The organism is Candidatus Rokuibacteriota bacterium, from assembly GCA_030647435.1.
Classification (GTDB): Bacteria; Methylomirabilota; Methylomirabilia; order Rokubacteriales; family CSP1-6; genus AR37.
The window spans coordinates 1-51,229 of the sequence record JAUSJX010000004.1; the positions used below are offsets into that span (position 1 = coordinate 1).

Here is a 51,229-nt window from a genome sequence, read left to right on the forward strand (position 1 = left end):
CCCCGGAGGCCGAGCCTCACGGTTGAGAGGCGAAGGCAGCATGGTCCGTCGCATCTGGCTGACGCGGCGGGACACTCCGGCGGGGTGAGAGCGACGGCACGGTGACCAGGACACGTCGAGCGACTGGAGAAGCCCTCCTCGTCCCACCGCGAAAGCGGCGGAGCCATGTCCAAGCTATAACCAGTGTTCCTGGGAAGTGGGCGGACGGCGAGAGGGTGACGGAGGGGTCCGCAGTAGCGAGGAAGCGGGGTAATGCCCGTGGAGCAAAGGGGCCCTACTGGTGTGCAGTGTCTCCGCCCACACGGGAGGCAGGGGCGGTATGACAACAGCGCCCATCAGCCTGCAAGACCTGCAGCGGAGGCTCTACGTCAAGGCGAAGGCCGAGAAGGACTGGCGGTTCTGGGGCCTGTACGTTCATGTGGCCAAGCTGGAGACACTCCACGCGGCGTATGCGCGGGCCAAGCAGGATGACGGCGCGCCGGGTATCGACGGCGTGACGTTCGAGGCCATCGAGGCAGCCGGGGTGGAAGGGTTTCTGGCGCAGCTGCGGGACGAGCTGGTCTCACGCACCTATCGGCCACTACGGAACCGGCGCGTCGCAATTCCGAAAGAGGGCGGCAAGGTCCGCGTCCTGGGGATTCCGGCGATTCGGGACCGCGTGGTGCAAGGGGCGCTCACACTCATCGTGGAGCCGATCTTCGAAGCCGACTTTCACGAGGGGTCGTACGGATATCGACCGAAGCGGACAGCCCAGCAGGCGGTGGACCGAGTGGCCGAGGCCATCGTGCGGCACAAGACGCGGGTGATTGACGTTGATCTCGCGGCGTACTTCGACAGCGTGCGGCACGACCTGCTGCTCGCCAAGGTGGCCCGCCGGGTGAACGACCGAGACATCTTGCACTTGGTGAAGCTGATGCTGAAAGCCGCTGGGACGCGCGGGGTTCCTCAGGGCGGCGTGCTCTCCCCCCTCCTCAGCAACATCTATCTCACGGAGGTCGATGCGATGCTGGAGCGGGCCAAGGCGGTCACGGCCAACGGCACGCACACGTACGTGGAGTACGCGCGCTATGCTGATGACCTGGTGATCCTCGTGCACAATGATCGTCGGCAGGACTGGCTGATAGAGGCGGTAAACCGGCGGCTGCGGGAGGAGTTGGCGACACTCGATGTGCAGCTGAACGAGGAGAAGAGCCGGATCGTGGACCTGACGCGGGGGGAGAGCTTCGGGTTCTTGGGCTTTGACTTCCGGCGTGTCCGCTCGTTGCGGGGGCGCTGGCGGCCGCAGTATACGCCGAAGCAGAAGAAGCGCACGGCGTTGCTGCAAGCGCTCAAGGCGGTGTTCCGGGGCTTCCGGTCCCAGCGGGTGGAGGTGTTGATCGTCGAGATCAACCCGAAGCTGCGGGGCTGGGTCCACTACTTCCGGATCGGGCACGCGAGCCGGTGCTTTGCCTTTGTGAGGCAATGGGTCGAGAAGAAGGTCCGGCGCCACTTGATGCGGGCGAGGAATCGTCGGGGCTTCGGCTGGAAGAGGTGGAGTACGGCGGGGCTCTATGACTCGCTCGGGTTGTTTGCAGACTACCGAGTGCGGTACCTGAGCCGGGTCTGAAAGTGCTCCCAGTCGATAGGTCCCATAACCCATGACGCGAAGCACCCAGGAAAGCCCGGTGCCGGAAATCGGCACGCCGGGTTTGCGGTGGCGGGGGCTGGAAACGGCTTACGGCAACCCTACACGGGCACGAAGCTGGAAACGGCGGATACAGCCAAGGGGAGCCTACGGAGCTTTGCGCCAGTCCTCGACCCTACTGAAGACCGCCAAGGCGCTCGGGTTGACGATTCCGCAGTCGTTGCTGGGGCGGGCGGACGAGGTGATTCAGTGATGGATCGACGGGCTTGCCAGTTGCGATGCTACGGGCATACCACCACACCCAGAGGAGGGAGTTTCCATGGCCATCCAAACCGCTGACGTCATCATGCCAGGAAATGAGAACGCATTCGAGACCGGCCGGCGTGGGCAGATATCGTCGATCGCCGAACTCGACGAGTCCTACCGTTGGCTGCTCGAAAAGAACGTTACTGCAACCTTGGCCACGGTCAAGCGAAACGGACTGCCCCAACTGACACCGATCTGGGTGGCCCATGATGGCGTCAACATCCTCGTGAACACCAAGAAGGGCCGTCTCAAAGACCGGAACATGCGGGAGCGGTCAGACGTGGCTATCCTGTGCGTCAATCCGGCGAACCCGTACCACTGGATGGCGATCAACGGCAAGGTCGTGGAGATGATCGAGGAGACCGACCCCGCGAAGGGCCGCGAGGCCACGGACAATGTGAACGAGCTGGCCCAGCGCTACATCAACACAACACCCTACCCGCTGCGAGATCCCAAGGGCGAAGTGCGCGTGCTCTTCAAGGTGCGGCCCACATACGTCATGACGTTTGGCCCGCCCCCGACCAGCTGAGCCGCGCGGCCACAGGGGAACTCAGCAAAAGTAGGGTCACAGCCGGGATCCAGGTGTGTCATGATGCTGGTGTCTGGCCCGGCTGTTGGTTCATCGCGGACCCCCCTCCTCACCAGACCTCGGCTCTGGTTCCGTCTTCCGCCTCCCAGAGAGTGCCATTCCCGGCGGGAGTTCTGTTTGGAGGTTTACCATGGCGCATAAAATTTATGTCGGAGGCTTGTCCTTCTCCACGTCGGACGACCGCCTGCGTGAGATGTTCGCGGTGGCCGGCGGGGTCGAATCCGCCGCAGTCGTGATGGATCGTGACACGGGTCGCTCGCGCGGATTCGGCTTCGTCGAGATGGCGACGGCCGAGCAGGCCGCCGACGCGGTCAAGCAGTTCAATGGCCAGGCCGTGGACGGCCGGACGCTCAAGGTCGAGCTGTCGACTGGTGCGGGCGCAGGCCGGGGCAGCGGCAGCAGCCGCGGGTAGGCGGGAGATGAGTGGACTCATGACGAGCCTCAATGAGCTTCGCGAACAGGGACAGATGACATGGAACGAGCACGAGCAGGGCTGGATCGGGACGCCGGGGGAGATCCTCGACGCCCTCGCCGCAGACGGCTTCAACGAATGCAAGCGTGAGATGACCTCGAGCCGGCGCGATTGCCGGCCGGTAGGCGGCGTGTGGCAAGGCGTCAATCCGCTGACCAATTCCGTGGCGTCGCTGATCTGGGTGGCTCGCCCGGCGGCGCAACCGGCCACGCTGTTCATCGAGATTGACGGGGAAGCGCTTCCCAGCCTCTAACAGAGTGAGGCGGAATCACCGGGGGCGCGCCGCGCCCAGACGGCGTAGAGGGGATCGCCCCGCCGCGGCGCGTGCTCGAAAGTCTCCACCGCGGCCCAGGCGCGGCCCGGTTCCGCCGAGTCCGCGAAGTAGGCGGTGACGATCTCGACGTGCTCCTGGTCGTCCGTGACGCGCCAGAGGGCGACGGCCTTGTCGGGGAAGCACCGATTGCTGAAGCTCACGACGAACGGCGCGCCGGGGCGCAGCACCCGGCGGATCTCCCGGAAGACTTCGAGCGGCCGCGTGAGGTACTGGACGGCGACTGCGCACATGACCGCGTCGAAGGCCGCAACCGCGAACGGCAGGCCGGGCTCGCGGTTGAGGTCGTGGACGACGGCGGCGGTAAGCTGCGGGTTCTCGGCCATCTCCACCGCGTTCAAGCCGAGACCGATCACCGTGCCGCCGAAGCTCGCAGGAAGGTGGCTCCGCCACGACCCCATGAGGTCGAGCACGCGCCCGCCTGTGGGGACGAGCGCCGTGTAGAGTCGCGTGAGAGCTGCGATGGCGCCGTCGTCGATGTGGACGACCCGACGCGGGAACGAGTAGAAAGCGGAGTCGTCGCCCTCGTCGAACCGGCGGAAGTCCCGCGCTGAGGTGTCCACGGCGCTGATTGTAGGCTATTGGTCTCTATCGTCCTCTTCGTCGCGGTCCGGACCCTGGGGTCCTCTCCCGTGTCCGACGACGGCCAAGGCAAATGCCAGGGTCAGAACAGCGGTCGTGATCAGGAAGATGACCATGCCTATCTGGCATCCCGGGTCGCTCCAGGCCTTGCTCATCAGCCAACCAAAGACGATGCCAGCGCCGGCGAACCCTACGTCCCTCATCGTGCGCCGCGCCGAGCTGAGCGCCGCCGCCGCTTGTGGTGTGACGGCGGTCGATCGGCGGTCCATTGCCCGATGCGGAAAATGACGAACTCGGACGGTCGCACCACCGCCACGCCGACGACGCAGATGAGCCGCCCCTGGTCGATGTCGGCCTGCGTCATGGTCGAGCGGTCGCACTTCACGAAGAAGGCCTCTTCCGGCCTGCTGCCGGGCAGCCTGCCGGAGCGCCACTCACTCGTCAGGAAGTCCTCTACCGCGCGCCTGATCTTGGCCCAGAGCGGCTCGGCGTTCGGCTCGAAGACCGCCCACTGCGTGCCCTTGTCGATCGAGGCCTCGAGATATATGAAGAGGCGGCGGACGTTGACGTACTTCCATTCGGAGTCCGCGCTCAATGTCCGCCCGCCCCAGACCCGGAAGTCGCGCGGCGCGAAGGCACGGATGCAGTTGATGGACTCCGAGTTGAGCACCGTCAGCGAAGCCTCGGTGACCTTGTGGTCGAGCCCGACGGCCAGCTTGACCACCTCGTTCGCCGGCGGCTTGCTCGCGCCTCGGGCGAGATCAACCCGCGCGTAGATGCCGGCGACGAAACCGCTCGGCGGCAGCGACAGTTCGCGCGCGTTCCTCGGGTCCTTCACGCGTACCCACGGGTAATACAGCGCGGCTTTCGAGGACGTGAGTCCCGCCCGCATCGCGCGGACGTCTTCGATCGACTGCCCGGGCCCTGAGTCCAGCACGGCGAATCGGTACCGCATCCGCTCCGCGTGCTCGATCAAGACCTTGGCGATCGCTGTTCCAGTTCCGCCGTCTTCATGCCCGAAGGTCGACCCGGGCGCCGCGACGATCGAGATCTCCTCGGTGGCCTCGAAGCACTTCAACGCCTTCTGGCAGTCGCCGGCCTTCCACCGAGGAACGCGCGCCACGTAGAGACGACGCCCGCCTTCCTTGAAGAACGCGCGCACGGCATGCCACGTGTAGTTCGACCTGGGGGCGCCGCCATCGAGCCGTAGCCTCCGGCCGCTGCCATACGTCCGCTCGAAGTCTGCGAGGCTGGTGACGAGGGTCGCCCTCTTGATCGGGCCCTTGTGACAGGGGCCGATGAACCCGGCGGTGCTGGTCGGTACGCCTTCGATCGGCTTCAGATGGATCGACATCTCTTCGACGTACACGCCCGGCGCGAGATACTCCGGCATCGGTGCCTCCGTGGGCCTGTGGTGGTGCTCTGCGATTGTCGACGGCGCGGCCGGACTGGCTTACGGCGTGACCGTGTAGCCCTTCGTCTTCATGCACTCCGCGAAGGGATCCAGGTCGACCATCCGGCTTTGGGTGGCCAGCGGGGCGGGGCCGCCGGAACCGCCGACCCAGACCGCGGTGCCTGTCCACGGGCTGGGGGAAGCGCCGAGGCAGGCCGCGCCGTCATCGGTCAGCTGCTGGGAAGTCACGCCCTGCTTGTGGTAGCGGGCGGGCCATTGGCTGGGGTCGTTGGCGGCGGCGCAGCCGCTCAGGAATCCAATGAGCGTGCCTATCGCGAGAGTTCGGCGGATCATGCTGGCCGCGAGTCTAGCAGAGACGGCCGCCGAGCTGCCGGGCGAGTAGAATACGTGCCATGTGCGGCCGCTACACTCAGACCGCGGCGTTCGACGAGCTGGCCCTCCGCTTCGGCATTACCGTCGAGGACGCGGGCCTCGAAGACCTGCCGCCGCGCTACAACGTCGCCCCGTCACAATCGGTGCCGATCGTGGTCGCCCACAATGGCGGCCGCCCGCTCGTCATGGCCAAGTGGGGCTTCCACCCCGTCTGGATGAAGACCAGCAAGCTGGCCCCCATCAACGCGAAGGCGGAGACCGTCGCCAACGCGCCGGAGACGTGCACCATCATCACGACCACGCCCAACGACCTCGTGGCCGCGATTCACAACCGGATGCCGGTGATCCTCAAGCGGGACGACGAGGTCCGCTGGACCGACGCGCACGTGACCGACCCGGCGGCGGTGCTGCCGTGCCTCCGCCCGCTGCCGGCGGAGCTCATGGAGGGGTACCCGGTGTCGACGCTGGTGTCATCGCCCGGAAACGAAGGGCCGCGCCTCGTGCAACCGGTCAGCTGACGCAATGACGAGAATGGACTTGGAGAAGTGGCTCATCCGCAACAACTTCGCGCAGGTTCCTGCGGGCAAGACAAGCCATAAGCAGTTCGTGCTCGGCACGTGCAAGGTGACGGTGCCGGGTCACGGCTCCAAGGACCTCAGCAAGAAGCATCTCGGCATGATCCTTCGCTCACTGGAGTCCGTCGGCTTCGACCGCGCGAAGGTCCGGCGTGAGTGGGGCGATGCCTGAATCACAACGGAGGCTGGAGCGCCCACCACCCTCGACTTACCATGCAGCGTTGAAAGAGGCGATTCGCGCTGGTTTGTTCCGGCGTCACCGGCCCTTCGAAGTACGTGCGCGGGTCGGTGTTTCCCTCGACTGATCCCACACGCGACTCCGGGCCGCACGCGGACAGGGCGCTCTTCATCTCTGTGTTCGATGCGTTCGCCTTGTGCCAGAGGCGATAGTCGGTACCGTAGAGCGAGCACCCAGCAAAGAGCCCGGCGAGCAGCATGTAGGCAGCGGGCCTGAGCGCGAGCATGGAAGCCTCCTTTCCCTTGACGGTCAACCACAGGCGACCGTGTAGATGTCCTGGACGCCGTCGGGCAGGTGCTGCTCGGACCACGTCCGGCCGCCGTCCTGGGTGCCGAAGACCTGGCCGCCGCGGCTGACGCAGTAGACCTGGTTGGGATCGGCCCTGTGCAGCGCCACCGCCATCATGGTGCTCCCGGCCTTGACGCCGTGGTCGAAGCGCGTCCAGGTCTCGCCGACATCCCGGCTGCGATAGAGCGATCCATCCACGCTTCGCGCCGCGGGGCTCAGGCAGGCGTACAGGTCGCGCGGATCGTGCGGCGACACCAGGATGTCACGGCTGTACGTGAGCGGCGAGAAGCGGCCGATGTCCATGTTCTGCCAGCTCGCGCCGCGGTCGGCGCTCTGGAACAGGCCCATGCGGACCGCCAGGAACACGGTGCCGGGCCGCGCGGCGCTCACGCACACCGCGTGGCCGTCGAGCATGCCTTCGAGATGGCTGTCGCTGTCGATCGTACTCTTGAGGTGCGGCAGCTCGGCGAGCTTGAGCAGGTCCGAGCTGCAGTCATCCCACGTCTCGCCGCCGTCGAGGCTCCGCATGACGCCGCCGACTTCGAGCGCCGCGTACAGCTCCTCGGGCCGGGTGGGATCCGCCACGAGGCGCATCACGCGGCAGACGAAGGACTTCATCTTGACGCGCTCGGGCTGCGCGGCCTTCGGAAGCCGATGCCAGGTGTCCCCACCGTCGTCGCTCCGGAAGACGCCGACGGGAGAGGTGCCGGCGTACAGGATGCGGGGATTGGCCGGATGCACGAGGATCGACCAGACTTCGGTGCCGTCATCGGGGAAGCCGAGCCGCTCCCAGTGCTCCCCGCGGTCCGTGCTCCGGTAGGGGCCGGTCCGGGTGCCGAGATAGACGACGTCCGGGTTCGTCGGGTGGATGGTGATCGCCTGGACGTGAGTCACCTCCGGCAGGCCCTTGGTCAGCTGCGTCCAGCGGTCGTCGCCGTCCGCGCGCCGGAAGATCCCCCCGAGCGTCTTTGAGCTGGACCGCGCCGCGCCGACGTAGACGTGCGAGGCCGCCGATGGATTGGTCATGTGTGTCCCCCTATGGCCGGAAGTCCGAGGAGCCGACCCAGCCCGTCTCGGAGACGTCGAGCATGACTCCGTCCGGGCCGCTGTACTTCACCTCGACGTTGCCGTGGCGCTGACTGGACTGTCCCACGCCGAGCGCCTCGTTGACGTCGTCACGGCGCTCGGAGCCGGCGGCTGCCAGCCGCTCGGCGATCGCCTCGAGACTCTCCACCTGGAAGCCGATATGGTGGATCCCGTAGAAGTCCTTGCCTCGCTCGACTCCCGCCACTGCGTCGTTCTTGAACTTGAGGATGGCCAGGTTGAGGTCGCCGTCGGTGAGAAAGTAGCCGCTCACGGCGGGATGGTCGACCTGCCCGATCTGCTTCATGCCGAACACATCGGTATAAAAGCGCGCGGTCTTCTCCGGGTCCTGGGTCGACAGCGCGATGTGCTTGATCTTCGCCATGACGTCCTCCACTGGTCGCGAGTTCGATAGGGTGGCCTATTTTAGCCCGTCCGCGGCCGCCGCGCATACGATAGACTACCCGCCGCCGGCCCATCGTCCCATCCGCGCAGAGGAGGTGCACATGCCCAACATCGGGAGATTCGTACTCGCCGCTCTGGCCGCCGGCATCATCGCCGCCGCCCAGCCCGCGCTCGCCCAGACCACGCTCACGATGTCCTCGTGGGTGTCGCCCCAGCACCATCTGACCAGCGTCGTCCTGCAGGGCTGGGCGACCGAGGTCGAGAAGGCCACCAACGGCCGCGTCAAGTTCCAGATGCTGCCCAAGCATCCATCGGCGCCGCCGGGCACCTTCGACGCGGTCAGGGACGGCCTCGTGGACCTGTCGTACGTCACCGCGAGCTACACGCCGGCGCGGCACATTCTGCCACTCATGGCGGAGCTGCCGGGCGCCGGCGACACCGCGCTCGTCAACTCGGTTGCCTACTCGCGCATCTACTGGAAGTACTTCGACAAGATCGGCGAGTACAAGGGCGTGAAGCTCCTGGGCGTGTTCACGCACGGCCCCGGCCAGATGTTCACCAAGCGGCCGGTGGCCGGCATCAACGACGTGCAGGGCCTGAAGATCCGCACCGGCGGCGGCATCGCCGAGGCGGTGGCGAAGGCGCTCGGCACCTCCGCCTTCGTGAAGCCGGCGCCCGAGTCCTACGAGCTCCTCAAGGGCGGGGTCGCCGACGGCGTGTTCTTCCCCCTGGAGTCGATCATTTCGTTCAAGCTCGACACCGTGCTCGAGCAGGCGACGCTGTTCCCGGGCGGGATGTACAGCTCGTCGTTCGGCTTCTTCATGAACGAGGACAAGTGGAACAAGCTGTCGAAGGAGGACCAGGCCGCGATCGAGAAGCTCTCCGGCGAGCACATCGCGCGCCTCGCCGGGGCGTCGTGGGACGAGGCCGACAAGAAGGGCCTGGAGGCGCTGAAGAAGTCCGGCGTCAAGATCGTCAACGCCAACCCGGCGTTCGTCGCCGAAGTGCAGAAGCGCTCCGCCCCCATCGTCGACGACTGGATCCAGAAGGCCAGCGCCAAGGGCGTGGACGCCGCCAAGATCCTCGCCGAGTTCCGCGCGGAGCTGAAGAAGGTCGCCGCCGGCCAGTGACCGGCCCCGCGGCTAACCAGTGACCGCTCCCGCGGCCACATGGGAGCGGCGCGTCGAGGCGCTTCTCGGCGTCGTCGCTTCCGTCATTCTCCTCGCCATGATGCTCCTCACCTTCGTGGACGTGGTGGCGCGGTACATTTTCAGTCGCCCGGTCCGGGGCGCCTTCGAGATCACCGAGCTGATGCTGCTGGTGCTGATCTTCGCCGGCCTGCCCCTCGTGTCGTTCACCGACGAGCACGCCCTCATGGATTTCATTGACCGCCTGCTCCCCCCGCGCGCGCAGCGTGCGCTCGAGGGCCTCGTGCAGGGGGTATCCGGGGCGATCATGTTCCTCCTCGCCTGGCAGGTCTGGCTCAAGGCCGACCGGATCTGGGCCTACCGCGACGCCACCGACGTCCTGCGCATCGTCTACGGCCCCTTCGTCTACTTCATGGCAGTTTCGATCGGGCTGGCCGGCCTGATTCACCTCTACAAAGTGGTCGAGCGTCGATGAGTGAAGCCCGCCGGTGATCGAGGGGCTCTGCGGCCTCACCGCGATGATGGCGCTCGCCTTCCTGCGCATCCCCATCGCGTACTGCATGGGCATCGTCGGCATTATCGGCTACGCCTACATGCGCGACTGGAACTGGCTGGTGGCCTCCGCCATGGTGCAGACCAAGATCTACGAGACGGGGCGCAACTACACGCTCTCGGTGGTGCCGCTCTTCATCCTGATGGGCAACTTCGTCACGCGCGCTGGCATGTCGCAGGAGCTGTTCCGCGCCGCGTACACCTTCATCGGCCACCTGCGCGGGGGGCTGGCCATGGCGACCGTGTGGGCGTCCGCCGGCTTCGGCGGGATCTGCGGCTCCTCGATCGCCACGGCGGCGACCTTCGCGAAGGTGGCGTACCCGTCCATGAAGCGCTTCGGCTACTCGGACCGGCTCGCCGCAGGCGTCGTCGCCGGCGGCGGCACGCTCGGCATCATGATCCCGCCGTCGACCATCATGGTGATCTACGGCGTCTTCACCGAGACCAACATCGGCAAGCTGTTTGCCGCCGGGATCCTGCCCGGCATTCTCGGCGCCTTCCTGCTCTGCGGCGCAGTCCGGTACATGACCTGGCGCGATCCGGCTTCGGGCCCGCCGGGCGAACGCTCGACTTGGCGCGAGCGCCTGCTCGCTCTCAAGGACGTGTGGGCGGTGGCGGTGCTGTTCATCTTCGTGATGGGCGGCATCTACGTCGGCTTCTTCACCGCCACCGAGGGCGCGGCCATGGGCGCCTTCGGGGCCATGGTGTTCGCCCTGTGGCGGCGCGCGCTCACCTGGCGGACGCTCTACGCGTCGCTCCTCGAGAGCGCCCGCACCACGTCCATGCTGTTCATGATCCTGATCGGCGCGCTGATCTTCGCGGAGTTCGTCAATATCACGACGATGCCGGCGGACCTCAAGGGCTGGGTGACGCGCTTCAACCTGAGCCCGACGATGGTGGTGGCGGCGATCTGCGCGGTCTACGTGGTGCTCGGCACGGCGATGGAGGAGCTGTCGATGATCCTGCTCACGATCCCGGTGTTCTTCCCGGTGATCGTCCAGCTGGGGTTCGACCCCGTCTGGTTCGGCATCATCATCGTGTGCGTGGTCGAGATCGGCCTGATCAGCCCGCCGGTCGGGATGAACATGTTCGTCCTCAAGACGCTGCTGCCCGAGGTGAGCACCGGGACCGTCTTCAGCGGCGTGCTGCCGTTCATGTGGGCCGACGTGCTGCGTCTCGCCATCCTGGTCGCGTTTCCCTGGATCTCGCTCTGGCTGCCGAGCATGATGCGCTGAAGGGCGACAATCTCCCCCTCAGCGAGTGAGGAGCGCCGGGCGCCGGAACAACGTGACGGCGAGCGGGCCGAGCGCCAGCGCGCCGCCCACCACGTTGAGGATGGCGAAGCCCCACACGCCGAGGATCATCCCGCCGGCGGCGGATCCGAGGGCGCCCATCAAGCCCATGAAGAGGTCGGCGAAGCCCTGGATCGACGGTCGCTCCGCCGGCGTCAGTGCGTCGGTCAGCAGCGCGCTCCCGGCCACGAACGCCAGGTTCCAGCCCACGCCGTTCAGGAAGAGCGCGAGGATGACCAGGACGCGGTCGGTGCCCGGGGCGAGTCCCGCCAGCAGGACGGCGACAATCAGAATCACGGCGCCGGCCCCGATCATCAGCAGCCGTCCGAAGCGGTCGCACAGCCAGCCCGATAGCGGCGACGTGACATACATGCCGGCCAAGTGAAAGGACACGGCCAGCCCGATCGTCTGCACGTGATGTCCCTGGTCGTGGAGGTAGAGGGGTGACGTGGAGGTCGTGCTGATCATCACGAACTGGCTGATCGAGAGCGTCGCCAGCGCGATCTGCACTCGGACATCTCCGAGGATCGCGCCGAGCCGGCGGGCTTGGCCGGCGGGCCGGCCCGCGTCGACGATTGCCTGGCTGTGGCGCGCGATCGCCAGCGGATCGGGCCGCAGGAACACCTCGATCAGGAGCGACGCCAGCGCGTAGCTGCCCACGGCGATGAGGAACGCGCTCGCCACGGACGAGACCCCGAGAAGAGCGCCGAGGCGCAGGGCCGGGGCCATCAGGTTCGGCCCGATGATCGAGCCGATCGTCGAGCCCCACACGATCAGCCCCATCGCGCGGCCGCGCTGCGCGGGCGACGTGACGTCGGCGGCGGCGTAGCGGGCGAGGAGGTTGGAGGTGCTCGCGATCCCGAAGAGCGCCATCCCGCCGAGCAGCAGCCAGAAGCTGCCGACCGCCACGCCCATCATGGCGAGGAGAGAACCGATGACGGCGAGGCCATAGCCCAGCGCCAGGCCCGGCCGGCGCCCCGAACGGTTCATCAGGCGGGCGAGCGGCCAGCTCGCGAGTGCGGTACCCAGAGCCCCGACGGCGATCGGCAGGCCCGACCAGGTATTCGTCCCGGTGATGCTGGCCGCCACGATGCTGCCGACCGCCAGCCCGATCGACTGCCCGGTGCTCCCGCAGACCTGCGCCACGAACAGCGTGGCCATCAGCTTGCCGCGGACGGATGCACCGCCCGACGTCGTTGTCAGTGGGTTCATCCGGCGGATCAGACGATCCCGCGCGTTCTCAGGTCGGCCACGCCGGCCAACGACAGACCGAGTACCTCTCCCAGCACTTCGTCGGTGTGCTGTCCGGCGAGCGGCGGGGGCGTGGTCACGGGCTCCGAGGCCGACAGCCGTATCGGACAGCCGGGGACACGGAACCGCCCCCGGGTGGGATGGTCGATCGTCACAATGGCGTCGCGGGCGTTCAGGTGCGGGTCGTCCAGCACCTCGGCCGTGTCCAGGACGGCGCCGCACGGCACGCCGGCCTTGGCGAGCGTGGCCATCACCTCGCGCTTTGAGCGCGCGCCCGTCCACGCCCGCGCGATCTCGTTGAGGGCGTCGACATGCCGCCAGCGCGTCGGCGCGTCCACGCAGCGGGGGTCGCTGAGGAGATCCTTCCGGCCGATGGCGCGGGCAAAGTCGGACCACATACCCTGGTTCATCGGCTGCACGTAGATGTACACGTAGTCGTTCGGTCCACCCGGCGCGCACGCGTAGAGGCCGTCCGGGACGGCGCCCGGCGGCGCGTTGTTTCCCCGCCGCCCGGTCGGCTTGCCGTCGCGGTAGTGCGCGACGTAGCGCTGGCGGATCAGGTTGGCCACCGCCTCCTGCATCGACACCTCGACCACCTGGCCTCTGCCGGTCCGCGCCCGCTCGATATGCGCGGCCATGATGCCGGCCGCCATGTGCACGCCCGCCCCGCTATCGCCGATATTGGCGCCGCAGAGCACGGGCTCGCGGTCAGCAAAGCCGGTGACGCTCATCACGCCGCCCGTCGCCTGGGCGATCATGTCGAAGCTCTTGTACTCGTGGTACGGCCCCGAGAGGCCGAAGCCCTTGAGCCTCGCGAAGATGATGCGCGGGTTGACGGCGCGAAGCACATCCCAGCCCAGCCCCAGCCTTTCCATGAGGCCCGGCGCGAAGTTCTCGACCACCACGTCCGCGCGCTCGGCCATCTTGAGGAAAAGCGTACGGCCCTCAGGGTGCTTGAGATCTATCGTGACGCTGCGCTTGTTGGCGTTGAAGAGCAGGAAGAACATCGCGTCGAGCCCGGGCACCTCCGGGCGGTTCCGGCGCGACTGCTCGCCGCCGATGGGCTCGATCTTGATGATGTCGGCGCCGAGCCAGCCCAGGAGCTGCGTGCACGATGTGCCGGCCTCGAACTGCGTCAAGTCCAGGATGCGGATGCCCGCCAGCGCGCCCTCGCTCATGGATGCCTCTCTCCTCTTCGAGTGCGGGAGTATCGAATCGCGCCGAATCGTATCACGGCTCCCGGATTCTGGTAGAGTCGCGGGCATGCGTGTCAAAGGAGTCACGACATTTCTGGCCGACCTCGGCGGCGGCAAAAACCTGCTCTTCGTCAAGGTCGAGACGGAGGCGGGTCCGCACGGATGGGGCGAGTGCTACACCCAGGCCGACCGCGACGCGAGCATCGTCGCCCATGTCGAAGCGCTCGGCCGCTACCTGGTCGGACGCGACGCCTCGCACATCACGCACTTCGTCCACATGGCATACAACGACTTCGCGGCCAAGCGCGGGGCGATGGATTTCTGGAGCGCGGTCAGCGGGCTCGAGCAGGCGCTTTGGGACATCGCCGGCAAGCGCCATGGTGTCCCGGTGCACGCGCTGCTGGGCGGGCCGTGCCGCGAGCGCATCCGCGTGTACGCCAACGGCTGGTACGGCCACGGGAAGTCGCCCGCCGAGTACGCGGCGCTGGCGCACGATACGGTCGGCCGCGGGTTCACCGCGCTCAAGTTCGATCCGTTTCCCGGCCCGTGGCGCAGCCATATCTCACGGGAGGCCGAGGAGCAGGCCGTGGCCACGGTGGCCGCCGTGCGCGAGGCCGTCGGGCCCGAGGTGGATCTCCTGATCGAGGTGCACCGCCGGCTGGCGCCCATGCACGCTGTCCGCGTCGCCCGCGCGATTACGCCCTACCGGCCGTTCTGGTACGAGGAGCCCGTCTCCTCGACAAATTTGGAATCGCTGGCCGAGTGCCGCCGGCAGATCGGAATTCCCGTCGTGACCGGAGAGGAGCTGTACACGCGCGCGGAATTCCGCCGCGTTTTCGAGCTGCGCGCCGCGGACATCATCAATCCCGATGTCTGCAACTGCGGCGGCATCCTGGAGCTCCGCGCGATCGCCCAGATGGCCGAGCCCTCGTTCGTGACGGTCGCGCCCCACAACTACAACAGCACCACGGTGGGGCTCGCCGCGACGCTCCAGGTCTCGGCCGCCATCCCGAACTTTCTCATCACCGAGTACTTCGTGAACTTCGAGGCTCGCGGGCGCGAGATCGCCCGCCCCGGTTTCGCGGTGCGCGACGGCTACATCACCGTCCCCCAGGACCCCGGTCTCGGCATCGATCTGGACGAAGCGGCGCTCGCGCGCTTCCCCGGCCGCCGGCTTCCGCCGCGCTCGCTGCCCTCTCCGGCCGACGAAAGGCCATAGGGGCGAGGAGAGAGGACACCGACATGATCACCAAGTTCTCGAACGTCTATGCGGGACATATCGACCTGGGCGACATGGGCCAGCTGGCCACGCCCGCCAACGAGCGCCGGTATCCGAACGAGCGCCTCGTCTCCGTCTTCGCGAAGGCCGAGGCTATCGCGCGGTGCATGGACGAGCACGGGTACCACACCCTCTGGTTGGCCGAGCACCACTTCCAGCACGAGGGCTACGAGTGCATTCCCAACATCATGATGGTCGCCGTCCACCTGGCCCATCTGACGTCGCGCCTGCGCATCGGCTGCGGGTTCAACATCGCTCCCATGTGGCACCCGCTCAGGCTGGCGGAAGACTTCGCCACCGCGGACATCCTCACCGGCGGGCGCACCGTCTTCGGCGTGGGCCGCGGGTACCACACTCGCGAGGTCGAGACGTTCGGCGCGCCGATGCTCGACGCCGAGGCCAACCGCGATCTCTTCGAGGAGCAGGTGGACATCGTCATGAAGGCGTTTCGCTCGGAGTCCTTCTCGCACCAGGGCAAGCACTACACCCTGCCGCCCGCCGTGCCGTATCGCGGCTACGAGCTGAAGGAGATCACCCTGGTGCCGCGGCCGCTCCGCCAGCCGGTCGAATGCTGGCAGCCGGTCGTGAGCGCCGGCGCCCGCGGGCTCGACTTCATGATGAAGCACCGCATCAAGGGGCTGATCGGCGGCGGCGCGGCGACGATGGCGGAGAAGTCGATCTACGCCTATCAGGACGCCGCGCAGCGCGCCGGGCTCGACTATGCCCTCGGCGAGGGTCTGAGCCTCGGCATCTTCTACCACCTGGCGGACTCCCGCGAGCGGGCCGTCCGCGAGATCACGCCGTGGTACGAGGAGCACGTCAAGATGTTCGGCCCGCTGGGCTTCGTGCCGGGAATCACGCCGGCGCAGCTCGAGGCGTCGACGCGCCGCGGCGGCTGGAGCGCCGCCGGTGTCCCGACCGTCGAGGACTACATGAAGGTCGGCGCCTGGTTCGCCGGCCCGCCCGAGGAGCTGATCGCCTACCTGCGATCGCTCGAGGAGAAGTTTCCCGGCCTCGAGTATGTGCACCTGAGCAACAGCATGGGCATGCCAAAGGACGCGATGCTGGAACAGATCGCCAGGCTCGGCAAGGACGTGCTGCCGAAGTTCACAGCCCAAGCGGCGTGACGAGCCCCGGGGAGTTGGCGGCGCTCTGGCCGCTCGATCGCGGCGTCGCGTTCCTGAATCACGGCTCGTACGGCGCGTGCCCGACCGAGGTCCTCCGACACCAGGCGGCGCTCCGCGCTGAGATGGAGGCGGAACCGGTCCGCTTCCTGGGACGCGAGCTGGACGGCCGCCTCGACGCCGCGCGCGAGGCGCTCGCCGCCTTCGTGGGCGCCGATCCCGACGATTTCGCCTTCATCACCAATGCAACGTCCGGCGTCAACGCCGTGCTCCGGTCGCTTACGCTCTCGGCAGGCGACGAGCTGCTCACGACGGACCACGCCTATGCCGCCTGCCGGAACACGCTGGACTACGTCGCCGGTCGGAGCGGCGCGCGGGTCAACGTCGCCGTCGTCCCGTTCCCCGTCAGCTCGAAGGAGGCCGTCGTGGACGCGGTCCTGGCGAAGGTGACGCCGCGGACCCGCCTGGCGCTCCTCGACCACATCACGAGCCCCACCGGGCTCATCCTGCCCATCGAGCGGCTCGTCGCCGAGCTTGCGCGCCGCGGCGTCGAGACGCTGGTGGACGGCGCGCATGCGCCCGGCATGGTGCCGCTCGACCTCCGCACGCTGGGGGCGACGTACTACAGCGCCAACTGTCACAAGTGGCTCTGCGCGCCGAAGGGCTCGGCGTTCCTCTGGGTGCGGCGCGACCGCCAGGCCGACATCCGCCCGCTGACGATCAGCCACGGCGCGACGGCCGTGCGGCCGGGCCGCTCGCGCTTCCGGCTCGAGTTCGACTGGACGGGTACCCAGGACCCGACGGCGTGGCTGACGGTGCCGAAGGCGATCGAATACCTTGGCGGCCTGATCCCGGGCGGGTGGCCGGCCGTGATGGCGCGCAACCGCGCGCTTACGCTCGAGGCGCGCCGGCTTCTCTGCGCCGCCGCCGGCACGCCACCACCGTGTCCCGACCAGATGCTCGGCTCGCTCGCCAGCGTTATCCTGCCCGACAGCACGACCACCGAGACCGGATGGCGGGTGCGTGATCCGATCCAGGGGCGGCTCTTCGACGGCTGGGGCATCGAGGTGCCGATCATGCGCTGGCCCGCCGCGCCCCGGCGGCTTCTCAGGATCTCCGCTCAGCTCTACAACACGCCCGACCAGTACGCCCGGCTGGCTGACGCCCTCGGCAAGGAGCTGGCCGCCGAGCGCGCGTCGATCTAGCGGACGACGACCGGCTTCCTCGAGGGCGGCGCCGGCGCGTCGCCCGGCGCTTAGTGCATCACGAGGCCGCCGTCGACGCTGAGGGCCTGGCCGGTCATGTAGCCCGACCGCGGCCCCGCGAGGAAGGCGACCACGTGGGCCACGTCTTCCGGCTTCTCCATGCGTCCGAGAGGCACCTGGGCCGCGCGGTGGCGGGTGAACTCTTCCGCCGTCATGCCCAGGAGCGCGCCCTGCTCCTTCGACACTTGCGACCACATGTCGGTCTCGACGTAGCCGGGGCAGACGCAGTTCACGCGGATGCCGTCGGCGGCGTGAGCGAGGGCGAGGCTCTTGGTCATGCTGACGACGGCGGCCTTGCTGGCATTGTAGGGAAGGTTGGTCTTGCTGCCGATCTTGCCCGCCATGGACGCCAGGCTGACGATGCTGCCGCTCTTCTGCGCGATCATCGCCGGCAGCACCGCCTGGCTGGCGAAGAACACCGCCTTGGCGTTGATGGTCATGATCGCGTCCCAGTGGTCCTCGGTGACGTCGAGGGTCGCGGCGGCGCGATAGATGCCGGCGTTGTTGACGAGGATGTCGATGCGCCCGAATTCGGCCTTGGCGCGGTCCACCATGGCGCGCAGGTCGGCGCGCGAGGTTACGTCGGTCGGCGCCACGACGGCACGCCGCCCGAGCGCGCCTACCTCCTCAGCGGTGCGCTTGGCCCCGGCCTGGTCCAGCTCGGCGATGACGACGTCGGCGCCCTGACGCGCCAGCTCAAGAGCGGTGGCGCGGCCGATGCCGCGGCCCGCGCCGGTGACGATGGCGACCTGTCCCTTGAGTTCCATGGCGGACGCTAGCGGGCGCCGGTCGGGAGCTGGTCGAAGGGCAGGTCGCGGTCCACGCGCACGTCCTGCGGCAGACCGAGCACGCGCTCGGCGATGATGTTGCGAAGGATCTCGTCGGTGCCCGCGGCGATGCGCCCGCCCGGCGAGGTGAGGAGCGACTCCTGGAAGGCGGCCCGCAGCGGCGCCGTGTCCTTGTCCATAATCACGCCGCCCATGTCGAGCAGATCCATGGCGAAGGAGGCGATCTCCTGCGCCTTGGGCGCGTTGACGAGCTTGCCGATGGAGTTCTCCGGGCCCGGCGTCTCGCCGCGCGAGAGCGCGGTCATGGTGCGGAAGCGCGTGAGGCGGACGCCCTGGGTCTTCACGTAGAGATCGGCCAGCCGCTCGCGGACGGCCGCGTTGGCGATGGCGGGGCCGTCTTCGAGCGAGACCGAGCGGGCCAGGCCGAAGATCTCCTCGAAGTCAGGACCGCGGAGATCGCCCGAGGCGAGGCGCTCGTTCATGAGCGTGGTGATGGCCACGCCCCAGCCGGCGCCCACGGCCCCGAGCCGCTGGCTGTCCGGGATGCGCACGTCGGTGAAGTAGACCTCGTTGAAGTGGGACGCGCCCGAGATCTGCTTGATGCGCCGGGTCTCGATGCCCGGCGACTTCATGGACAGGAAGAAGAACGTGAGGCCCTTGTGCTTGACCGTCTTGGGATCGCTGCGCGCCACCAGGATGCCCCAGTCCGCCCAGTGCGCGCCCGATGTCCAGATCTTCTGCCCGTTGATCACCCACTCGTCGCCGTCGCGCTGGGCGCGCGTGCGCAGGCCGGCCAGATCGGAGCCGGCGCCCGGCTCGGAGAAGAGCTGGCACCACACCTCGTCGCCGCACAGGGCGGCCGGCGCGTAGCGCCGCTTCTGCGCGTCGGTGCCGTAGGTGAACAGCGTGGGCATGCACATGCCGAGCCCGATCTCGAAGTAGCCGCGCGGCACGAGATAGCGCGACTCCTCCTGCGAGTAGATCACCTGGTAGATCGGAGACAGGGCGCGCCCGCCCGACTCGACCGGCCAGTGGAGCGCGGCGAAGCCGGCCTCGGCTTTCTTGTGCTGGAATGCTTTGGCGCGCTCGAAGCCGTCATAGCCGTCGCGGCCCGAGTAGCGGCTCTGCCAGGTCTCGAAGGCGCCGCTTTTGGTCTCTGCGTTCGCCCCGAGCCACTGGCGGGCCTCGGCTCGAAAAGCGGCTTCTTCTCGCGTGTCGTCGAAATCCACGGTGATCTCCTAGGCGGCGCCGGCTTGAAGCCGCGTCACCAGCAAATCTTTCCAGCGGCGGGCGCTGCCCAGCATGAGGGCGGTGAGCTTGGCGCGCCGGTAGTGCAGGTGGCAGTCGAACTCCCAGGTGAAGCCCATGCCGCCATGCACCTGAATGTTCTCTTTGGCGTTTTGGTAGTAGGCCTCGCTGGCCGCCACGCGTGCGGTTGCGGCGGCCACCGGAAGCTCGGGCGCATCCTTCGAGAGCGCCCAGGCGCCGTAGTAGGCGTTCGACCGCGCCAGCTCGACGGCCACGTACATGTCGGCCAGCTTGTGCTTGATGGCCTGGAAGGAGGCGATCTGCCGCCCGAACGCGAAGCGGCCGAGCGCGCATTCCCGTGCCATGTCAAGCGCCGCCTGCGCGCCGCCGAGCTGTTCGAAGGCCACGAGCACGGCCGCGCGGTCGAGCAGCCGCTCCACGAGCGGCCAACCAGCGGAGGGAGCGCCGAGTGGCTCAGCCGCGGCGCTGTCGAAGACCAGCCGGGCGTGGGAGCGCGTGGGGTCCACGGTGGTGACATGAGTGCGAGCGACGCCTAGTCCTTTGAGATCCACAAGGAAGAGACCGGCGGGTCCGCCGGCTGTTTCAGAGGCCACCACCACGGCGAAGTCCGCCACGTCGCCGTCCATTACGGGGATCTTCGTGCCGCTCACGCGCCCGCCGTCGGCGCGCGTCGTGATATTGCCAGGCGTCGCCACCTGCGGGCCCTCGGCCAGCGCGAAACAACCGATCGCTTCTCCCTGGGCGATGCGCGGCAGCCAGCGCTTCTTCTGGGCTGGGCTGCCCGCGAGCAGCAGGGCCTCGGCGGCGAGGTAGATCGTCGAGGAGAAGGGCGTCGGCGCGAGGCTCCGGCCCAGCTCTTCGGCGAGGACGCACAGCTCGAGGTAACCGAAGCCGGCGCCGCCGTGGGTCTCCGGGATGGCGGTGCCCATCCAGCCCATCTCAGCCATCCCCCGCCACAACTCGGCGTCATACGGCGCGGCGCCCTCGAGGATGCGCCGGACGCGGGCGGAGGAGGCGTGCTCGGCAAGGAACTTCCGCGCCTGGTCGCGCAACGATCTCTGATCCGGCGAGAAATCGAAGTTCACGGCGCGAGGATCATACGGTATCCGCGGGCTCGACGCCAGCCGGACCCGGGGGCGCCGCGGCGCCGGCGCGCTCCGTTCACCACGCCCGGCGGCGCCGCCCGGCTATACTGGCATGATCGAGCGAGCGCAGGGCTCGCCGCGCAACAGGGGACCCCAGGAGAATCTCGATGACGACGCTCACGCCCGCGTTCAAGCAGATCGCGTCAGGACTACGCTTTCCCGAGGGTCCCGTGGCGATGCCGGACGGCTCCGTCATCCTGGTCGAGATCGAGCGCCAGACGCTCTCACGCGTCACGCCCGACGGGAAGACCCACGTGATCGCCCAGCTCGGCGGCGGCCCGAACGGCGCGGCGATGGGTCCGGGCGGCAAGATCTACGTGACCAATAACGGCGGGCTCAAGTTCGTCGAGCGGCCGGGCAAGCTGTTTCCGGTTCTCCAGGCCGATGACTACACCGGGGGCAGCATCCAGATCGTGGATCCCGAGACCGGCAAGTTCGACACGCTCTACGATCGCTGCGACGGCCAGAAGCTCAAGGGGCCGAACGACCTTGTGTTCGACGGCGCCGGCGGGTTCTGGTTCACCGACCTCGGCAAGACGCGCGAGCGCGACAGCGACCGCGGTGTCGTCTACTACGCCAAGGCCGACGGGTCCTTGATCCGCGAGGCGATCTTCCCGCTCGAGCGTCCGAACGGGATCGGGCTTTCGCCGGACGAGAAGACGCTCTACGTCGTCGAGACGCCGACGGCGCGCTGCTGGTCCTTCCGGCTCTCGGCCCCGGGCGAGATCGAGTCCGCGAACGGACCGTACCGGGGCGAGAAGGGCAAGGTCGTCTTCGGGCTCGGCGGCTATCAGATGTTCGATTCGCTGGCGGTGGACGGCGAGGGCCATGTCTGCGTGGCAACCTTGATCACGGGCGCCGTCAGCGACATCTGGCCGGATGGCAGCCGCGTCGACCAGTACATGCTGCCCGACATGATGGTCACGAACGTCTGCTTCGGCGGCCGTGACCTGCGAACCGCGTACGCGACGCTGTCGATGGGCGGCACCCTCGTGTCGTTCGAGTGGCCGCGCCCCGGGCTGCCGCTGCGCCACCTCAACCGCTAGCCGGGTAGCCGGGGTCAGGTCTTGAATTGCTACATTGCGGAGCGAGATCTCTCGCGATTGGCCGAGGACAGGCGGCGTGAAATGTCGTAATGCAAGACCTGACCCCGATCATTATCGACGTCCCTTGACCCTGGCCGCGTTCCGCGTCCGCAGCTTCCGCTTCCAGTGGCCCGCCGACCTGCTCACGTCGCTGGCGTTCGAGATGGAGACGGTCATCCTGGGCTGGTACGTCCTGGTGCAGACCGGCTCGGTGCTCCTGCTCACCGCGTTCGGCTCGCTGCTGTTCCTGGGCACTCTCCTCGCGCCGATGTACGGGGTGCTGGGCGACCGGCTCGGCGGCCGGGCGATGCTGACCGCGATGCGCGCGGTCTACGCTGTCCTGGCCGCGCTCCTCACGATCCTGAGCCTGACGGGGAGCCTGACACCCGTGTGGGTGTTCGCTATCGCAACGCTCGTCGGCCTCGTCCGCCCAAACGATCTCGTGCTCCGGAACTCGCTCATCGGCGAAACGATTCCGTCGCAGCACCTGATGGGCGCCGTGGGCCTGTCCCGCGCCACCATGGATTCCGCCCGCGTGGCCGGCGCGCTCGCCGGCGCGGGCCTCTCCACCGTCCTCGGCATCGGGCCCGCCTACCTCCTCATTACGACACTCTATCTCACGAGCGGCGCGCTGACGTTCGGCGTGGCGCGAAGACATCCGGTGCCTGATCCGGGTGAAGCGCCGCGCGCGGTCTCTCCGGGCGTCACGACCGTCGCGATGTCCAGCCCCTCGAGCGGCCGTGATCTCAAGGACGGCCTCCTCCACGTTCTGCGGACGCCTGCGCTGCTCGCCCCGATGTGGCTGGCGTTTCTGATCAACCTCACCGCCTACCCCGTTTCAAACGGCCTCCTGCCCTATGTCGCCAAGAACATCTACCTCGTTGACGCCAGGGGCCTGGGGTGGCTCGTTGCCGGTTTCGCGTTCGGCGGTCTCCTGGGTTCGATCGCCACGGTCGCGACCGGCGGGCCGCGCCGCCCTGAGCGCTCCATGCTCGTCTGCACGGCGATCTGGTACGCCGTATTGCTCGGCTTCGGCCACGCCGGGAGCCTGGGCGCGGGGCTCATCGCGCTCGTGCTCGCCGGCTTCGTCCAGAACGTGGCGATGATCTCGATGACCGCCAGCTTGCTCGCCGCTGCGGGCAACCGGTTCCGGGCGCGGGTCATGGGCGTGCGGACGCTCGCGGTCTACGGCCTGCCGCTGGGATTGATGGCCGCGGGCGCCCTGATCGATCTCATCGGCTTTCCGCTGACAATCAGTGCCTTATCCGTTGTCGGCCTGGTGTTCACCCTCCTCATCGCTATCAGGTGGCGACAAAGCTTGTGGCGATTGACTTCGCTCTGACGCCGCGGTAGAAGAGCGGTCGAAACGAAGCCTCAGCCAGTCAGGAGCGTCACCATGAAATTCGGCATCTGGATTCCCAACTGCAGGCACCTGGCCACGCCGGACATCATCCGGGGCGCGGCCGTCAGGGCCGAGCAGCTCGGCTACGACTCCGTCTGGGTCAGCGATCACGTCGTCGTGCCGAACGCGAACGTCGTCAACTTCGGCGAGACGATCTTCGACCCGCTCGTGACGCTTGCGGTGATCGCGGGGGTGACCAGCCGGGTGCGGCTCGGCACCACGGTGCTCATCGTCCCGTACCGCAACGCGGTCGTCACGGCCAAGATGATCTCCTCGCTCGACGCGCTGAGCGGCGGGCGGGTCGTGTTCGGAGTCGGCGCGGGCTGGGTGGCCGCCGAGAGCGCCATCCTGGGTGTACCCTTCGCGGAGCGCGGCGTCATGACCGACGAGTACCTCGAGGCCATGCAGGAGCTCTGGACGAAGCAGGCTCCGTCATTTGCCGGAAAGTACACGCAGTTCAGCGGGCTCACGTTCGAGCCCAAGCCCCTGCAGAAGCCGCACCCGCCGATCTGGGTCGGGGGGCACAGCCGGGCCGCGCTGCGCCGCACCGCCCAGTTCGGCGCCGCCTGGCATCCGATCAATCGTTCGCCGGAGGAGCTGCGGGCCGGCCGGGCCGAGCTGGCGCGACTCTGCCAGGCGCGGGGCCGCACCCTGCCTCCCGCGCTCACGCTTCGCAACGACGTCCGCATCGTTGGCCCCGGTCAGGCTGTGCCGGTTTCCACCCATGGCGGCCGCGTGCTCGCGGGCGAGCCGGCACGCCTGGTCGATCAGATCGCGGAGCTGGTCGACTGCGGAGTTGAGCACCTGGTCCTCGAGTTCCTCGCCGCTGACGGCCCCGAGCTGGACGAGCAGATGGCCGTCTTCGCCGAGCGCGTGCGGCCCAAGCTCGCCTGATCGCGTAAATCCGCGTCAGTAGTACACCGCCCGCCCGGCGCCCCCGGTGGCCACGACGAGCTCGCCCGTGACGGCCCAGGCCTTGTCCGAAGCCAGGAATGCCGTGAGGTAGGCGATCTCGGCTGCGTCCACCATGCGGCCGATGGCGTTGCCGCGCGGGGAATCGTCGGCGAAGTCGCGTTTCTCGACGTCCTCGGGAGCGATGCCCAGCTCGGCGGCCCGGGCGGCCAGCAGGCGCGGGGTGCGCTCCGTGCGCGTCACGCCTGGGTGAATGCAGTTGACCGTGATCCCGTAGCGACCCAGCTGGACGGCCAGGGTCTTGGTGAAGTGGACGAGGGAGGTGTTGCGCGCGCCGCCGCTCAGGTTCCCGGCGTTGCGCGCGTTGGTCCCGCTGATATTAATGATGCGGCCCCACCCCTGCTCCTTCATGTAGGGGATGGCGGCGCGGGCACAGCGCAGCGCCCCCACGTACTTCACGTTGAAGTCGTGCAGCAGATCCTCGTCAATTACGGATTCGATGGGGCCGGTCGCGGTGGCCGAGCCGCCCGGCGGAGAGCCGCTGTTCACCAGGATGTGCAGCCCGCCCAGCTGTGCGGCCGCCTGGGCGACCATCGCGTCCACCTGCGCCTTGCTGGTGACATCGGCCACCAGCGGGATGATGCGGCGTCCCGTGTCGGCGGCCAGCTCCCGCGCCGTCGCGTCGAGCCGCTCTTTCGTCCGCGCCACGATCGCGACATCCGCCCCTTCGCGGGCCAGCTCTCGCGCGATGGCCTTGCCGATGCCCAGGCTGCCCCCGGTCACGATCGCGTGCTTGTCTCGAAGCCCCAGATCCATGCGGTGACCTCCCGTCCTGCCCCTGTGAAGTCTCGGCGCTACAGCGCGACCTCGAGCGTTGCCTCGCCGAGGCCGTCGATGGCGAAGCGCACGCGGTCGCCGGGCGCCGGGAACTTGGTGGTAATGCTGCTGCCCGTCATCACGATCATCCCGCGATGGAGCATGCGGCCGTGGCGGTTGAGGAGATTCGCCAGCCACGCCACGGCTTCGAGGGGGTGGCCGAGCGCATCGCCGGTTTTGCCCTGGCCCCCGGGCTGATCGTTGATCCAGCAGCGTGTCACCGCGCCCTCGAGGTCGACGCCGCGCCACTCCGTCACCGGCGCCCCGAGGACGACCCCGCCGTTCCAGGTGTTCTGGGCCACGAGGGTGAAGGCGTCGAGCGTCTTGTAGTCGGCGCCGCCGTCCTCGACCAGCTCGAAGGCAGGCAGGCACGCGGCGACCCGGCCGGCCACGGACGCGCGCGTCCAGGGCGAGCCGCTCGCCGGCAGATCGTCAGCGAGACGGACCGCCACCTCGAACTCGACGCCCAGGTGGTGATACGCGGTTAGTTCGATCCGGGCCGGCGAGGGATGCACGACCTTCGAGAAGATGGCGCCGGCGGCGGGCTGGTCCACCCCGGTCATCTGCTGCATCGCCTTCGAGGTCAGCGCGATCTTCCAGCCGGCGATCTCGCCCCGCCCGGCCTCGGCCATGAGCCGGTGGAGCGCGTCCTGGATGTGATAGGCATCGTCGAGCGGCGCCGCCCGGAGGGCGGGGTCGAGCGGGCGGTACCGTGTGCGCGACTGGTGCACCTCCAAGAAGGCACGGGCGGTAGCGTCGATCGTCTCAGGCGTCAGCATCTGTTTCCTCCAATGTCTACTCGAGCCCGAACACCCGGGCGGCGTTGCCGTAGAGCCACTTCTCCTTGACGGAGTCCTTGAGCGGCAGCTCGAGGTACTCCCGGATCAGCGTCTCGTGCGGCTGCCCGACGAGGTCCGCCGAGAGCCCGACCAGGACCTTGTCCTGGATGAGCGTGTTGCCAAACTGCATCAGCATCTCCCATCCCGAGCCGGGCTGGCCGAGGTACTTGGCGCGGTGGGCGGAGGTGTCGAGGTAGAGCTTCGGATGGCGACGGACCAGCGCGACCATCTCGTTCACCCACGGCCAGCCCCCGAGGCCGCCGATGATCGTCAGCTCGGGGAAGTCGATGGCCACCTGGTCGAGGTGCCTCGGGTGGCCGAGATCGTACGGCCGGTCGGTCGCGTAGTTCATGGAAGAATAGACGCGCACGGGGATGTCCAGCTCGGCGGCCTTGGTGTAGAGCGGGTAGAACCGCCGATCGCTGGCCGGGATGCCGTCCACGAGGGCCGAGACCCCGAGGGCCCGGAAGCCCTGCTCGCGCACCCGGCGCTCCAGCTCGCGGACGCCGCGCATGCGGTCGTACGCGCTGATGCGGGCGAGGCCGATGAAGCGGTCCGGGTAGTCGCGCAGCAGCTCGGCCGCTTCGTCGTTGGTCGTCCCGAAGGGTACGGCCCGCACGATGCCGGCGCGCTCGAGCAGCTCGACGTAGACGGAGAGCTCTGTCGCCGGCCGCGCGTCGCCGCCGTCCCGGCGCGAGCGGAAGATGCGCCCGTAGTTGGCCATGCCGTAGCCGGCCGGTCGTTCGGCCCCCGACGTGCCCGATGTCGCGCTCGGTGCCGCCGTCGGTGGGCCGGCTGCGGGAGCCGCGCCGTCAGCGGCCGCGCGTTTCGGGACGCTGCACTCCATGTCGATCACTCGCATGAGCATCTCCTCCCAGGGGATTCTAACCGAGAGAGGAGGCCCCCAAACGGTGCTATCGTGGCACGGCAATCGCGGTGACCACACCTCGGGAGGATGACGATGCCGGTATTCACGCGTCCTGATGCCGAAATCCACTACGAAGTCCACGGGTCTGGCTATCCGCTGCTGCTCTTTGCGCCGGGCGGCCTGCGCTCGCAGCTCGAGTTCTGGCGCCACAGCCCGGGCAATCCCGATGCCCCGCCGCCGTGGATGAATCCCATGGTCGATCTTGCCGGCCGGTTCACCGTGATCGGCATGGATCAGCGCAACGCGGGCAGCTCGCGCGGGACGGTGACGGCGACCCACGGCTGGCACACGTACGCCGGCGATCACCTGGCGTTGATGGACCATCTCGGCCATCGCCGCTTCCACGTCATGGGCGGATGCATCGGTGCCACCTTCTGCCTGACGCTGTGCGAGATGGCGCCCGAGCGAATCACCGCCGCCGTGCTCCAGAACCCGATCGGCCTGCACGAGAACCGGGACACTTGGGACGACGGTGTCCGCGGCTTTGCCAAGACCATGCTGGCGCGCGATCCCACGCTGACCGAGGACACCATTCAGAAGTTCGGTCACAACATGTTCGGCGGCGACTTCGTCTTCTCGGTGAGCCGGGAGTTCGTCCGTCGCTGCCGCACGCCGCTCCTGCTGCAGCCCGGCGTCGACAAGCCGCACCCGGCCGAGACCAGCGCCGAGATCGCCCGATTAGCCCCCAATCTCGAGATTCAGAAGGACTGGCGTGGCCCGACGCATCTCACCGAGTCGATCCGCTGGGTCACCGACTTCCTGACCCGAAACATGCCTAAAGCATGAACGACGCCCTGACCGGCCAGACCGTCGAGCTGCTGCAGCAGATGATCCGCAACCAGTGCGTGAACGACGGCAGCGTCGCATCCGGCCAGGAGGTGCGCACCACCGACCTGCTTCGCACGTACCTCGAAGGCAGCGGCCTCGACCTCGAGGTCTACGAGCCTGACGGAGCGCCGGGCCGCAAGAGCCTCGTCGCCCGCATCGAGGGGACTGATCCGGCCGCGCCGACTCTCTGCCTGATGGGGCACACCGATGTCGTGCCCGTGACGCCCGCGACCTGGACGCGGGATCCCTTCGGGGGCGAGCTGGTGAACGGCGAGGTGTGGGGGCGCGGCGCGATCGACATGCTGAACCTTACCGCTTCCCAGGCCGTCGCCCTCAAAGCGCTGGCCCGGCGCGGGTGGCGGCCGCGCGGCACGCTGGTCTATCTGGCGTGCGCCGACGAGGAGGCCGGCGGCGCGCTCGGCGCCGGGCACGTGTGCAAGCGTCACTGGGATGCGCTCCGGGCGGACTACCTGTTGACCGAGAACGGCGGGACCGTCAGCTCGCACGGCGACGAGCTGAACGTCACCGTGCACGTCGGCGAGAAGGGCGTGGCGTGGCGCCGGCTGCGCGTCAAGGGCACGCCCGGACACGGCTCGATGCCGTACGGTGCGGACAACGCGCTCGTCAAGGCAGCGCACGTGGTCAGCCGCCTGGCGGACTACCGCCCGGCGCCGTACGTGGACGATCTGTGGACCGCCTTCGTCGCCTCGCTCAGCCTCGACCCGGCTTTGAAGGCCGCCCTGGTCGATCCCTCTCGCGTGGACGAGACCATCGCCAAGCTCTCCCCGGACATGGCGAAATTCGCGTGGTCGGCCACGCACACCACGTTTTCGCCGAACATGTGCCGCGCCGGCGTGAAGACCAACGTCATCCCCGACGTCGTCGACATCGAGGTCGATATCCGCACCATACCCGGCGACAACGAGGACGAGGTGCGCCGGCACATCGACAAAGCCCTCGGCGACCTGTCGGAAGAGGTGAAGATCGAGAAGCTCTTCTCCAAGCAGGCATCCGTGTCGCCCACGGGGACACCGCTCTGGGACGTCCTGGGTCGGGTCGTCGACGGGCATTACCCGGGCGCGAAGCTCCTGCCGCGCATGATCGTCGGGTTCACGGACGCGCCCTACTTCCGCGAGCACGGCGCGGTCGCCTACGGCTTCGGCCTGTTCTCGCGGGCCTTGACGGCCGAGGCGATGTCGAGCCGCTTCCACGGCAACGACGAGCGTGTCGATGTGGAATCGCTGGCGCTCACCACGCAGGCCTGGCTCGACACCTGCGAGCTGTTCCTCGGGTAGTCCCTGACGCCCGGACGTTAAAGGGAGCCACTCTGATAGCCGCACGAGGGCTATTGAGGCGTTGATCGGCCGTCAGCCGAGATCGACCCCGAAGGTCAGTCGGTTCGACGTCGGTGGTTACGGCCCCCCGCAACCAAACAACCAAGGGGTTAGCGACTGATCGCTAACCCTTTGGTTGTCTCTGCTAACGGATTGCTAACTGGTGATGCGGTTGGATCGAGTTGGCAAGACGTGATCGTCGTTCAAATCGACCGTTCCAACGAGGAGCCGATTGGCCTCCGCCGACCCGCCCAGACGGGGATGGCGCCTCAACGAGCGGCCTCTGTGCAGTGCGTTCTCACATTGCGGGAAGATCGGTGAACTGCTCGCGCGCACGGGCGATCGCCTGCTCGAGCGTCATCGCCGCGCCCTCCGACCAGACCGCGTCGGCGGTCGCCGCGTCGAGTTGCGCGCGCGCTGCGACGACGGCGCGGTCGAAGGTGCCGCGGTCGCTGGCCGAGCACCCGAGACTGTGCGCGCGGCGCCGCGCATCGGCCGCAGCCAGCAAGCTCAGCGCGGCCGGCGCCCGGCCGCGCGCGGCGACCGCCCCGGCCAGGTTCTCCAGGCTCGTGGCGATGCCCGGCTCGTCGTGCGTCTCCGCGTACAGCGCCAGGCTGTCCTGGAAGAAGCGCGCGGCTCGCGCCACGTCACCGTGCGCCAAGGCCGCCCCGCCGAGCTGATTGAGCCGCGGTGCAAGCTCGTCCTTGGCGTCCTTCTCGCGCAGCAAGCCCAGGCCCTGGTCGCCGACCGTCCGCGCGTGCTCGTGGTCGCCTGCCTCGTGCGAGGCCAGGGCGAAACCGATCAATGACTTCGCCAGGCAGAACCCGTCGTTCATCTCACGGAACCGAGCCACGCTGGCCTCGTAAAAGTTCCGCGCCCGCGCGTGGTCCCGCCGGTGGTGCGCGACGCCGCCGAGGCTCCGGAGCGCAGTCGCGATGGCGTGGTTATCATCGAGCTCCTCGGCCAGCCGGAGGCTCTTGCTGTACAGGGCTTCCGCCGGACCGAAATCGCCCTCCGCCGTGAGGACGCCTCCCAGGTTGTCGAGCGCATGCGACAGGCCCCGCCTGTCTTCGATCGCTTCGAAGAGGGGCACGCTCTCCTCGAGTAGCGACCGCGCGCTGGCGAGGTCCCCGTCGGCGCTGACCATCTCGGCCAGGTTGTTCAGCGCGTGCGCGGTGCCGCGCTGGTCGGCGAGCTCCCGAAACAATGCGAGACTCTCCGCCACGAGCGCCTTGCCTCGCGCGCGGTCGCCGAGGGTACGCGTGGTGTCGCCGAGGTGGTCGAGCGCTTCCGCGATCCCGCGTTTATCACCCAGCTCACGCCACACCGCGAGCCCCTGGGTTTGGAGATCGATCGTTTTCGCGAACTCGCTCCAACGCGCCCGCAGGTGGGCCGCCCCGTCGAACACCCTGGCGAGCGCGCGCCGACTCACGGGCGTGACGGCGGAAGCCGGCAAGTCGTGGGCGCGCGCCAGCAGCTCATCGAGCCACTCGCGTCCCTCGCGCAGGTATCCGTGCGTGTCCCAGAACATCCACAGCGCGCTCCCGAGACGGAGCGCCGGCTCCGTCTCTTCGCGATCGAGGGACCAGCGCAACGCCGCCCGCAGGTTATCGTGGTCCGCCTCGAGCCGCTTCAGCCAAGAGACCTGCTCGGAGCCCCGCAAGCGGGGCTCCGCATCCTCCGCGAAGCCGAGATAGAAGTCGCGATGATGATCGCGCACGACCTGGCCTTCGGCCGTCTCCATGAGCTTCTCGAGGCCGTATTGTCGGATGGTCTCGAGCAAGCGATAGCGTGGGTCGCTGCCCTGGCCGTCTGTCAGGCAGAGCGACTTATCCACCAACCGACCGAGCAAATCGACAATGTCGTAGCGGTCGACACCATCGCCCACGCACACAGCCGCCGCCGCTTCCAGTGTCCAGCCACCGACGAACACCGACACGCGCCGGAACAGCCCGCGCTCGGCCTCAGAGAGCAGGCCGTAGCTCCAGTCGATCAGGCCACGCAGCGTCTGGTGCCGCGGCAGCGCGGTGCGACTGCCCCCCGTCAACAGACGGAAGCGCTCGTCCAGATGCGCGGTGATCTGTTGGACGGACAGTGTGCGTACGCGCGCCGCCGCCAGCTCGAGTGCGAGGGGAATGCCGTCCAGCCGCTGACAGATCTGCACCACAGCGGGCGCGGTGCCATCCGTGAGAGTGAAGTCGAGCTTCACGGCGGCGGCGCGGTCGACGAAAAGCCGGATCGCCTCATACTCCGTGAGGCGCTCGAGTGGTGGCAAGTGACCCGAGTCGGGTAGGGATAGGGGTGGGACGCGGAAGGTGACCTCGCCCGTCAGGCCGAGCGCCTCGCGGCTGGTTGACAGGATCTTCACTTCCGGGCAGCCGCGCAGCAGCGCGTCCGAGAGGCGGGCGCACGCGTCGATCAGGTGCTCGCAGTTGTCGAAGAGCAACAGCACGCGCTTCGGACGGAGATGGTCGACCAGCGTCGTGACCAGCGGGCGGCCGCCCGCCTCCTCGCGCGCGCCGAGCGTCGTGGCGAGGACCTGGGGCACGAGCGCAGGGTCGGCCTGCGGCGCGAACTCGACCAGCCACACGCCGTCGGGATACTCGTCCAAGAGGCTGGCGGCGATCTCCAGGGAGAGGCGCGTCTTGCCGCTGCCGCCGGGCCCCGTGACCGTGAGCAGATGCGTCTCAGCCAGCAAGCGCTTCGCCTCCGCGATCACGCGTTCACGCCCGATGAAGGTCGTGAGCTGTCTCGGCAGGTTGTTGGGGACCACCTCCAGCGACGTGAGCGCGGGAAACGTGTCCGGCAGATCCTGCGCGACCACTTGGTAGATGTGCTCCGCGCGCGCGAGATCGCGCAGGCGATGAAGGCCGAGATCGCGCAGCTCCACGAGGGATGCCGGGTCGTTACGGACGAGCTCCTGCGTGGCGCTCGATAGGAGGATCTGCCCGCCGTGCGCGACGGACAGCACCCGCGCCGTGTGGCTGAGGGTGAGCCCGGACACACATACTCGCCGGGCTTGTGCTCACCCGCATGGAGGTCGGCCGTGCCCGTATGCAGGGCCATGCGGACCCGGATCGGGCCCGTCTCGCCCCACAGCTCGGCAGCGAGCGCGCGCTGCGCGGCGAGCGCGGCCGCCACACCCTCCGATGCGGTGTGGAAGGCGGCGCAGAACGCGTCCCCGACAATCTGGAAGACGTAGCCGCCGGTCAACTCGATCGCCTGGTGGAGCAGCCCGTGATGGCGGACCAGGGCGCCCTTCATCGGCTCGGGATGCTGCTGCCAGAGCCTCGTGCTGCCCTCGATGTCCGTGAAGAGGAAGGTGACCGTGCCTGTGGGAAGAGACGACATGTTTATGCCCTCGCCCTCCGCGCTATGCGGGTCACTCTATCAGATCGGCGGTTCGCCCGGGCCTGCCAACGCCCTGGCGTGACGCAGGGGTATCGGCGCGGCCATGGCGCCGGAGTACTCCAGGGCGCGGCCCTTGCCCCGCCCACGTATCGACCTCGTGACGCCAGCACACCGTGCTGTGACAAGGCAACGAGGCCAGTTTCTCCCCGGCCACACCCACCTGGCACCCGGCATGGCACAGTGCGACGACCTCGAAGGCGATCAGGGCAGTGCCTTCGCCCTATGACGCTGAGCGAATCTGCGCCGCCGCTGGGGCGTGGGCAAGCAACGGGCGGAAAGGGGCCGTGCCGGAGCCGGTGGGGAACGGAGGGAATGAAGCCAAGTCTACGTTAGGTCGATCCAGTAGATTTCCGGGGCGTGTAGCATTCTGCATATCCAGCCCCCGCAACCAGCCAAAATCCCGGAGCCAAAACGGATCTCGGAGGTTTGGTGTGTCTCGTGGAACGATGTAGATTCGTCAGGTCTGGAGGTCACCCACCGCCGCGGACAGGGCTTGGAGCTCGGCGCGCCAGGACGCCGGCGGGGCCACCGGACGCACGACGAACTTGGTGAAGCCGACGCCAATGAAGCGCTCGAGAAGCTGACGCAGAGCTGGCAATCCCACCGGCGTGAGCTCGAGGGCTCGGGGGCGGCGGGCGGTCATGATGCGCGCGGTCGCCGGGTCGATGGGCTCGCGAGCGTAGCCGATGCTCATGCCGAAGTGCTCGGGGCTGATCGAGCGCCCGGCGTTGACCGCCGCTTCGTCGATCACCACGCGCCCCGCCGCCGCCTCTTCCGGCGTGCAGAGCGACGGCAGCCAGCCGTCGGACAATCGGCCGCAGCGTTCGAGCGCCGCGGGCACCGTGCCGCCCAGCCAGACTTCGAGCGGCTGCTGCACCGGCAGCGGCGAGAGCTTGACGTCGTGGAAGCTGCCGGCGGGGCCGTCGTGGCTCACCGTTTCACCGGCCCACAAGCGCCGCAAGAGCGGCAGCGCCTCGTCGATGAACGCGCCGCGGTGCTTGGGTTCGACGCCGATGGCCTCGCGCTCCGGCGCGTACGTGAGTCCGGGCACCAGCGTTACCAGGAGCCGCCCTCTGCACAGGACGTCGAGGCTCGCGAGCTGCTTGGCAAGCCGCAGCACGTTGCGTCCCGGCAAGAGCATCGTGGTCCCGAGCTTCACCCTCGGATTGCTCGCCGCCGCCCAGGCGAGGCCCACCACGGGATCGATCACGGGGCCGGTCAGCACCTCCGAGAGCCACAGAGAATCGAACCCCAGCTCATCGATCGCCGTCACGAGCTCGGCCAGCGCCTCCGGTGTAGCGGAAGCTCCTGCGGCGCCCACCCCAATGCGGATCTTCATGGAGCGATTCTAGCCCGTTTCCTTCGAGAGCGTCCGGCCGTATCGTCCCAGTCGTTGTCGTCCTTCAGATCGACGGGACGTACGAGCGTAGCGTGCACCCTGGTCTCGTTCATCTATGATGCCTCCGACGCCTTTTCATCCGGCGCCTCGCTTGACACGATTTCTCCCCGTGTGTCATTGTTCTTCATCTCTTTCGAACCAACTTACACGCTGAAGGAGTGACATATGCGCGATGATAACGAAAGCCCTCCGAGCGCATCTGATGACTTGCGCGGGACGGAGAGGAGACGCGCCCGGCCGCCGGACAGTCCGGCCGGCATCCTGCTGCAGAATTTCCTTGTCGCCATGAACGCGGTCGGGGAGGACGCGGAGGACAGCTACCGTCGAGCCTTGGCGGACCTCCGGAAGCGAGCTGATCTCGCCTTGGTCGAAATCGCCCGCGCGCAGAACGACTGCGATCGGCACGACTACCCGACGCGTTGGGTGCACGTTCATGCGGCGGCAGAGCTCCGGCACCCCGCCGCGCTACCGTTCCTGCTTGACCTGGTCCTCACTCCGATTCCACCGGAAGAAGCCCCGGATCCCCATTCGTATTCGACCGTCGCCGAAGAGACGATTCTGCGTACGACCGCGGTGGAGGGGATCGGCTACCTCGCCAAGGAACGCCGGGAAGCGATCGAGGCGCTCTTCGAATGCCTCAAGCAGCCTTCCCTGTCCATCCGACGTGCCGCGGTCCAGTCGCTTCTCAAGACGTCGCGCGGACGAAGCCTCCGCTCGCGCATCGCCAACGCGTTGCCGGAGGATCAGCGATTCCTGCTTGATCTGAAAGCGCTCGAAGTCAGTGACGTTCCCCAGATCAAGCGGCCGCAGCGTCACCTCAGCAAGACGGGCGGCCGGGCGGGCATCGCTCCCGCTCCGAGCCTGCCCGGCGACGAGCCCCGAACTGAGCAGGCCCGGAAACCGGGACCAACGAGGAAGGGGTGAGCTCATGGCGACGTGCACCGTACCGACCATCCCGGACAAGACGGTAACCGGCGACAGCCTCTATGGTCCACGGGCTTGCTGGCAGGCGTTCATCGATTGGGCCTGGTACGCCCATGGATTTCAGAAGAACTATTGGGACGATGGGTTCGGATACGAGGACTGCTGCAACACCGACCTGCCGCTGGCCCGCATCTTCGGGGCGATGTGGTTGCTCAACTACTCGGCCGACGACTACTGGAACGAGGATTGGAGCAACAACGCCCTGCACTGGGGTCGCCGCTACGTGCGGGACCAGATCAACGATTTGCGATCACTCTGTGGGGACGGCACCGCGATCGCTCGGTCCGTATCCGGGCACGTGGAGCTCTACCTTGGCTGTTTTTATTCGAAAGACTGCGCCGGCCGCGCCGAGACACTCATCCACGAGTCGCGCCATCTCGGTGGCAAGCCGCACGACGCAAACTTTCCCGCGGGTTCCGTGTTCGGTGCCGGCAAGAGTGGGGCCGATTCGACCTGGGGCTACGAAGGGGCGTGGATGTACGGCGCGCTGTATCTCTGGTGGTTCTATGCCGACGGGCGCCGCACGACCTGGGCGCTCCGCCAGGCCGCTCGCCAGCGCGCCAATCTCGTCATCGACAACGCCTTTGCCACGCACCCTGGGTTCACGATCTCGTAGCGGGGTGGAGGGATCTCTTCGGCTCAGGTTGAAGGGGCAACTTCGAGGCTAGCAGCTTCAGGTCCTGCGCGTTCACGACGTCTCCGAGCCTCGAAGCCGGGCCGGACGATGCGAGACGGTTCGACCGCGCCGTGACGAGGCTCCGCAGGCCGAAGACGCCAAGCTACCGCTGGGTCATCGTCTCGACCCTGTCCGTGACCGAGACGATCTCGTGGGGCATCCTCTATTACGCCTTCGGTATCCTCCTGGCCCCGATGGAGCGGGAGATGGGCTGGTCGCGCGCCCAGAGCACGGCGGCCTTCTCCATCGCGCTGCTCGTGTCGGCTATCTTCGCCGTCCCCGTCGGGCGCTGGGTCGATCGCGGCGGCGCCCGCTTCATGATGACGCTCGGCTCGTGCGCGGGCGCCGCGCTCATGGTGGCCTGGGCGCGCGTCGAGAGCCTGCCCGCCCTGTACCTCATCTGGGCGGCCGTCGGCGTGACGATGGCGGCCGTGCTGTACGAGCCGGCGTTCGCCGTCCTCGCCAAGTGGTTCGTGCACGACCGCGAGCGCGGCTTCACCATCCTGACGCTCGCGGCCGGACTCGCCAGCACGATCTTCAATCCGATCGCGAGCTTGCTGGCCGCCTCGCTCGGATGGCGGCAGGCGGTGCTGGTGCTGGCGGCCATCCTCGGAGCGACGACGATCCCGATGCACGCCATCCTGCTGCGCGGCGGCCCGGCCGACGAGGGCAAACCGGCGCGCGAGGCCACCGCTCGGCGAGAAGCCGTCGGGCCGTCTGACGTCAACGCCCGGGCGGCGCTACGGACTGCCACCTTCTGGTTCCTGGCCCTCGCATTCCTGATCCAGTCGTTCGCGCACGCCGGCATCAGCCTGCACTCCGTCCCCATGCTGATCGAGTGGGGCTACAAGCCGACCTTCGCGGCGACCGTGATCGGTTTGGTGGGCGCGATGCAGGTCCTCGGCCGGCTGGTGTTCGCGCCGCTGCGCACGCGTCTGTCGGCGCGCGCGGTGACGATGCTGATCCTCGCGTGCCAGAGCGTGGCCTTCCTCATCTTGTGGGGCGTGCCCGGCGTCGTCGGCCTCTTCGCCTTCGTGGCCTTTTTCGGAATCAGCAATGGCATGGCCACTCTCGTGCGGGCGTCGCTTGTCGCCGAGCTGTGGGGCCGCACGCACTACGGCGCCATCGCGGGCGCGCTGTCGGTGTGGTCGACGCTGGCCCGCGCGGCCGCGCCGCTGAGCATCGGCCTCGCCTACTTGGCGTGGGGAGGCTACGGGCCGATTCTCCTCACGCTGGCGATCCTATCCGCGCTGGCCGTGCTGTCGGCCGGTCGGGCGCTGAGCGTCGCGCCCTCCGCGCTCTCGCCCTCGAAGCCCGCCTGATCCACAGTTCTCTTATCGCTTGCCGTGTTACGCTCGCCCGAGGTGAGCATGCCGAACCTCTTCGAGGAATTTCGCACCATTGTGGCCGCCCTCGGCGCCGCTCAGGTGCCTTACGCGATCTGCGGGGGAATCGCGATGTCTATCCACGCGCGCCCGAGGGCAACCATCGACATCGACCTCCTGGCGCCGCCGGCCGCCGTCGCGTCGCTCGTCGATGCGCTCTTGCCGTGCGGGTTCGTTCGACGCGAGCGGACACCGACGCGATTCGCCGAGGACGAGGTCGTGATGCATCGGCTCACCAAGATTGTCCCCGGGGACCCAGAGGTGCTTCTGCTCGACGTGATCGAGGTCCGGCCAGGCGCGACCGAGCGCGCATGGCAGACGCGCATCAACACCGAATGGGAGGGACAGTCCGTGACGGTGGTCTCACGCGCCGGGCTGATCGGACTCAAGCGGCTGCGAGGCTCGCCACAGGACATCGCCGACATCGCTTTGCTCGAGGAGCAGGAGTGACCCCCGCTGAACGGGCCGTGCTGGCGACCTCCCAGGCACGCGACCTATGTCTGTCGCTTCACCGGGCGTTCGTCGGCCCGCGGGCCCTCGAATGCCTCCGCGCGGATCAGGCCGTCCTGCTGACGCCGGCGGAGCTGCGGGTCGCGCTTGGTCTGGCGTGGGCCGCGCGGGACCTCACCTTGGTGCGCAGCGCGCTCGCGAGCCTCTCGGCCGACCGCATCGGTGCCGATCCCGCCCTGTCGGCATTTCGCGACGTCACCCGATGACTTTAAAGGAGCGCCCGCGAGCACAGGTCTGATATCAAAGAAGGAGATGGCCACCGCACTCGCCAAGGCCCCGACCGCAGAACCGAAAGCCACCGAGCCGAAAACGTCCGTATCCGCCGCCGAGATGGGCGCCCGCCAGCGGGACATCTCCGTTTCCGAGTTCTTCACCAAGAACCGCCACCTGCTCGGCTTCGACAATCCCCGGAAGGCCCTCCTCACCTGCGTCAAGGAAGCCGTCGACAACGCGCTCGACGCGGCCGAGGAAGCGGGCATCCTGCCGGAGGTCGTCGTCACGCTGGAGGTCGTGCCGAGCAACGGAGAGGCGCCGCCGCCTGCCAGCCAGGCGACCCGCTTCCGCGTTACCGTCATCGACAACGGCCCCGGCATCGTCCGCCACCAGATTCCGCCGATCTTCGCCAAGCTCCTCTACGGCTCGAAGTTCCACCGCCTGCGCATGAGCCGGGGACAACAGGGGATCGGGATCTCCGCGGCCGGCATGTACGCCCAGCTGACGACCGGCAAGCCGGTGCAGATCATCTCGCGCACCAGCGCGCGCGGCGCGGCCCACTACTTCGAAGTCCAGATCGACACCAAGAAGAACGAGCCCAGGATCTTCGAGAACAAGAAGATCGGCTGGGACCACCCACGCGGCACGCAGGTGACGCTCGAGATCGAGGGGCGCTATCAGAAAGGCCGCGCCTCGGTGGACGAGTTCCTCGAGCAGGTCGGCATCGCCAATCCGCACGTGAAGCTCGTCTACCATACGCCGGAGGGGGAGACCCGGGAGTATCCGCGGACGATCGACGAGCTGCCGCCCCAGCCCCGCGAGATCAAGCCGCATCCCTACGGCATCGAGTTCGGAATTTTGCTGAGAATGCTCCACGACACCCGGAGCCACTGGCTCTCGGGGTTTCTCTCGGGCGATTTCAGCCGCGTCTCCCCGGCCGTCGCCCAGGAGATTTGCAAGACGGCCAAGCTGTCGGCGAACGCGCGTCCGCGAAATATCCACGGCACGGACGCCGAGGCGCTCTACAAAGCCATCCAGGCGACCAAGATCATGGCGCCGCCGTCGAACTGCATCTCGCCCATCGGCGAGAAGGCGATCCTCCACGGGCTCTACAAGCAAATCAAAGGCGAGTTCTACACGGCGGTGACCCGGCCGCCGTCCGTGTACCGCGGCAACCCGTTCATCATCGAGGCTGGATTGGCCTACGGCAAGGGACCGGATCAGGCGAAGGGTAGCCCGGAAGCGCCAGCGGCCCCGCTGGCCGAGGGCGAGCAGCGGGACGACGACAGCGAGCTGGCCCGCGTGATTCGCTACGCCAACCGCGTCCCGCTGCTCTACCAGCAGTCGGCCTGCGCGACCTACAAGGCCGCGCTCGAGACCGCGTGGCGGAACTACGGTATCGCCCAGTCCAGGGGCGCGCTCCCGGCCGGCCCCATGGTGATCTTCGTCCACATGGCCTCGGTCTGGGTGCCGTTCACCAGCGAGTCGAAGGAAGCGATCGCCGACTACGACGAGATCCGCAAGGATATCAAGCTCGCGCTGCAGGAATGCGGGCGCCGCCTCGGCATGTTCCTGCGGCGGCGCGAGCGGGCCAAGAGCGAGTTCCGCCGGCGCAACATTTTCGAGCTCTACATCGAAGAGGTCGTGGAGGCCTGCGCCCGGCTGAAGGGCGGCAAGCTGTCCAAGGAAAAGCTCAAGGCCCAGCTGGAGAAGATCGCCGCGAAGCGGACCGGCGGCGCCAAGACCGACGCGATCCTGGACCGCCACAGCGGCCCGGAAGGCCTCCCACACTCGATCATCGTCACCCCCGAAGGCCCCGAAGGGGAGGCGCCGGTGTTGCCGGGCGCCGAGCCGAGCGCAGTCGCACCGCCCGAAGTGCCCAAGCCGGCCAAGACGGCAAAGCGCAAAGTGAAGGCGGCCAAACGTAAGACGAAGCCGCCGAAGCACAAGAAGAAGAAAAAGAAGAAATAACAATGGCGAAGGCAAAGGCGAAGAAGCCCGGAGCGGTCGAGAGGAAGCTGATCAGTGTGGCGGACGCGGTGATCACCGCCGCCGAACGCAGCAAGGACCCCACGCTGTCGATCCCCGTGCGCAGCCTCGCCAACATCCACTTCAACGAGAAGCGCGGCATCATCGAGATGGGCAAGCGGAAGCAAGCGCGCACGTTCTTCAACGTGGGGATGGCGAAGAAGTTCATGCAGACGGTGCTGGTGGCCGATGCCCTGTCCGAACTGCAGCGGGCCGACCTCACGACGTCGCTCAGGGAGATCTACTACCGAACCAAGCACACGATGAAGGACTCGCACGAGAACACGTTCGATAACCAGAACGAATCCGACCCCCTCATTGAGGACCTCGAAGTCTCGCTGGCGGCGCTTCGCGAAGAGCTCCACGTGCGCGCCGAGAACGCCGGCAGCATCGTGGGGCCCGTTGTTTTCGGCGACGACGGCGACCGCGTGGACTGCGCGCGCCTGGGCAAGGGCGGCTACTCGGTGCCTTCCATCGTCGAGCCCGATTTCATCGAGATCCGGCGCTGCACGGCGGACTTCGTCCTGCTCGTCGAGAAGGGCACCCAGTGGAACCGCCTCTCCGAGGACAAGTTCTGGCGCCGCTACAACTGCGTCCTCCTGACCGGCAACGGCCAGCCGCCCCGAGGCGTCCGGCGCCTGGCCCGTCGCCTCCACGAGGAATACAAGATTCCCGTGTACGTCCTCGTCGACAACGACCCGTGGGGCTACTACATCTACTCGGTCGTCAAGCAGGGGTCGATCAACCTCGCGTTCGAGAGCGAGCGGATGGCCATTCCCAAGGCCAAGTTCATCGGCCTCTCCAGCGCCGACCCCGACGCCTACGGCCTGCCGCGCAACGTCGGCATCAAGCTCAACGACAAAGACATCAGCCGGGCCAAGGAGCTACTCAAGTACCGCTGGTTTCAGAAGAAGCCGTGGCAGGAAGAGATCAAGCGGATGCTCGCGAGCGGGCTCAAGTACGAGCTCGACGCGCTCGCCAACAAGGACTTCCGCTACCTGACCAAGACCTACCTGCCCAGAAAGCTCAAAGAGGAAGACTGGCTGGACTAGCGCGAGTCATCGGATTTTGGGGTGCTCGAACCCCTGCACGGCGAGGCGGTGTCCGCGGGCACGGAGGCCGGGCTGATGTCGAGCGGCGGCGGCTCCAGCTGGACCAGCGGCTCGAACTCCTCGCGGAACTGCTGGAGGGACAGGCCCGCGGTGGCCGCGAACTTCGCCAGCTCGTGCGGGTCGTCGAAGTCGTCGCGGCGCAGGCGGAGCATGTAGCGCCGGGCGATCGCGTAGCGGGTGGAGTGGATATCCACCAGCCGGATGCGCGCCCGCCCCGTCGCCGGGTCGAGCATGCCCTCGAACGGGACGGGCACGAAGTGGCCACCCTGCATGGAGATCACGACGGCGTTCCCCCCGGCGAGGAGGTACTTGGCGGCGCAGTACCCGAGGTCGCGCGTGTACTCCATGTCGAGGGGAATGGGATCGGCGCAGCGGAGCTCGTAGCCGATGTTCTTGGCCACCAGGGTGGTCTTGAGGCCGAACTGCGCGAGCCGCTTCTGGACCGCGGCCTTGAGGATCTCGCCGATGTTGACCTCGGCGATGCGCACGTGCCCGTGGGCGTCCCGCTCCACATCCTCGAGCTGGGCGAGGTCGCCGGGGTCGAGGTCGAGCACGACACCCTCGGCGATCATGGCGACGCCGTCGCGGCGCCCGTAGCTCAGGCGCTTGATGATGGCGCCGGCCAGGGTGTCGACGAGGGTCTTGAGGCGGATGGGCTGGCCCGCAAACTCCTCGGGGATGAGGGTGAGGGTGGCCCCCGCCGCCTTGCCGATGCCGAGCGCGAGGTGGCCGGCCTTGCGGCCCATGGCGATCACGAAGTACCAGCGCGAGGTGGTTCGGGCGTCCACCATGAGGTTCTTCACGATCTCGACCCCGTAGTGCCTGGCCGTCTGGAAGCCGAAGGTGTCCACGTGGGCGGGCAGGTCGAGGTCGTTGTCGATGGTCTTGGGCACGTGTACGACGCGGATGCGGCGCTCGGCGCGCTGCTCGACCTTCATGGCCGAGAAGGCGGTGTCGTCTCCCCCGATGGTGATGAGCTGCGACACGTTGAGCCGCAGCAGCGAGATCACCACATTCTCCAGGTGCTGGGGATCCACGGTCGGGTTGGCGCGGGAGATGCCGATGTGCGAGCCCCCCCGGAAGTGGATGCGGCTGACGGTCTCGATGGTGAGCGGGGTCACGTGGTCGACGTCGCCGTGCATGATCCACTCGAAGCCGTCACGGACCCCGATGACTTCCACGTCCTCCAGGCACGCCCGGATGGTGGCCGCGCTGATCACGCTGTTGATACCGGGGGCCGGGCCCCCGCCGACGAGGATGGCGAGCTTCTTGTGCTGGGTCACGGCGAGTGCCTCCGGCGGCCGCCCGGCCGCCCGATGTCCATGTTCCCGCGAGCCCGGGGGTCCGCGATGCCCTGTCAGTAGTGTGGCGGCAGTTGGAGCGTGGGCCCGTCAGGCGCGTCTGGCTCAGCTTCGCGCCACAGTTTCAGCTTATAGAGATCTTCAGGCGATATCTGGCGATTCGCGACCCGATCGAAGAGGTGCTGGCGGAGAACTGGTGGAAGATGGGTCCACCGAATCTTCGGCATCAATCACTGAATGTCATCCGCGCGAGTTCTTCCTTCAACCGCTGCCGCTCAGCAGAATCCCTAGATTGAGTAAGTCGGCTCACGAGCGAAAAGAAACGTTCCTTCTCGGCTTCCTTGGACTGAAGGCCGGCCTCGATCAGATCCACGAGTACGCGATTGGCGCTTGTCTTCCGAGTCTTGGCCAAAGCGCGCACACGCTTGGCAATACCGGTGGGGATTGACACGCTTTGGCGAACAGATCTTTCTATTTCAGCCATGTCGGTCATGCTACACCATTGTGCACCAGTTTGCACCAGGGCCAGAGTGTGGCCGGTGACGAGATCAGCACATGAGCCAGTCGCCGTAGGTGCCGCGGATGGGCTTGCCCTCGGCGAAGCGCGAGAGACGGAAGGCGGGGAGGTCGGGATGGCCGCCCGGCCCCTCGGTGACGAGGGCGGCCATCATTTCGCCCACCGCCGGCGAGAGCTTGAAGCCGTGACCCGAGAAGCCCACGGCCACGTAGCTCCCCTCCGGCCCGACGCGGTCCAGGATCGGGTGCCAGTCGGGCGTGACGTCGAAGCAGCCGGCGTAGCCGCGGGCGATGCGCCCTTCCTCGAGGACGGGGAAGCGATGGCTCACGCGCGCGAGGGCCTCCGTGGACTCGTCGAGGCTCACGCCCTCCTTGTAGCGGTCGGGGTCGGCGAGGTCGTGGGACTCCTCGGCGTCGAGGCCCCCCACGAGGATGTGCTCGCCCAGCTCGGGCCGGGTGTAGATATTGGTCACGAAGTCATAGACCATGGGGTGCGGCCGCCGGGCCGCCTCCGGCCAGGTGACGATGTTGATCTTGTGGCGGCATACCGTGATCGGGATCTCGAGGCCCACCATCGCGCCGATGCGCGCGCCCCAGAGGCCGGCGGCGTTGACCACTCGGGGCGCGTGGATCTCGCCCTTGGTGGTCCGCACGCCGGTGACGTGGCCGCCCTGCGTGAGAACGGTCAGGACCTCCGCGTCCTCCAGGACCCGCGCGCCGCGCTCGCGGGCCGCCCGCGCGAAGCCCTGGGCGGTCTCGGCGGGGTTGCAGTAGCCAGAGTCCGGCTCGTAGCACCCGGCCGTCAGGTCCTCGGTACGGAGCCGGGGCTCGATCTCGCGCATCTCGGCGGGCGACACCAGCCGGGTCCCGATGCCGACCCCGCGCTGGAGCGCCACCGAGGCCTCCATGGGTGCGCGCATCCGCTCGTCCACGCCGAGCAGATAGCCCGTGCGCCGGAAGCCGCACGAGCCGCCGCCGGTCAGCGCCTCGAAGCGCTGGAAGACGTCGAGCGAGAAGCGGATCATCCGGCAGGTCTCGGCCGTGGTGTAGTGCTGGCGCACGCAGGCCGAGCTCTTCCCCGTGCCGCCCGAGGCGACGGAGCTCTTGTCGACGACGATGACGTCGCGCAGCCCGCGAGCGGCCAGGTGGAAGGCGATGCTCGTCCCGGTGACCCCGCCCCCGATGATCACAACGTCGGCCGTAAGCGCCATGAGCTCCTCCCGAAGCAGGATTCTACCGCCGCCGGGCGCGGGGGGCCCGGGAGTTCTCGCGGCCGTCACTTCAGGCTACGCGTTGACAGGTGGTCTGTTCCAAGCGTGAAGGGTGGGCCGAAGCAACCGGCGAAGGCCTCGGCCACCTCCGGGTCTGCCGGGATATACTCGGGCCCGGGGGACGGGGCCGCATGCCAACTGCCACGCGCGAGTTCCAGGTGATGGTGAAGCCCGGGGGCGCTATCTGCAACCTGGACTGCACCTACTGCTACTACCTCGTCAAGGACGAGCTCTACCCCGGAGGCGGGCCTCGCCGGATGTCCGACGACGTGCTGGAGCGCTACATCGTCCAGCACCTGGAGGCCTGCCCGATTCCCCTGGTCTCTTTCGCCTGGCACGGGGGCGAGCCCACCATCCTGGGGCTCGACTACTTCCGGAAGATTCTCGCGCTCCAGCGAAAGCACCAGCCGCCGGACCGCCGCTGTGTCAACGGGATTCAGACCAACGGCACCCTGATCGACGAGGCATGGGCGAAATTCCTGGCCGCCGAGGGTTTCTACGTTGGACTGAGCCTCGACGGCCCGGCCGATCTCCACGATCGGCACCGGGTGACCAAGGGACAGCGCCCGAGCCACCGGGAGACGATGCGCGCGCTCCGCCTCCTCCAGCAGCACGACGTCCGGCACGACGTCCTCTGCGTCGTCCACGCCGACAACGCGCGCCACCCCACGCGCGTCTACCGCTTCTTCAAGGACGCAGGCGTCAGGTACCTCCAGTTCCTGCCGCTGGTCGAACGGCGTCTCGACGGGACGGTGAGCGAGCGGACGGTGCCTGCCGAGGCCTACGGGAAGTTCATGTGCGAGGTGTTTGATGAGTGGGTGCGGCACGACGTCCGCCGCATCAGCATCCAGGCCTTCGACGAGGCGCTCCGGCCGGCGCTGGGGATCGAGCACGCCCTCTGCATCGTGCGCGAGACCTGCGGGGACGTGCCCGTGGTCGAGCACACCGGCGACTTCTACTCCTGTGACCACTTCGTCAACCCCGGCCACCGGCTCGGCAACATCTGCGAGACCCACTTGGCCGATCTCGTCGAGAGTCCCGCCCAGCGGGCGTTCGGCGACGCCAAACGCGACACGCTCCCCCGTTACTGCCGCGAGTGCGATGTCCGCGCCTGGTGCAACGGCGGGTGTCCCAAAGACCGCCTCATCCAGACCCCGGACGGCGAGCCGGGACTCAACTACCTCTGCCAGGGCTTTCAGCGGTTCTTCCGCCACACACGGCCCTACTGGCAACAGGCGGCAGCGCTCATCCGTGTCGGGCGCCCACTCGAGGCCCTCATGGAGCAGGTGCGGACGGCCGACGCGCAGGCCCGCGCGCGGGCCGGCCGCAACGATCCCTGCCCGTGCGGCAGCGGCCGCAAGTTCAAGCGCTGCTGCTTCCGGTAGTTCTAGCAATGCGTGTCCTGCTCGTCTACTGGAACCCGTCGCGAGAGCTCATGGTCGCTCCGCCCATCGGCCTCGCCTACGTGGCGACCGCGACCCGCCAGGCGGGCCACGAGGTCGACCTCCTGGACCTCGTCGGGAGTGAGCGGCCGCTCGGGGATCTCCGGGAACGCCTCGCTGCCTCGGCGCCGGACGTCGTCGGCATCTCGATCCGCAACATCGACAACGTCGTCTGCCAGCGCACGACCTGGCACCTGGAGGGGGCCGGCCGCCTCGCGGCTGTGGTCCGCGAGTCGTGCGGCGCCCGGATCGTCCTGGGAGGGCCCGCCGTCTCCATCCTCGGGGCCGGGGTGCTGGGACACGTCGACGGCGACTTCGCGGTCGTGGGCGAGGGCGAGGCGGTGTTCCCGCGCCTGCTGTCCGCGATCGAATCGGGACGGCCCGCCACCGAGATCCCGGGGGTCTGCGCCCGCGTGGGCGACGCCATCCTCACCACGAAGCCCGCGAGGCTCCCCCACTTCGGCGCCTCCGGGATGGAGGAATGGATCGACTGGAGGGCCTACGGGCACATGGGGGCGACGTGGCCGATCCAAACCAAGCGCGGCTGCCCCCTTGCGTGCAGCTACTGCGCCTATCCCATGGTGGAAGGCCGCGCCGCCCGACTGCGATCGCCCGCGGACGTCGCGGACGAGATCGAGCGCGTCCGGGCCCGGCTGCGACCGCGCGCCTTCGAGTTCGTGGATTCCACCTTCAACGTGCCCCCGCAGCACGCAGAGGCGGTGTGCGGGGAGATCCTGCGCCGCCGTCTGCGGGTGCCGTTGACCGCGATGGGCATCAACCCGTTGGGCGCCTCGGAGCGGCTGTTCGCGCTCATGCGCCGGGCCGGCTTCAACTCGATGATGATCACGCCGGAGGCGGCCAGCGAGAGGATGCTCCGCAGCCTGTGCAAGGGCTTCGGCGTCGAGGAGATCCGGACCACCGCGCGTCTCGCCCGCGCCTCAGGTATCACCAGCATGTGGTTCTTCATGGTTGGCGGGCCCGGAGAGACCCGGGAGACGGTCAATGAGACGATGTCGTTCGTCGAGCGGTACCTCGACGGGCCCAACTGCGTCAGCATCGTCACGACGGGGGTCCGCGTGCTCCCGGGCACGGCGCTCGCGCGCGATGCAGTGCGCGAGGGCGCCATCGCCGCGGATCGCGATCTGGCCAAGCCCACCTTCTACCTCTCCTCGCAGGTCGATGAAGAGTGGGTCCTGGGCCGAATCAACCAGGCGATGCGACGGTGCCCGGCGATCGTGCACGCGGCGGAGGAGGGCACGTCGACGTACGAGCGCGTGATGGACCGCGCCCTGGCGATGGCCGGGGTGGCGCCGCCGTACTGGCGGTTTCTCCCGTTACTGCTTCGGGTGCCGCCCGTGCGGGTGCTCCGACGGCGCCGTCCTCCGCTGGGCAGGTCGGGGCCATGAGAGAGGTTCGGGACCCCTGGCGGCGTCTACGCTCTCGGCACAATTGCGGTCGTAGACTCGGCTACACTACGCGCCATCATGCCCGCGCTGCCCTTCGGTGAGCGGGATTCCCCGGTCCGGGGGCGCTGCGAGACGCCGTGAACGACGCGCCCCTCGGCTCCGAGCACAAGTGGGCCATTACCTTCTCCGTGATGCTCGTCACGGTCATGCAGGTGCTCGACACCAGCATCACCAACGTCGCGCTCCCCCACATGCAGGGGTCATTCTCCGCCAGCATCGATGAGATGTCGTGGGTCATCACCTCGTACCTGGCCGCCAACGCGGTGGTGATCCCGGCCAGCGGTTGGCTGACGGCTGTTTTCGGTCGGCGTCGATTCTTTCTCATCTGCACGGTCACCTTCACCGCCAGCTCGTTCCTCTCCGGCATCGCGCCCAATCTCGAGTTCCTCGTGCTCATGCGCATCCTGCAGGGTCTCGGTGGCGGGGCCGTCATCCCCATGGCCCAGGCCGTGATGTGGGAGATCTTCCCGCTCGAGGAGCGGGGCACCGCCATGGCGGTGTGGGGCACCGGCATCATGCTGGCGCCCATCCTGGGCCCGACGGTGGGCGGCTACATCACGGACAACTGGTCGTGGCGCTGGATCTTCTACATCAACCTGCCCATCGGCATCCTCGCCTACTTCATGGTCAGCGCGTTCCTGTTCGACGCGCCGTTTCACCGCCGGCCCCGCCGCATCGATGTGGCCGGCATCGTCCTCATGGTCGTGGGTTTTGGCTGCCTCCAACTCGTCCTCGACCTCGGTGAGCGGAGCGACTGGTTCGACTCCACGCTGGTCCTGATGTGCGCCGTGCTCGCCGCGTGTATGCTGGCCGGCTTCGTGATCCGGGAGCTCATGGCCGCCGAGCCCATCTTGGACCTCACCGTCTTCGGGGACCGCAACTTCGGCCTCGGCACGCTGGCCATCTTCCTGGTGGGTCTGGGATTCAACTCGAGCCTGCTCCTCCTGGCGCTCTACACGCAGACGATCCTCGGGTACGACGCGTGGACGGCGGGGCTCACCCTGGCTCCGGGTGGGTTCGGCACCATGATCGCGCTCATGATCTCCGGACGCCTCGTGTCGCGCATGGACCAGCGCCTTATGCTGGCCGGGGGCTGCACGCTGGCCGCGGTGGCTCTCTTCTTCATGACCCGCGTTACTCCCACCATCGACTTCTGGAACCTCGCCTGGCCGCGCTTCCTCCAGGGGTTTTCCCAGGGCTTCATCTTCGTGCCGCTCCAGGCCCTGACCCTCGCCACCATCCCGACGGAGCGGCTGGGCAATTCGACGGCCGCCTACAATGTCGCCCGCAATATCGGCGGAAGCAGGGGTGTTGCGCTGGTGACGACGCTCCTGGCGCGACGGAGTCAGGTCCACCAGGCCACGCTGACGATCCACCTCCACCAGTGGAGCTTCGAGATGGCGGAGCGGCTGCGCATGTGGACCGGCCACTTCGTGAACCATGGCGCCGACACGTTCACTGCCAATCGGCAGGCCATGGCCATGCTGTACCGCGAGACGGTGACGCAGGCGAACATCCTGTCGTATGCCGATGACTTCTGGCTTCTCCTCGCCGTCTACTCCTCCGTCCTGCTCCTGATCCCCTTCATGCGGCGGGTTCGCTCCGGCCGGGGGGCGCGCGGCCGGCGCAGCGCGGAGGGGAGCGAATCGGGCGCGCGAGACCCCGGACTACCCGCCCCGGCCGAGTGAGCTCCGGCGGGTCGATCCAGGCGGGACGCCACGGGGGGCGGGTCACGGCCGGCGACGGCATCTTCGCGACATTCGCTGGCTGTGACCGGGTGTTCTGTTACCGACGCTCTATGCCGACTACGCGCTCTGCCTATCGTAAAGGCCGTCGAGCGGATCGCGTCGGAGCCGCAAATACCGATGATCGTCTCTTTGCGGTGGTGCATTCCTCGATCTTCTCGATGAGTTCGGTGGTGCCGAAGGGCTTCGCGATGACCGGCCATCCCGTGTCCCGGAGACTGGACATCTCGAATCCCGACATGAGCAAGATCTTCACCTTGGGGCGAAGGTCGAGCACACGTCGAGCGAGCTCTCGACCGTCCATCAACGGCATGACCACGTCCACGAGCAGGAGATCAATGTCACCCGGCCGTTGCCTGGCCAGCCGGATCGCTTCGACCGGATCGTCAGTGAAGAGGACGAGATATTCCGCGGACCCTAGAATGTCCCGCGCCAAAGAGCCTACGCTGCGATCATCGTCGACAACCAGGATCGTGAGAACACGCAGCGCCGGCGAGTGCTTGTCATTGCCTGGGAGAAGGGCGGCGGGCGTCTTCTTGAGGAAGAGGAAGACTGGACCGTCGTCATCCGTTCGCCATACGATCGCTCGGGCGTCGACGGGGCACCCCTGGGGCGGGTTGAGATGCAGCGTCACAAGCGAAGCGTCTTCCAGCCGCTCCCCGAGGCGCAGCTTGACCCCGAATTGACTCACGTCAATCGTCTCGCCGTGCAGCACCCGATCGTCCAGCTCCACGACCACCGGCCAGTTGACCTTGGTCCGTGGGCGGCGACGCGACTCCGGCCGCGGCAATTTGACGCGCATGATAGTTCCCTCGTTGTCTTTGGGTAGCAAGCGACGTACCGTCTTCACCGGATGATGGACATGCCACAGAATCCGCTACTTGTGGAGCACTCAAGGAGGCCGCCACGCTTCTATGTGGCGCTTGTCGTCACCTCACCGACGGATTTTGGAGAGTCAGTGCTTTTCAAGCGGGTGCGGGTAGTGGCACCATGGGGCCCGACGGCCGCAGCGCAGCGCCACCCGCGGCCAACTCCGGCACGCTAGGAGATCCCATGCGCGGTAGACAGATCCTGATGGAAAGCCTCATCGCTCAGGGCGTAAGCTACATCTTTGGCAATCCGGGGACGACTGAGAGCCCCGTGATCGACAGCCTGCTCGACTACCCCCAACTCAACTACATCGTGACTCTCCACGAGGGGGTGGCCGTGGGCGCGGCCAGCTACTACGCGCAGGCCAGCGGCAAGACGGGCTTCGTGAACGTCCACGTGGCGCCTGGGCTCGGCAACGCCATCGGCATGATGTACAACGCCCTCAAGGCGGGCGCTCCCATTGTCGTCACCGCCGGGCAGCAGGACACGCGCATGCGTCTCCGCGATCCCCTGCTGGGGCACGATCTCGCGGCCATGGCGGCCCCGGTGACGAAGTGGAGTGTCCAAGCCGAGCGAGCCGACGAGCTGCCCCTGCTCCTACATCGCGCGTTCAAAGTGGCGAACGATCCGCCCGCTGGTCCTGTGTTCGTGGCCCTGCCCATCGACGTCTTGGAGCAGGAGTCGGAGAACGAGCCCGTGGCTCCCGGCAAGCTGCACCGGGCGGGCCCCGCGGCGCCCGCTGGAGTCGCTGAGGCCGCAGCCCTCTTGGCCGGCCGGCAGAGCCCCGTCATCGTCGTCGGGGACGAGGTGGCACGTTTCGGAGCGGGAGCCGAGGTCGTGGCGCTGGCCGAGGCGCTGGGAGCCGCGATCTGGACCGAAGGCATTCGCATACACGCTTCCGTGCCCAGCAACCATCCCAACTTCCGGCTGGCGCTCGGATTCGACGCCCTGTCGATCCGGAAGGCGCTCGAGGGTGCCGATGCCGTTCTGCTCGTCGGCGGCCCCTTCTTTGAAGAGGTGTGGTTCTCGCCTGGGTCTCCGTTCCCCAAGGATGCGGCCGTGATCCAGGTCGAGGCCTCGTCACAGCGGCTGGCGTACAACTACGGCGTGAAGGTGGGACTGATTGGTGATCCGAAGGCCACGCTCGCGGCGCTGCGGGCCGATGTGAATGGCAAGGCTTCGGCCGGATACCGTGAGGCGGCCGCGCGGCGCAATCAGGCGCTCAAGTCGCTCAAGGACGGCGACGCCGCGGCCCAACGAGCCCGCGCTCAGAAGCGCTGGGACAACACCCCCATCTCTATGCCCCGGCTCATGGCCGACATCGCTTCGGCGTTGCCAGCCGACGCCATCGTGGTGGACGAGGCGATCACGGCCGGCCCCGATCTCGCCCGCACGCTGAGCTTCAGCAAGCCGGGCGACTACTTTGGAGCGCGGGGCGGCGGCATCGGACAAGCTCTGCCGGGGGCTCTCGGCGTCAAGGTCGCGTGCCCCGACCGGCCCGTCGTGGCCATCTCGGGCGACGGCTCGTCCATGTACAGCATCCAGGCCCTGTGGACGGCCGCCCACCACGATTTGCCCATCGTGTTCGTCATCCTCAACAACGGTGAGTACCGCATCCTCAAGCACAACATGGACGTGTACCGGCAGCGCTTTGGGGCCAAGCCCGATCGCCCCTACCTCCACATGGATCTGGGGCAGCCGAGGCTGGGCTTCCTCGATCTCGCCCGCGGGCTTGGGCTCTCGGCGGAGCGCATCACGAGACCCGGTGAGTTGACCGGCGCCCTGTCACGAGCCATCGCGGCGAAACGTCCACATCTGATCGAAGTCGTCATCGAGGCCAAGCCGGTCTAGGCCGGATTATGCGTGAAGACAGGCGCCACCCTCACCCCGACCCTCTCCCTCTCCGAGGGAGAGGGAGCCGTTTCGATCCCCTCGCCCCCGGAGAGGGACAGGGTGAGGGGGCGCAGAGGACGCGGAACACGCGTTCGTGAATAGCGGTCGTATGCCGCTCCGCGGCCGGAGATCGGAAAGTAACATTGTGCGAGGACGGGGGATCGGTTAGGGTGCCCGCGGATGTGTCGGGTCGAGAAGGCCGACCGTTCAATGGT

General features: G+C 67.9%; 48 protein-coding genes. 28 read left to right on the forward strand and 20 right to left on the reverse strand.

The features are described from left to right. Positions 1-319 precede the first annotated feature (319 nt). The 4 genes from ltrA (at position 320) to Q7W02_00215 (ending at position 3,244) form a co-directional block, all read left to right on the forward strand. Positions 320-1,606, forward strand: a complete 1,287-nt coding sequence (gene ltrA, locus Q7W02_00200; protein MDO8474610.1) for a group II intron reverse transcriptase/maturase — start codon at positions 320-322, stop codon at positions 1,604-1,606. A 337-nt stretch (positions 1,607-1,943) separates the two neighbouring features. Further along, complete coding sequence (locus tag Q7W02_00205; protein ID MDO8474611.1) at positions 1,944-2,459, forward strand: TIGR03618 family F420-dependent PPOX class oxidoreductase; 516 nt, start codon at positions 1,944-1,946, stop codon at positions 2,457-2,459. Positions 2,460-2,649: 190 nt separating this feature from the next. Further along, entirely contained in the window at positions 2,650-2,931 is a 282-nt protein-coding gene (locus tag Q7W02_00210) for an RNA-binding protein (protein MDO8474612.1), read from the forward strand. 55 nt (positions 2,932-2,986) lie between these two features. Continuing rightward, positions 2,987-3,244, forward strand: coding sequence for a hypothetical protein (locus Q7W02_00215; protein ID MDO8474613.1), 258 nt, complete (start codon positions 2,987-2,989; stop codon positions 3,242-3,244). Here the strand turns inward: Q7W02_00215 and Q7W02_00220 are convergent. The 3 genes from Q7W02_00220 to Q7W02_00230 form a co-directional block, all read right to left on the reverse strand. Next, entirely contained in the window at positions 3,241-3,885 is a 645-nt protein-coding gene (locus tag Q7W02_00220) for a methyltransferase domain-containing protein (protein MDO8474614.1), read from the reverse strand. The two genes, Q7W02_00215 and Q7W02_00220, sit on opposite strands and share 4 nt — an antisense overlap. A 218-nt stretch (positions 3,886-4,103) precedes the next feature. Beyond that, a complete protein-coding gene (locus Q7W02_00225; protein MDO8474615.1) occupies positions 4,104-5,297 on the reverse strand; it encodes a phage tail sheath subtilisin-like domain-containing protein in 1,194 nt (397 codons plus the stop codon). A 60-nt stretch (positions 5,298-5,357) separates the two neighbouring features. Next, the gene (locus Q7W02_00230) at positions 5,358-5,651 is read right to left on the reverse strand and encodes a hypothetical protein (GenBank protein MDO8474616.1); all 294 of its coding nucleotides are present in this window, start codon (positions 5,649-5,651) and stop codon (positions 5,358-5,360) included. Between the two features lie 59 nt (positions 5,652-5,710). Here Q7W02_00230 and Q7W02_00235 point away from each other — a divergent pair, with 59 nt between their 5' ends. Both Q7W02_00235 and Q7W02_00240 read left to right on the forward strand, forming a co-directional pair. Next, entirely contained in the window at positions 5,711-6,208 is a 498-nt protein-coding gene (locus tag Q7W02_00235) for an SOS response-associated peptidase (protein MDO8474617.1), read from the forward strand. A 19-nt stretch (positions 6,209-6,227) separates the two neighbouring features. Further along, complete coding sequence (locus tag Q7W02_00240; protein MDO8474618.1) at positions 6,228-6,437, forward strand: type II toxin-antitoxin system HicA family toxin; 210 nt, start codon at positions 6,228-6,230, stop codon at positions 6,435-6,437. A gap of 1 nt (position 6,438) precedes the next feature. Here Q7W02_00240 and Q7W02_00245 read toward each other — a convergent pair whose 3' ends face one another. From Q7W02_00245 to Q7W02_00255, 3 genes are read right to left on the reverse strand one after another with little or no spacing between them, the layout of a single operon-like run. Beyond that, positions 6,439-6,729: a hypothetical protein gene (locus Q7W02_00245; GenBank protein ID MDO8474619.1), complete on the reverse strand. Its 291-nt coding sequence runs from the start codon at positions 6,727-6,729 to the stop codon at positions 6,439-6,441. A gap of 23 nt (positions 6,730-6,752) precedes the next feature. Beyond that, positions 6,753-7,817, reverse strand: coding sequence for a hypothetical protein (locus Q7W02_00250; protein ID MDO8474620.1), 1,065 nt, complete (start codon positions 7,815-7,817; stop codon positions 6,753-6,755). Positions 7,818-7,827: 10 nt separating this feature from the next. Continuing rightward, positions 7,828-8,259, reverse strand: coding sequence for a VOC family protein (locus Q7W02_00255; protein ID MDO8474621.1), 432 nt, complete (start codon positions 8,257-8,259; stop codon positions 7,828-7,830). A gap of 121 nt (positions 8,260-8,380) precedes the next feature. On the opposite strand from Q7W02_00255, the gene Q7W02_00260 reads away from it, so the two are divergent. Genes Q7W02_00260 through Q7W02_00270 form a run of 3 tightly spaced genes read left to right on the forward strand, consistent with a single transcriptional unit; the run spans position 8,381 to position 11,214 of the window. Beyond that, complete coding sequence (locus Q7W02_00260) at positions 8,381-9,409, forward strand: TRAP transporter substrate-binding protein (GenBank protein ID MDO8474622.1); 1,029 nt, start codon at positions 8,381-8,383, stop codon at positions 9,407-9,409. Between the two features lie 19 nt (positions 9,410-9,428). Then, positions 9,429-9,902 carry a TRAP transporter small permease gene (locus Q7W02_00265; GenBank protein ID MDO8474623.1) on the forward strand — a complete coding sequence of 158 codons (474 nt, stop codon included), beginning with the start codon at positions 9,429-9,431 and terminating at the stop codon, positions 9,900-9,902. Positions 9,903-9,915: 13 nt separating this feature from the next. Further along, a complete protein-coding gene (locus Q7W02_00270) occupies positions 9,916-11,214 on the forward strand; it encodes a TRAP transporter large permease (protein MDO8474624.1) in 1,299 nt (432 codons plus the stop codon). Positions 11,215-11,232: 18 nt separating this feature from the next. Here the strand turns inward: Q7W02_00270 and Q7W02_00275 are convergent, their stop codons facing one another. Beyond that, positions 11,233-12,483: an MFS transporter gene (locus Q7W02_00275; protein MDO8474625.1), complete on the reverse strand. Its 1,251-nt coding sequence runs from the start codon at positions 12,481-12,483 to the stop codon at positions 11,233-11,235. An 8-nt stretch (positions 12,484-12,491) separates the two neighbouring features. Further along, a complete protein-coding gene (locus tag Q7W02_00280; GenBank protein MDO8474626.1) occupies positions 12,492-13,700 on the reverse strand; it encodes a CoA transferase in 1,209 nt (402 codons plus the stop codon). 85 nt (positions 13,701-13,785) lie between these two features. Between Q7W02_00280 and Q7W02_00285 the strand changes: the two genes are divergently transcribed. From Q7W02_00285 to Q7W02_00295, 3 genes are read left to right on the forward strand one after another with little or no spacing between them, the layout of a single operon-like run. Further along, positions 13,786-14,937, forward strand: coding sequence for a mandelate racemase/muconate lactonizing enzyme family protein (locus tag Q7W02_00285; protein ID MDO8474627.1), 1,152 nt, complete (start codon positions 13,786-13,788; stop codon positions 14,935-14,937). A gap of 23 nt (positions 14,938-14,960) precedes the next feature. Further along, positions 14,961-16,124 carry an LLM class flavin-dependent oxidoreductase gene (locus Q7W02_00290; protein ID MDO8474628.1) on the forward strand — a complete coding sequence of 388 codons (1,164 nt, stop codon included), beginning with the start codon at positions 14,961-14,963 and terminating at the stop codon, positions 16,122-16,124. After that, positions 16,121-17,326: an aminotransferase class V-fold PLP-dependent enzyme gene (locus Q7W02_00295; GenBank protein MDO8474629.1), complete on the forward strand. Its 1,206-nt coding sequence runs from the start codon at positions 16,121-16,123 to the stop codon at positions 17,324-17,326. The genes Q7W02_00290 and Q7W02_00295 overlap by 4 nt, the downstream gene beginning before the upstream one ends. Positions 17,327-17,376: 50 nt before the next feature. Here the strand turns inward: Q7W02_00295 and Q7W02_00300 are convergent, their stop codons facing one another. Genes Q7W02_00300 through Q7W02_00310 form a run of 3 tightly spaced genes read right to left on the reverse strand, consistent with a single transcriptional unit; the run spans position 17,377 to position 20,528 of the window. Continuing rightward, positions 17,377-18,153: an SDR family NAD(P)-dependent oxidoreductase gene (locus Q7W02_00300; GenBank protein MDO8474630.1), complete on the reverse strand. Its 777-nt coding sequence runs from the start codon at positions 18,151-18,153 to the stop codon at positions 17,377-17,379. Positions 18,154-18,161: 8 nt separating this feature from the next. Further along, positions 18,162-19,403: an acyl-CoA dehydrogenase family protein gene (locus tag Q7W02_00305; protein MDO8474631.1), complete on the reverse strand. Its 1,242-nt coding sequence runs from the start codon at positions 19,401-19,403 to the stop codon at positions 18,162-18,164. Positions 19,404-19,412: 9 nt separating this feature from the next. Then, positions 19,413-20,528, reverse strand: coding sequence for an acyl-CoA dehydrogenase family protein (locus tag Q7W02_00310; GenBank protein ID MDO8474632.1), 1,116 nt, complete (start codon positions 20,526-20,528; stop codon positions 19,413-19,415). A gap of 167 nt (positions 20,529-20,695) precedes the next feature. Here Q7W02_00310 and Q7W02_00315 point away from each other — a divergent pair, with 167 nt between their 5' ends. From Q7W02_00315 to Q7W02_00325, 3 genes are all read left to right on the forward strand, one after another. After that, positions 20,696-21,634 (forward strand): SMP-30/gluconolactonase/LRE family protein, encoded by a 939-nt coding sequence (locus Q7W02_00315; protein MDO8474633.1) that lies wholly within the window; start codon positions 20,696-20,698, stop codon positions 21,632-21,634. Positions 21,635-21,758: 124 nt separating this feature from the next. After that, positions 21,759-23,015, forward strand: coding sequence for an MFS transporter (locus Q7W02_00320; protein MDO8474634.1), 1,257 nt, complete (start codon positions 21,759-21,761; stop codon positions 23,013-23,015). Positions 23,016-23,069: 54 nt separating this feature from the next. Next, the gene (locus Q7W02_00325; protein ID MDO8474635.1) at positions 23,070-23,969 is read left to right on the forward strand and encodes a TIGR03619 family F420-dependent LLM class oxidoreductase; all 900 of its coding nucleotides are present in this window, start codon (positions 23,070-23,072) and stop codon (positions 23,967-23,969) included. Positions 23,970-23,984: 15 nt separating this feature from the next. Here Q7W02_00325 and Q7W02_00330 read toward each other — a convergent pair whose 3' ends face one another. From Q7W02_00330 to Q7W02_00340, 3 genes are read right to left on the reverse strand one after another with little or no spacing between them, the layout of a single operon-like run. After that, positions 23,985-24,803 carry an SDR family oxidoreductase gene (locus tag Q7W02_00330; GenBank protein MDO8474636.1) on the reverse strand — a complete coding sequence of 273 codons (819 nt, stop codon included), beginning with the start codon at positions 24,801-24,803 and terminating at the stop codon, positions 23,985-23,987. 38 nt (positions 24,804-24,841) lie between these two features. Continuing rightward, a complete protein-coding gene (locus tag Q7W02_00335; protein MDO8474637.1) occupies positions 24,842-25,642 on the reverse strand; it encodes a fumarylacetoacetate hydrolase family protein in 801 nt (266 codons plus the stop codon). 16 nt (positions 25,643-25,658) lie between these two features. After that, entirely contained in the window at positions 25,659-26,564 is a 906-nt protein-coding gene (locus Q7W02_00340; protein ID MDO8474638.1) for an amidohydrolase family protein, read from the reverse strand. A gap of 99 nt (positions 26,565-26,663) precedes the next feature. Between Q7W02_00340 and Q7W02_00345 the strand changes: the two genes are divergently transcribed. Both Q7W02_00345 and Q7W02_00350 read left to right on the forward strand, forming a co-directional pair. After that, a complete protein-coding gene (locus Q7W02_00345; GenBank protein ID MDO8474639.1) occupies positions 26,664-27,416 on the forward strand; it encodes an alpha/beta fold hydrolase in 753 nt (250 codons plus the stop codon). Continuing rightward, positions 27,413-28,753, forward strand: a complete 1,341-nt coding sequence (locus Q7W02_00350; GenBank protein MDO8474640.1) for a M20/M25/M40 family metallo-hydrolase — start codon at positions 27,413-27,415, stop codon at positions 28,751-28,753. The genes Q7W02_00345 and Q7W02_00350 overlap by 4 nt, the downstream gene beginning before the upstream one ends. Before the next feature lie 337 nt (positions 28,754-29,090). Here the strand turns inward: Q7W02_00350 and Q7W02_00355 are convergent, their stop codons facing one another. Next, positions 29,091-31,796, reverse strand: a complete 2,706-nt coding sequence (locus Q7W02_00355; protein ID MDO8474641.1) for a tetratricopeptide repeat protein — start codon at positions 31,794-31,796, stop codon at positions 29,091-29,093. Positions 31,797-32,660: 864 nt separating this feature from the next. Continuing rightward, entirely contained in the window at positions 32,661-33,542 is an 882-nt protein-coding gene (locus Q7W02_00360) for an LLM class flavin-dependent oxidoreductase (protein ID MDO8474642.1), read from the reverse strand. 225 nt (positions 33,543-33,767) lie between these two features. On the opposite strand from Q7W02_00360, the gene Q7W02_00365 reads away from it, so the two are divergent. The 7 genes from Q7W02_00365 (at position 33,768) to Q7W02_00395 (ending at position 40,450) form a co-directional block, all read left to right on the forward strand. Further along, positions 33,768-34,526 (forward strand): hypothetical protein, encoded by a 759-nt coding sequence (locus Q7W02_00365; protein MDO8474643.1) that lies wholly within the window; start codon positions 33,768-33,770, stop codon positions 34,524-34,526. 4 nt (positions 34,527-34,530) lie between these two features. Next, the gene (locus Q7W02_00370; GenBank protein ID MDO8474644.1) at positions 34,531-35,202 is read left to right on the forward strand and encodes a hypothetical protein; all 672 of its coding nucleotides are present in this window, start codon (positions 34,531-34,533) and stop codon (positions 35,200-35,202) included. 131 nt (positions 35,203-35,333) lie between these two features. Continuing rightward, a complete protein-coding gene (locus Q7W02_00375) occupies positions 35,334-36,584 on the forward strand; it encodes an MFS transporter (protein ID MDO8474645.1) in 1,251 nt (416 codons plus the stop codon). 48 nt (positions 36,585-36,632) lie between these two features. Further along, positions 36,633-37,097: a nucleotidyl transferase AbiEii/AbiGii toxin family protein gene (locus Q7W02_00380; GenBank protein ID MDO8474646.1), complete on the forward strand. Its 465-nt coding sequence runs from the start codon at positions 36,633-36,635 to the stop codon at positions 37,095-37,097. Then, the gene (locus Q7W02_00385; GenBank protein MDO8474647.1) at positions 37,094-37,363 is read left to right on the forward strand and encodes a hypothetical protein; all 270 of its coding nucleotides are present in this window, start codon (positions 37,094-37,096) and stop codon (positions 37,361-37,363) included. The genes Q7W02_00380 and Q7W02_00385 overlap by 4 nt, the downstream gene beginning before the upstream one ends. 46 nt (positions 37,364-37,409) lie before the next feature. Continuing rightward, on the forward strand, positions 37,410-39,341 hold the full coding sequence (locus Q7W02_00390) for a DNA topoisomerase VI subunit B (GenBank protein ID MDO8474648.1): 1,932 nt from the start codon (positions 37,410-37,412) through the stop codon (positions 39,339-39,341). A gap of 2 nt (positions 39,342-39,343) precedes the next feature. Beyond that, positions 39,344-40,450 (forward strand): DNA topoisomerase IV subunit A, encoded by a 1,107-nt coding sequence (locus tag Q7W02_00395; GenBank protein MDO8474649.1) that lies wholly within the window; start codon positions 39,344-39,346, stop codon positions 40,448-40,450. Here Q7W02_00395 and pfp read toward each other — a convergent pair. From pfp to Q7W02_00410, 3 genes are all read right to left on the reverse strand, one after another. Then, positions 40,447-41,793 (reverse strand): diphosphate--fructose-6-phosphate 1-phosphotransferase, encoded by a 1,347-nt coding sequence (gene pfp / locus Q7W02_00400; GenBank protein MDO8474650.1) that lies wholly within the window; start codon positions 41,791-41,793, stop codon positions 40,447-40,449. The genes Q7W02_00395 and pfp overlap by 4 nt on opposite strands. Positions 41,794-42,037: 244 nt before the next feature. Next, positions 42,038-42,304, reverse strand: coding sequence for a hypothetical protein (locus tag Q7W02_00405; GenBank protein ID MDO8474651.1), 267 nt, complete (start codon positions 42,302-42,304; stop codon positions 42,038-42,040). A gap of 55 nt (positions 42,305-42,359) precedes the next feature. Then, a complete protein-coding gene (locus tag Q7W02_00410; protein ID MDO8474652.1) occupies positions 42,360-43,538 on the reverse strand; it encodes an FAD-dependent oxidoreductase in 1,179 nt (392 codons plus the stop codon). A 191-nt stretch (positions 43,539-43,729) separates the two neighbouring features. Here Q7W02_00410 and Q7W02_00415 point away from each other — a divergent pair, with 191 nt between their 5' ends. The 3 genes from Q7W02_00415 to Q7W02_00425 all read left to right on the forward strand — a co-directional run bounded on the left by Q7W02_00415 (position 43,730) and on the right by Q7W02_00425 (position 48,194). Next, positions 43,730-44,983: an anaerobic sulfatase maturase gene (locus Q7W02_00415; GenBank protein MDO8474653.1), complete on the forward strand. Its 1,254-nt coding sequence runs from the start codon at positions 43,730-43,732 to the stop codon at positions 44,981-44,983. An 8-nt stretch (positions 44,984-44,991) separates the two neighbouring features. After that, the gene (locus tag Q7W02_00420) at positions 44,992-46,446 is read left to right on the forward strand and encodes a radical SAM protein (GenBank protein MDO8474654.1); all 1,455 of its coding nucleotides are present in this window, start codon (positions 44,992-44,994) and stop codon (positions 46,444-46,446) included. A gap of 137 nt (positions 46,447-46,583) precedes the next feature. Further along, entirely contained in the window at positions 46,584-48,194 is a 1,611-nt protein-coding gene (locus Q7W02_00425; GenBank protein MDO8474655.1) for a DHA2 family efflux MFS transporter permease subunit, read from the forward strand. 130 nt (positions 48,195-48,324) lie between these two features. Here Q7W02_00425 and Q7W02_00430 read toward each other — a convergent pair whose 3' ends face one another. Beyond that, the gene (locus Q7W02_00430; protein MDO8474656.1) at positions 48,325-49,101 is read right to left on the reverse strand and encodes a response regulator; all 777 of its coding nucleotides are present in this window, start codon (positions 49,099-49,101) and stop codon (positions 48,325-48,327) included. 203 nt (positions 49,102-49,304) lie between these two features. Here Q7W02_00430 and Q7W02_00435 point away from each other — a divergent pair, with 203 nt between their 5' ends. After that, a complete protein-coding gene (locus Q7W02_00435; protein ID MDO8474657.1) occupies positions 49,305-50,972 on the forward strand; it encodes a thiamine pyrophosphate-binding protein in 1,668 nt (555 codons plus the stop codon). Positions 50,973-51,229: the final 257 nt, after the last annotated feature.

Bases quoted from the DNA above. Each gene is read 5' to 3' on its own strand.
- Q7W02_00340 (MDO8474638.1), bottom strand. From the start codon at position 26,564: ATGCGAGTGATCGACATGGAGTGCAGCGTCCCGAAACGCGCGGCCGCT.
- Q7W02_00350 (MDO8474640.1), top strand. From the start codon at position 27,413: ATGAACGACGCCCTGACCGGCCAGACCGTCGAGCTGCTGCAGCAGATG.
- Q7W02_00215 (MDO8474613.1), top strand. From the start codon at position 2,987: ATGACATGGAACGAGCACGAGCAGGGCTGGATCGGGACGCCGGGGGAG.
- Q7W02_00420 (MDO8474654.1), top strand. From the start codon at position 44,992: ATGCGTGTCCTGCTCGTCTACTGGAACCCGTCGCGAGAGCTCATGGTC.
- Q7W02_00260 (MDO8474622.1), top strand. From the start codon at position 8,381: ATGCCCAACATCGGGAGATTCGTACTCGCCGCTCTGGCCGCCGGCATC.
- Q7W02_00405 (MDO8474651.1), bottom strand. From the start codon at position 42,304: ATGACCGACATGGCTGAAATAGAAAGATCTGTTCGCCAAAGCGTGTCA.
- Q7W02_00205 (MDO8474611.1), top strand. From the start codon at position 1,944: ATGGCCATCCAAACCGCTGACGTCATCATGCCAGGAAATGAGAACGCA.
- Q7W02_00300 (MDO8474630.1), bottom strand. From the start codon at position 18,153: ATGGAACTCAAGGGACAGGTCGCCATCGTCACCGGCGCGGGCCGCGGC.
- Q7W02_00370 (MDO8474644.1), top strand. From the start codon at position 34,531: ATGGCGACGTGCACCGTACCGACCATCCCGGACAAGACGGTAACCGGC.
- Q7W02_00415 (MDO8474653.1), top strand. From the start codon at position 43,730: ATGCCAACTGCCACGCGCGAGTTCCAGGTGATGGTGAAGCCCGGGGGC.
- Q7W02_00335 (MDO8474637.1), bottom strand. From the start codon at position 25,642: ATGCTGACGCCTGAGACGATCGACGCTACCGCCCGTGCCTTCTTGGAG.
- Q7W02_00275 (MDO8474625.1), bottom strand. From the start codon at position 12,483: ATGAACCCACTGACAACGACGTCGGGCGGTGCATCCGTCCGCGGCAAG.
- Q7W02_00365 (MDO8474643.1), top strand. From the start codon at position 33,768: ATGCGCGATGATAACGAAAGCCCTCCGAGCGCATCTGATGACTTGCGC.
- Q7W02_00435 (MDO8474657.1), top strand. From the start codon at position 49,305: ATGCGCGGTAGACAGATCCTGATGGAAAGCCTCATCGCTCAGGGCGTA.
- Q7W02_00285 (MDO8474627.1), top strand. From the start codon at position 13,786: ATGCGTGTCAAAGGAGTCACGACATTTCTGGCCGACCTCGGCGGCGGC.
- ltrA (MDO8474610.1), top strand. From the start codon at position 320: ATGACAACAGCGCCCATCAGCCTGCAAGACCTGCAGCGGAGGCTCTAC.
- Q7W02_00315 (MDO8474633.1), top strand. From the start codon at position 20,696: ATGACGACGCTCACGCCCGCGTTCAAGCAGATCGCGTCAGGACTACGC.
- Q7W02_00290 (MDO8474628.1), top strand. From the start codon at position 14,961: ATGATCACCAAGTTCTCGAACGTCTATGCGGGACATATCGACCTGGGC.
- Q7W02_00410 (MDO8474652.1), bottom strand. From the start codon at position 43,538: ATGGCGCTTACGGCCGACGTTGTGATCATCGGGGGCGGGGTCACCGGG.
- Q7W02_00235 (MDO8474617.1), top strand. From the start codon at position 5,711: ATGTGCGGCCGCTACACTCAGACCGCGGCGTTCGACGAGCTGGCCCTC.
- Q7W02_00250 (MDO8474620.1), bottom strand. From the start codon at position 7,817: ATGACCAATCCATCGGCGGCCTCGCACGTCTACGTCGGCGCGGCGCGG.
- Q7W02_00245 (MDO8474619.1), bottom strand. From the start codon at position 6,729: ATGCTCGCGCTCAGGCCCGCTGCCTACATGCTGCTCGCCGGGCTCTTT.
- Q7W02_00325 (MDO8474635.1), top strand. From the start codon at position 23,070: ATGAAATTCGGCATCTGGATTCCCAACTGCAGGCACCTGGCCACGCCG.
- Q7W02_00330 (MDO8474636.1), bottom strand. From the start codon at position 24,803: ATGGATCTGGGGCTTCGAGACAAGCACGCGATCGTGACCGGGGGCAGC.
- Q7W02_00345 (MDO8474639.1), top strand. From the start codon at position 26,664: ATGCCGGTATTCACGCGTCCTGATGCCGAAATCCACTACGAAGTCCAC.
- Q7W02_00360 (MDO8474642.1), bottom strand. From the start codon at position 33,542: ATGAAGATCCGCATTGGGGTGGGCGCCGCAGGAGCTTCCGCTACACCG.
- Q7W02_00230 (MDO8474616.1), bottom strand. From the start codon at position 5,651: ATGATCCGCCGAACTCTCGCGATAGGCACGCTCATTGGATTCCTGAGC.
- Q7W02_00395 (MDO8474649.1), top strand. From the start codon at position 39,344: ATGGCGAAGGCAAAGGCGAAGAAGCCCGGAGCGGTCGAGAGGAAGCTG.
- Q7W02_00255 (MDO8474621.1), bottom strand. From the start codon at position 8,259: ATGGCGAAGATCAAGCACATCGCGCTGTCGACCCAGGACCCGGAGAAG.
- Q7W02_00380 (MDO8474646.1), top strand. From the start codon at position 36,633: ATGCCGAACCTCTTCGAGGAATTTCGCACCATTGTGGCCGCCCTCGGC.
- Q7W02_00225 (MDO8474615.1), bottom strand. From the start codon at position 5,297: ATGCCGGAGTATCTCGCGCCGGGCGTGTACGTCGAAGAGATGTCGATC.
- Q7W02_00390 (MDO8474648.1), top strand. From the start codon at position 37,410: ATGGCCACCGCACTCGCCAAGGCCCCGACCGCAGAACCGAAAGCCACC.
- Q7W02_00280 (MDO8474626.1), bottom strand. From the start codon at position 13,700: ATGAGCGAGGGCGCGCTGGCGGGCATCCGCATCCTGGACTTGACGCAG.
- Q7W02_00210 (MDO8474612.1), top strand. From the start codon at position 2,650: ATGGCGCATAAAATTTATGTCGGAGGCTTGTCCTTCTCCACGTCGGAC.